A 56,454-nucleotide genomic window follows, 5' to 3' on the forward strand; every position below is an offset into this window, starting at 1 on the left:
AGGTAGCCGGCGCCACCGTGTGGGGCACCGCTCCCGAGGGCAACGACCCGACGGATCCCACCGACCCGACGGACCCGACGGACCCGCCCGGCGGCGGCCAGGCCCTCTTCGACGACTTCAGCTACACCTCGCACACCGACCCGGCCGTATCGGCCCACGGCTGGAGCGTCCGCTCGAACTCCGGCGGCCCTGGCGTGCCCGGAGCGACGTGGGACCCGTCCAAGGTCACCTTCGTCAGCCAGTCCGGGAACACGGTGATGAACCTGGAGACCTCCACCGCCGGCACCGGCGAGTCCACCCGGCACACCGAGGTCCTCACCAAGGCCATGAAGTTCAGGAACGGCACCTACGCCGCCCGCGTCAAGTTCGCCGACGCCCCCAAGTCCGGCCCCGACGGTGACCGTCTCGTGCAGACCTTCTTCACCATCAACGACCTCAAGGCCCCGATGGCGGACGACTACGCCGAGTACGACTTCGAGTACCTGCCCAACGGAGGCTGGGGCGAGCCGGCCAACATCCTCTACACGACCTCGTGGGAGACCTACGCCCCCGACCCCTGGCAGGCGGTCAACCAGCACAGCGAGAGCCGGCAGAGCTTCGCCGGCTGGCACGACCTGGTCGTGACCATCGACGACCACGCGATCACGTACTACGTCGACGGCCGGCTCTTCGGCACCCACGACGCCGCGTACCTGCCGGAGCGGCCGATGTCGATCAACTTCAACCAGTGGCTGATCGACCTCGACGGCCAGACCTCGACCACGCCCCGCGCGTACGACCAGCAGGTCGACTACGTCCTGCACATCAAGGACCAGGTCCTCACGCCGGCCCAGGTGGCAGCGAAGATCGCCGCCTACCGCGGAGCCGGCACGACCTTCGTCGACGAGGTCCCGTCCAGCTGATCCGCCCGAGAGGAACGCGGACAGCCCAGCCCGCCGTCATGGAGCGGGGCAGGGCGGGCGCGGACGGGGGCAGGCACGGACGAGGGGCGCGGACGGGGGCGGCGCGGGCGGGGGCGGGCACGCACGAGGGGCGGGCGCGGAGAAGTGCGGCCATGGAGAAGCGCGGCCATGGAGAAATTCCGCGTCCCCGAGGACGCGACCGACCGTGACAAGGCCGGCGACGCCCCCACCGTCACGCTCGTCACCGTCGACAGGACGGTCGAGTACCGCGAGGAGGAGCCCGGTGACGGCAGCGGCGTGCGGCTGTCCCGGGTCACCGTCGCCGAGGCCCTCAGGCCCCGAGTCCCCTGGGTGGAGCGCGGTCCCGTGAAGTGAGGCGAGCACGCGCTCCCACTCCCACTCCGACTCCCACTCGAACATGACCCGAGGGGTCCGGATGGGGTACGAAGTGCTGCGTGAATGATCAGTCCATCGGCACGGCCACCAGCGCGACCATCCGTGTCTTCATCGCCCTCGCCCCGCCCGACCACGCGAAGGACGAACTGGCGCGACAGCTGCGCCCCGCCCTCGACACGTACCCGGTCCTGCGCTGGAACCGCATCGAGGACTGGCACATCACCCTGGCGTTCCTCGGCGAGCTGCCGGTCACGGCGGTGCCGCCGCTGCGGGCCGCGCTGGCGGACCTCGCCGCGGCCCGCCGCCCGCTGGAGCTGGAGCTGCGCGGTGCCGGTCACTTCGACGAGCGGGTGCTGTGGAGCGGCGTCGAGGGCGACCTGGAAGGACTGCACCTGCTCACCACCGACGTACGGGCCGTGGTGAAGGACTGCGGCATCCCGTACGTGGACCGGCCGCTGCGCCCGCACCTGACCCTGGCCCGTGCCCGGCGCGGCGACGCGTCGTCCGTGACGCGGCTCGCCGCGGACCTGGCGGGATTCTCCGGCTGCGGCTGGCCGACGGAACGACTCCATCTGGTGGGCAGCAACTTCGGGCGCGGCCCGGGACCGATCCGCTACCGGGACATCGAGTCCTGGCCTTTCGGCAAGCGCTGATCCCGCCGGCGGGTGCGCCGTGACCACCCGGCTTGCGGGCCAGGGTGAGTCGCGTCTCATCCGGACGGGCTTGCTATGCAACAAGGTGCATAGCAAGATCGGGGGCATGGCGCTCGACCACGCGATCCTCGTGTCCCTGCTCGAGAAGCCCGGATCCGGATACGAGCTGGCCCGGCGCTTCGAGCGGTCCATCGGATACTTCTGGACCGCCACCCACCAGCAGATCTACCGCGTGCTCAAACGCATGGAGGCCGAGGGCTGGGTCGACGTCCGCGACGTGTCCCAGTACGGGCGGCCGGACAAGAAGGAGTACTCCGTCGCCGCCGCCGGTCGGGAGGCGCTGTCCGAGTGGCTTGCGGCGCCGATCGAGCCCGAGAGCGTACGGCACGATCTCGCCGTGAAGATCCGGGGCGCCGCCTTCGACGACCCCGCCTCCCTCATCAGCGAGGTCGAACGGCACCGGCAGGCGCACCAGAGCCGCCTCGCCCACTACCTCGCGGGCGAGGCGCGCGACTTCGGAGCGCCGCCGGCCGTGGACGACGGTCCTCCCGACGCCGAACGTGAGCTCCAGCACGTCGTGCTGCGAGGCGGCATCGCGTACGAGCGGATGATGATCGACTGGCTCGACGACGTCCTCGCCACCCTCGCCCGGTTCGGCCCGGGCAAAGAACCCGAGCACTGAGCCCGAGCACGATCCGGACCCTGATCCCGGCCCCGCGCCCGGACCCCGCCCCGAGCCTGCGGCCGGGCGCCGGACCCAGGCTTCGCCCCGAGGTGCCGGACGTCCCCAGGGGCCGGCCGGCGCCCGGCCCCGAGGCCAGGCTCTGGAACCAGGTCCCGCACCGACGTCACCGCGCCCCGGCGCCGAGTCCGTGCACCGCACCCACGTCCAGCTTCACCACCACCCTCATCCCGATCCGGAAAGGCAGACGTCATGGCCGACCCGCTGCTCTTCAACCCGCACACCTACGACCCGGCGCACTTCGACCCGGAGACGCGCCGCCTGCTGCGCGCCACCGTCGACTGGTTCGAAGCGCGCGGCAAGCGCCGGATCATCGAGGACTACCGGACCCGGGCCTGGCTCGGCGACTTCCTCGCCTTCGCCGCGGAGGAGAACCTCTTCGCGACCTTCCTCACGCCCGCCTCCGCCGCCGGAGGGTCCGAAGGCGACAAGCGCTGGGACACCGCCCGCATCGCCGCCCTCAACGAGATCCTCGGCTTCTACGGCCTCGACTACTGGTACGCCTGGCAGGTCACCATCCTCGGCCTCGGCCCGGTCTGGCAGAGCGACAACGCGGCCGCCCGCGCCCGGGCCGCCGAACTCCTCGCCCAGGGCGAGGTGTTCGCCTTCGGGCTCTCCGAGAAGTCGCACGGCGCCGACATCTACTCCACCGACATGCTCCTGGAGCCCGACGGCGCCGGCGGCTTCCGCGCCACCGGCTCCAAGTACTACATCGGCAACGGCAACGCGGCCGGCCTCGTCTCCGTCTTCGGCCGCCGCACCGACGTCGAAGGCCCCGACGGCTACGTCTTCTTCGCCGCCGACAGCCGCCACCCGGCCTACAGCCTCGTCAAGAACGTCGTCGACTCCTCGAAGTTCGTCAGCGAGTTCCGCCTCGAGGACTACCCCGTGACCGCCGAGGACGTCCTGCACACCGGGCGCGCCGCCTTCGACGCCGCCCTCAACACCGTCAACGTCGGCAAGTTCAACCTCTGCACCGCCTCGATCGGCATCTGCGAGCACGCGATGTACGAGGCCGTCACCCACGCGCACCACCGCATCCTGTACGGCCGGCCGGTCACCGCCTTCCCGCACGTGCGGCGCGAGCTGACCGACGCGTACGTCCGGCTCGTCGGCATGAAGGCGTTCAGCGACCGGGCCGTCGACTACTTCCGCACCGCCGGCCCCGACGACCGCCGTTACCTCCTCTTCAACCCGATGACGAAGATGAAGGTGACGACGGAGGGCGAGAAGGTCATCGACCTGATGTGGGACGTCATCGCCGCCAAGGGCTTCGAGAAGGACAACTACTTCGCCCAGGCGGCCGTGGAGATCCGCGGACTGCCCAAGCTCGAGGGCACGGTCCACGTCAACCTGGCCCTGATCCTCAAGTTCATGCGCAACCACCTCCTCGACCCGGTCGCGTACGAGCCCGTCCCGTCCCGCCTCGACGCGGCCGACGACGACTTCCTCTTCCGCCAGGGCCCGGCCCGAGGCCTCGGCTCGGTCCGCTTCCACGACTGGCGCCCGGCCTTCGACGCGTACGCCCACCTGGCCAACGTGGTCCGGTTCCGCGAACAGGCCGACGCGCTCTGCGAGTTCGTGCTCAAGGCCGCTCCGGACGAGGAGCAGAGCCGCGACCTCGACCTGCTGCTCGCCGTGGGCCAGCTCTTCGCGCTCGTCGTCCACGGCCAGCTGGTCCTGGAGCAGGCCGCGCTCACCGGTCTTGACGAGGACGTGCTGGACGAGCTCTTCGCCGTCCTCGTGCGCGACTTCTCGACGTACGCCGTCGAGCTGCACGGCAAGGACTCCGCGACCGAGCAGCAGCAGCTCTGGGCGCTCGGCGCGGTCCGCCGTCCGGTCGTCGACGAAGCGCGCTCCGAGCGCGTGTGGCAGCGGGTCGAGGCCCTCGCCGGCACGTACGAGATGACCCCCTGAGCTTCGAGGCCCGGCGCCGTGCCAGGAGGTACGGCGCCGGGCCCGGGAGCAGGCCGACCCCACTGGTGCCCGGGTCATCCCCCTGTCGCGGCGCGCGCACCCGCGTACGGCGTAGTGTTCCCCTGTCGGGGTGAGTCCGGATGCCGTCCGAAGTCCTTCAGCGGACGCTGTACGCATGTCTCATCAGCAGCCGCAGCCCGGATGGGGCCCGCCACCCGGACAGGGAACGGGCACGCCTGCGCCTCGCAGGCGCAACACGGGCAGGATCATCGGATTCTCGTGCCTGGGTCTGCTCGCTCTCGTCGTGGTGCTGTTCGTCGCCGTCCTGGCCATCCGAGGTGGTGGGGACGACGAGCGGGGACCGGTTCCCACGAGCCCTCCCGGCCGGTCCAGGGCGGAGGAGAGCGGTGCCAGGGGCGATGTGAAGGTCACGGTGTGCAAGGTGGACCCGGTGACGAGGTGGCCCAGCGCCGAACTGCTGATCACCAACCGGTCGAGCAAGGCCAGCAACTACGTCGTGCACGTCGAGTTCGTCGACGCCTCCGACAAGCGCCTGAGCGAGGCGTACGCATCCACGAACGGCTTGAGGCCGGGTCAGCAGGCCGCGGTGACGGCGCAGTCGCTCGACCAGGTCTCCGTCACGGTCACGTGCCGGATCACCGACGTCACCCGGTACGCGTCCTGACGACGCAGGCTCTTCCGGGACCTCGGCATGTCCGTCCGGTGGGCGGCTGCGCGAGGACACGGCCAGATGGCGCAGGGACCGCGCGCCGGGGCGGCGGGTCCGGGAGAGGTGTCCGATGCTGGGCGTCGGACCGCCCGTCGCGCCTGCGGGCGTCCGTCGCCGCGTCCGAAGGAGTCCACACGTGCCCGTTCCCGCCCCCGCAGCCCGTTCCGGTCGGCGTGTCGTCCGGCGAGCGCTCGCCACGGCCCTTGCGGCCGGAGCCGCGCTGACCGGTACGGCGGCGGCGCCCGTCGTCGCCGGCGGGCCCCCGCCCGTCGGCCACGGCCCTCACCACGAGGACCTCCAGCGTGCTCTGGCCGGGCTGGTGGCCGCGCCGGGCGGGCCGCCCGGGGCGATCGCCGTGCTCACCAGGGACGGGCTGCGGAAGGTCTACCGGGCCGGCACGGCCGAGGTGGGCACGGGGCGCCCGCCCCGGGCCGGGGACCACATGCGCATCGCGAGTGCGGCCAAGGCGTTCAGCGGGGCGGTGGCCCTCAGCCTGGTGGACCGGCGCGCCCTCGCGCTCGACGACACGATCGGCGAACGGCTGCCCCACCTCCCCGTCGCCTGGCACGCGGTGACGCTGCGCCAGCTTCTCCAGCACACCAGCGGCCTGCCCGACTTCAGCCAGAGCAAGGCGTTCCAGGACATCGTCCGCGCCGATCCGCGGCACCACTTCGACTCCCGCCGTCTGCTGGACTTCGTGGCCGGCCAGGGCCTCACCTTCCCGCCGGGCAGCCGTTACGGCTACTCGAACTCGGACAACATCGCGGTCGCCCTGATGGCCGAACAGGCCACGGGGCGGGCGTACGAGTCGCTGCTGCGCGAGCTGGTCTACCGGCCGCTCGGCCTCCGCGAGACCAGCCTGCCGCAGGGCTACCGACTGCCCCGCCCGTACCTGCACGGCTACGGCACGGCGCCGGGCGAGCCGCCGGAGGACGTCAGCGAGGCGATCAGCGCTTCCGGCGCGTGGGCCTCGGGCGGCATCGTCTCCACCCCGGCCGACCTGTCGACCTTCATCGGCGGCTACGCGGGCCCCTGGCTGCTGACCCCGGCCACCCGTCAAGCGCAGCAGGACTTCCTTCCGGGCGGCGCCTCCCAGCCCGCCGGTCCCGGCACCAACTCGGCCGGGCTCGCCTTGTTCCGCTACGCCACCCGATGCGGCACCGTTCTCGGCCACACCGGCAACACCCCCGGCTACACCCAGTTCGCCGCCGCCACCCCCGACGGCCGGCGCACGATCACGGTCTCCGTGACCAGCCAGGTGCCGCTCGACCCGGCTCTGCTCGCCAGGCTGCGGGCGATCGAGGAGAAGTTCGTGTGCGCCCTGCTGGAACACGGGCGGCCCTGAGAGCGGCTGACGGGGCGTCGGTGGGAGCGATAACGGCCGAAATTGACCCGGGTTGGGGTGAACTGGCGTCTACGCGCTGGTAACTTACGCGAGTTGATCAAGGTCGCGGCCCGGCACAGGGCCGTCGGCCCGCGCCACCCCCCGACCTAGGAACCACATTGGCACGCACCATCCGCACGATGGCTCTTCCTCTCGCCCTCTCCACCCTCCTGCTGTCCGCCGCCCCGGCGTCCGCCGACGCTCCCACTCCTCACCTGGACGCGGTGGAGCAGTCCCTGCGTCAGGTCTCTCCGGGCCTCGAGGGCTCCGTCTGGGAGCGCACGTCGGGGAACCGGCTGGGCGCGTCCGCTCCCGGCGCCCCGGACTGGCTGCTCCAGACCCCCGGCTGCTGGGGCGATCCCACCTGCGCCGACCGCGCCGGCTCCCGACGCCTGCTGGAGAAGGTGCGCGAGGACATCGCGAACGCCCGGCAGAGCGTGGACATATCCACCCTGGCCCCGTTCCCCAACGGCGGTTTCCAGGACGCGATCGTGGCCGGCCTGAAGGAGGCGGCGCAGAAGGGCAACCGGCTCCAGGTCCGCGTCCTGGTCGGCGCCGCGCCGGTCTACCACGCCAACGTGGTTCCGTCCTCCTACCGCGACGAGCTGGTGAAGAAGCTCGGCCCGGCGGCCGCGGGCGTCACCCTCAACGTGGCCTCGATGACGACGTCGAAGACGGGCTTCTCCTGGAACCACTCCAAGCTGGTCGTGGTGGACGGAAGCTCGGTGATCACCGGCGGCATCAACAGCTGGAAGGACGACTACCTCGACACCACCCACCCGGTGAACGACGTCGACCTCGCGCTGTCCGGCCCGGCGGCGGGCTCCGCCGGCCGCTACCTCGACACGCTGTGGGACTGGACCTGCCGCAACAAGGGCAGCTGGACCAGCGTCTGGTTCGCCTCCTCCAACGGTGCGGGATGCCTGCCCACACTGCCCCGGACCGCCGCCCCGGCCACCGACGGCGACGTCCCGGCGCTGGCGGTGGGCGGCCTCGGCGTGGGCATCCGGCGGAGCGACCCGACCTCGTCGTTCCAGCCCGTCCTGCCGACGGCATCGGACACCACCTGCGGGTTCGGGGTGCACGACTACACCAACGCCGACCGCGACTACGACACGGTCAACCCGGAGGAGAGCGCCCTGCGGGCACTGGTCGCGAGCGCGACGGAGCACGTCGAGATCTCACAGCAGGACATGAACGCGACCTGCCCGCCGCTGCCCCGCTACGACGTCCGGCTCTACGACACCCTCGCCGCGAAGCTCGCCGCCGGAGTGAAGGTGCGCATCGTCGTCAGCGACCCCGCCAACCGGGGCACCATCGGCAGCGGCGGCTACTCGCAGATCAAGTCGCTGTCCGAGGTGAGCGACGCCCTGCGCGGCCGCCTCAAGGTGCTGACCGGTGACGAGCCGAAGGCCAGGGCCGCGATGTGCCGGAACCTCCAGCTGGCGACGTTCCGCGCCTCGGACCAGCCGACGTGGGCGGACGGCAAGCCGTACGCCCAGCACCACAAGCTGGTCTCGGTGGACGACTCGGCCTTCTACATCGGCTCGAAGAACCTGTACCCGTCGTGGCTGCAGGACTTCGGCTACGTCGTCGAAAGCCCCGCCGCCGCGCGCCAGCTGGCGGACGGACTGCTCGCCCCGCAGTGGAAGTACTCGCAGGCCACCGCGACGTACGACTACACGCGCGGCGTCTGCCAGGGCTGACGCCGATCGGGCACCCCGGGCCGGCACGTGCGCCGGCCCGAGGTGTCCGAGCGCGCCGGCGGACGAGGAGGAACGGGGCGGCGGCGGACGTCGTCTACGCGCCGCGCCGCACGCGGGCGGCCTTGCGGGCCTCGGCCGTGCGCCGGGCCTCGGCCGACTTGCGGGACTCGTTCTTGGCCCGGCCGGGCCTTCCGGGGACGGTGCCCATGCCGCGGAAGGGCGCGCCGCCTCGCCGGTCGCGGCCCGCGGAGGCGGGGGTGCCGCCGTCGGGGCCGGCGGAGGGGGTCCTGGCTCCGGTGATGCGTCGCAGCTCGGGCTCGCCGGGGCGGACCTTGGTGATCCGGGGCCGGATCCCGGCGTCCGTGAGGAGCCGCGCCAGGTCGCGGCGCTGGTCGGGCAGGGCCAGGGTGACCACGCTTCCGGAGGCGCCTGCCCGTGCCGTGCGGCCGCCGCGGTGGAGGTAGTCCTTGGGGTCGGCGGGCGGGTCGACGTTGACGACGAGGTCGAGGTCGTCGACGTGGATGCCGCGGGCGGCGACGTTCGTCGCCACCAGGACGTCGACGGCCCCGGTCCTGAAGCGCTCCAGGGTGTCGGTGCGCTGGGGCTGGGACTTGCCGCCGTGCAGCGCGGCGGCCCGTACCCCACTGGCCACGAGGTGCCGCGTGAACCGGTCGACGGCGTGCTTCGTGTCCAGGAACATGATCACGCGCCCGTCCCGCGCGGCGATCTCCGTGGCGGTGGCGAACTTGTCGGCGCCGTGGACGTGCAGCACGTGGTGCTCGACGCCGGAACCGGTCTCCTGGGCGGGATCGGCGTCGTGGACCACGGGGTCCCGGAGGTACCGGCGGACCAGGAGCTCGACGTCCCGGTCCAGCGTGGCCGAGAACAGCATCCGCTGTCCGCCGGGCCGCACCTGGTCAAGCAGTTCGGTCACCTGCGGCAGGAACCCCAGGTCGGCCATCTGGTCGGCCTCGTCGAGGACCGTGATCTGCACCTGGTCGAGGCGGCAGGCCCGGCGTTCGACGAGGTCCCTGAGGCGGCCCGGAGTGGCGACGAGGACCTCGGCCCCGGCGCGCAGCTCGCCCGCCTGCCGGCCCGACTGCAGACCGCCGACGACCGTGGCGAGGCGCAGCTTCAGGGCCTGGGCGTACGGAGTGAGCGCCGCGGTCACCTGCTGGGCCAGCTCGCGCGTCGGAACGAGGACCAGGGCGAGCGGCTTCTTGGCATCGGCGCGGCGGCCGGCCGTGCGGGCGAGGAGCGCGAGCCCGAACGCGAGCGTCTTGCCGGAACCGGTACGCCCCCGGCCGAGGACGTCGCGTCCCGCGAGGGCACTGGGCAGGGCGGCGGACTGGATCGGGAACGGGCTGGTGACGCCCTGCCCGGCCAACGCCGTCAGGACCTCCTCGGGCAGCCCCATGTCCTCGAAGCGCTCCGCGGCGGGCAGCGGAGGGGTGCCGGTGTGGCCGGTGAGATCGGCGAGGCCGGTGGGATCTCCCGTACGGGCCGAGGGGTTCATGGGTGCCGTGCCTTCGTCGATGGGGTGACCACCAAGGAAAACACGGCGGAGCTCGGCCGGTCGAATCCCTGAGTCCTGCCGCGGGAAGGCCCTGTCCGGGCAGGTGGCTCTGGCAGCCGGAGGGAAGATCAGGAAAGCTGGCCCGCATGATCTCGGTACTGCAGAACGTGGCGATCGACTGTGCGGACCCCTACGAGCTTGCCCGGTTCTGGAGCGGGGTGACCGGCCGTCCCCTGCACCCGGACAGCGAGCCCGGTGTCCGGGAGGCTCAGGTGATGCTGGCCGAGGGCCCCGTTCTGTACTTCAACCAGGTGCCCGAGACGAAGAGGTCCAAGAACCGGATCCACCTGTGCCTGCGCCCTGACACCTCACGTGATCTGGAGGTGGAACGGCTGCTCGGCCTCGGCGCGACCCTGCTCGACGACCTCCGGAACGACGACGGCTCGGGCTGGGCCGTCCTTGCCGACCCCGAGGGCAACGAATTCTGTGTCCTTCGCAGCGACTCCGACCGGGCCGCGTCGCCTGCCTGACGCATGCCCGCCGTCCGGGCCGGAGCGGCACGGGAGACCGGAGCGGCGGAAAGGACTGCGCGCGGGCGGGCCCCCGTTCCGCCCGGACGCGCCTACACCCCGCCCGGCTCCCCCGTCGTGCGCTCCGCTCCGTGCGGCTCGACCGGGCGGCGCCTGCGGGCCCGTACGCAGCGCACGAGTCGCGTGATGCCGTAGCCGAGCAGCCAGGGCAGCACCGTGATGCCGCCGACGTAGACGGCCACGTAGCCGAGGAAATCGGTCAGGTGTGGCGGCAGGTCCACGGCGCCGTCCACCCGCACCGGGCGCTCCCACCGGCTCAGCGGGAAGATCATGGCGATCGCCGAACTGACCACCGGGTACAGCGGGACCAGGACCGACCACCACCGGGGCCGCGGACCGGGCGCGGAGCCGCACCACACGCCCAGGAACAGCATGGCGAACGGCCCGAAGAACACCCACAGGACCGTCGGGAAGAACAGCAACGCCCACCACTCGTCCCCGTACCCGGACATCATCAGTGCCTCCCCCGTGAAGTCGCCGCCCGGACACAGGGCCTTCTCCCCCGTCCTGCGTCCGCACCGGCCCGCGCCCCACAGCCAAGCACGCTCCGGTGGTGCGCGGCAGTTCCCCGGATCCGCCCTCGCGCCCGGGCCCGGGCGGATATTCGCTGGGCCGAGCTCCGCGCCTGAGGCACAATCCCCAGCGATGATCTTCACCGCTGACGAGCTCCTCGCCGTTCTCGAGCCCCTTCCGCACGCCGAACGGCTCCGGCAGACCGCCATCACCGCCCACCGGCTCGCCCGGCGAGGTGCCCTACGGCGCCTCCTCGCCGACCTGGACGAACGCGGCCCCTACGAGCGGCGTCTCGCGGCGCTCGCGGCGCTCACCGCCGGAGAGGCGGAGCACCTGGCGGAACGGCTCGCCGACCCCGATCCCGTGGTACGCCGGTACGCGCTGCGCGGCGCGAGGAGACTGCCCGTTCCCGACGGCGCCGTCGAGGCCGCCTACGACGACGCGCCCGCCGTGGTCCGTGCCGACCTCGCGCGGCTCCTGCGCGACGGGCGGCGGGCCGGGCTCGCCGAGCGGCTGGTCCTCCGGGCGCGTGCCGAATACGGGGAGCGGGACGCGGCACGGCTTCTGCCGGGCTGTTCGACGGAGTTCACCGCGCGGCTGCTGCCCGGCCTCGCCGGGGCGATCGCGTTCGAGGACTGGAGCACGCTGGCCGTACGGCATCCCGTTGCCGTACTGGACCACGTGGAACGGGAACTGGCGGGCCTGCCCCAGCGGTTGCGCAACCGCTGGTGGCAGCGGCACGCCACCGCGATCGCCGCCGCCACGCCCGCCGGGCCTGCCCGTGTGCTGGAGCTGCTCGAGCGATACGGGCCCGACGACCTGCCGGGTCCGGTGAACGACCGGCTCGGCGAGCTGGTCGCGGTGGACGCCGAGCGCGTCACACGGTGGCTCGCCGCCCCGTCCCGGGCGGCCGCCCGGTGGGAGCGTACGCCCGGCGGGGCGGTCATCCGGCAGCTGGTGGCGGCGGACCCGCCGTCCCTGCCCGCGCTCGCCGCCCGGTGGTTCCAGCGGGGGGCGTTCGGCACGCTGCTGCGGTCGATGCCGCCGGGGCGGCGCTCCGGCTTCGTGGACGCCGTCGGCGCCGTGGCCGATCAGCGCTGGAACATCGGCGCGCGCGAAGAGGTGCTCGGCCTTCTGCCGGCCGCCGAGCGGCACGCCCGGGCCCGGACGGCCGTCGAGGCGCTCCGCGCCGAGCGCCGTTCGAGCTGGGACCTCTGGAGCATGCTCGCCCTGCTCCCGCCGGCCGAGGCCCGTCCCGAACTGCGGGCGGCCCTCGGCGCCGGTGACGCCGAGGAGCGCGGGACGATCTGGTACTGGCTGGCCGTCAACGCCGGTCGCACCCGGGATCCGGAACAGGTCGCGGAAGTCCTCGCCCTGGCCGCCGGCCGGCTGACGAACGAGCGCGACCCCGTGCGCGGGGAAGCCCTGTCCGGGTTCGCCGATCTGCCGGCCCCGCTGCTCGCGGCAGCACTCGACATCCGCACGCCCGACGGGGACCGCACCGGCGCCGCGTCCCTGGAACGGCTGTGCCTGGACGCCCTGCGGGCCCGGGACTGCTCCTACGGGACGCGGGAGACCCTCCGGTCCCTGGCGTTGGCCCTGCTCGGCGTCGGGGCCCCGCACGGTTCGCGTGACGGTGCCGCCGCCCCGCGGACCGCCGTACGCGTCATCGAGGCACTCACCGCTCACACCGGGAAGGTCGAACTCGGCCCGCCCCGAAGCATGGCGCGCCTCGCCGGGCTCGGCGCCGTGCTCGACGCGCTCGGTCCGTGGCTGGACCGGGCAGCCGACGGCGGAGACGTCGCGCCCCTGCTCGCCCTGGTCCGGGCCTGCGGGCCGCGCGCGGACCGGATCCCGGAACTCCAGAACCGCCTGGAGCAGGCCTTGCGCAGCTGCCCGGACGCAGTCTTCGGCCAGGTCGCGGCGGCCTGGCTGGCCGACCCCGCTTCTCGTGGCGACCGCGTGGCCGAGCTGCTGGCGTGGGAGCCGACGGCGGTGTTCCTGCCCGAGGTGCTCGCCGTGCTCTCCGCGCAGCGCACCGACCTGCTCGACGGCGCGCTGTCCCCGGCCCCGCCCCAGGGCGGCCGCTTCAGGGCCGCCGGAGCGGGCCGACCGCTGCCGCCCTTCCGGTACGCCGACCGATGGCTGCCCCGGCAGCAGCTGGCCGCGGTCCGGCTGGCCGCCGCCGCCATCGCCGACCCCGGCCGCGGGCTCGACGAACGCGCCGCGCTGCTCCGTGCGGTGGCGCCGGTGCCGGAGCGCGGCCGGATCCTCGTCCAGCGGTACGCGGCCGTCGCGTCGGCCGCGGCGGGCAGCCCCGGGGACCCGACGACAGGGCCCGCGGCGCCCGAACAGGCCGAGGCCGCCCTGACAGCGGCGGCGCTGGAGGCCGCCGCGCACACGGACGACCCGGCCGGCGCCCTCGGCACCCTGCTCCACCACGCCGGCGACGACCGGGCCGCGGCCGCCTGGTCCGCGGCCGGCCGCGCCGCCGCCCACGCCCGGCCCACCCGGATCGCGGCGCTGCTCCACGACGTCCTCACCCGCGAGAGCGGGGTGAAGGTCACCGTCCGCAAGGCGGCCGCCCGCCTCGCGGCCGACCATCTGCCCCCGCGCGCCGCCACCGCCCTCCTGTCCGCCGTGGGCCGCGCCCCGGGCGTCCATCCGGACGTCCACGCCACCGTCGTCCGGCTGGCCGCGACCCTGCTGCCGGCCGAGGAGATGTGGGCCCTGTTGGAGTCGGCCGCCGCCGACGGGCCGGAGGCCGCCCGGCGCACGCTCCTGGACGTCAACCCGGCCGACCTGGCCCCGGCCCACCGGGCCCGGTACGGCGAGCTCCTCGCCCGGCTGCCCTTCGTCGCCGAGGAAGCGACGGCGAACGCGGTCCTGTTCGTCCTGCGTGACTGGGCGCCGTACACGCCCGCCGCCGGCACGGCGCTGGCGGACGTCTGCGCCGACCTCGCCTCGCCGCTCACCGTCTGGCGGGCGACCTACGGTCTGACGGAACTGGCGCAGTCCGCACTGCCCCATCCGGTCGGCGGCGCCGAGCCCGGCAGCCTGCTGCACGGCGTCGTCGACCGGCTCCTGGCCCTCATCGCGGCCGGCGAACCGGAGGGTGGGGAGCACGGCGGGGACCTGCCTGCCCGCCGTCGGCTGCGGTCCCTCGTCGACTCGTCGATCCGCGACCACCGGGTGTGCGCGGCGCTCGCCGGACAGCTGGCTGCCGAACCGTCGGTCACGTCCGTCCGCACCGGCCTCCTCGTGCGGGCGATCGACCCGGAGGCCCCGGGGCCCGACCTGCTCCTCGGGCTCCGCGGCCTCACCGCGGCGATCGAGGACCGCCCTGTCCTCGCATTCCGGGTGGCCAAGGACCTGGAGGAAACGCACCGCTCCGGCGCCCCTCTCGCCGATCCCGCCTCCGGACTCGCCGCGGTCAGAGCCCTCGGCAGCGGCGGCGGCCTCGTCGAAGGTCTCCTCGCCCTGGGGCTCGCGACGGCGCTCGGAATCCGCCAGAACTGGCCGGACGTCTGCCGAGCGGCCGTCGTCGCACTACGCCGCCATCCGCAGCGGGAGGTCCAGGAAGCGGCCCACGACGTCGCGCTCGGCGGCGGCTGAACCCCCGTCAGTCCGCGTCGCGCGGGTCGAACGACTCCGTGTCGACCGTCAGCCGCTGGGGAAACGCGCCGGCGACGGCGTCCCAGCGGACGAACTTGAAGTTGGTCCCCTCACGGTCGCCGTCGGCGGGGGTGGCCTCACCGTCGTGGGTGATCAGCATGCCCTTCGGGAAGGCCCGGCCCAGGGGCACGTTGACCACCGTGGAGCCGTCGGAGTGCTGCACGCCGTCGACCGCGCCGTCGGCGATGCGGAAGGCGCCGACGTAGTCGTTGTCCCCGTCGCGCTCGTACACGGCGAAGGTGTTGTCCCCCTGGCTGGAGGCCAGGACGTAGCCGGTGCCGTCCTGCGCGTGGTAGATCGTGATGCCCTCGGCGTCGGCGCTCAGGTGCTCACCTCCGAAGCCGGGGTCGGCGGCGGTGTCGAGGACGCACTCCTCCTCCTCGGCGTCGTACGTCCAGGGCGTGCCGTACTCGCGGACACGGTCGACCAGCTCCGGGTCCTCGAACTCCGCGTCGTCCAGGTCGATTCGCCACAGACCGACGCGCTCCTGGGCGGCGTACAGCACGTGCTCCTCCTGGTCGACGGCCATGCCCTCGACCTGGGGCCGCTCGCCGGGGTCCGCGCACGGCGTCCAGCTCCGGCCGTTCGGCAGGGTGAAGGAGGCGGGCAGGTCGAGGGTGTCCGCGGTGCCGTAACCGACGTGCCCGTCGCGGTCCTTCAGGCGCAGCAGCCGCAGGCGGGTCTCCTCGCGCCGCGACACCACCACGTAGGCCTCGTCGTCGTCGCTGAAGGCGGCCAGCCCGTAGGAGGTGCGCTGGTCGTCCACCTCGGCCTCGTCGGCGGCGAACACCGGCGGCGCGGCGGGGTCGGTGACGTCCTTCAGCGGCGGCCTGCCCTCGGCGACGGCCCGCGGGTCGATCGCGTAGGCGCGGACGCGGTCGCGGCCGCGGTCGCTGACGAGGGCCAGGTCCGTCTTGCGGCCGCCCAGCTCGAAGCCGTAGACGATGTCGACGTTGTTGAAGCGGCCCGGCTTGGCGTCCTCGCCCGGGGCCTGGGGCGCGGTGACGTGCTGGAGGCGGCGGCCGTCGAGCCCGTAGACGTCGAGCCCGGCCTCCTTCAGCGTGCCGATGACGATGCTGCGCCCGGGGTTCGCGGGGTCGACCCAGACGGCCGGGTCGTCGGCGTCGGCGTTGCCGCCGTCCTCGTCGTCGTACACCGCGGGGGTCTCCACCGTGGCGGTGAGGGTCACGGGCACCGCGGGGCCGGTGGTCAGGGCGAACGCGGTGGTCAACGCGGTCAGCGTGCTGAGAGCGAATGCGCTCACGTTACTCCTCGGTAAGAGTGTGGTCGCGGGCGACCATACGAGTGACCGGCGACCGCGTTCGTACGTGAGGGTGAACGCCCCCTGAATCCTCGTCCCTGCCGCTCCTCTGGGAGGGCGGCCGCACCCGGTTCCCGCCCCGTCCCCGGCCCGCCCCGGTCCCCGGCTCGCCGGGGTGCCGCCCCGCGCACGCCCAGGCTCCCCCCGAGGGCGTGCCCGGGCGCTCCACGGCGCGACCGGGACGTGCCGCGCCGTGGGGGCCCGGCAACGGGACATGCCCCGCCGCCTGCGGTATGCCTTTCGCATGGATCCCCACCGACGCGCCTCCGTCCCCCGCCTCACCCGGCGCGGCGGCAAGCTGCTGCTGGTCGCGCCGTTCGCGCTGATCGCGGTGGTCACCGTGGTGGACGTCCTGGTTCCCCCCGAGGTCCATCTGGGGCCGTTCCTGATCGCCGCGCCCGCGATGACGGCGTCGTTCGCGGGGCCGCGGATGACGGCCTTCGTGGGCGCGGTCGCGGTCCTCGCCCAGTCGGTGGTGGCGGTCGCGCGGACGAGCCTCACGGACCTCAACCACACCTACCAGATCGTCGCGCTGGTCCTGATCTCGGTCATCGCGACCTTCTTCGCCCATCTGCGGGAGCGGGACGAGAGCCGGGTGTCGCGGCTGCGCTCCATCGCCCACGCCGCCCAGAGCGTCGTCCTGCGACCGCTCCCCCACCGGGCCGGGCCGCTGCGCATCGCCTCGGTCTACCTCGCGGCCGAGGAGGAGGCGCAGATGGGAGGCGATCTGTACGCGGCGGCCCGTACGGCGACCGGGACCCGGCTGCTGATCGGCGACGCCAGGGGGAAGGGGCTCGACGCCATCAGCGAGGCGTCGCTCGTCCTCGGCGCCTTCCGGGTCACGGCCGGCCGGGAGCGGGAGCTGCCGGAGCTGATCAGGCACCTGGAGGCGGGAGTCGGTTCGGCGGAGGCCGACGGTGCGTCGGCGGCGGGACCGGGTGCGGACGAGATGGCCGACCACACGGACGAAGCCTTCGTCACCGCGGTCGTTCTGGACGTCCCCGACGCCGAGCCGGTGGTGCGGCTGGTGAACTGCGGTCACCCGCCGCCGCTGCTCCTCAGGGAGGGACGGGTGATCTCGCTCGACACGGGGGAGGCGAGCCCGCCGCTGGGTCTGTCGGACGTCCTGTCCCCCGACGTGACGGTCGAGAGCTTCCCCTTCGGCGTCGGCGACACGCTCCTGCTCTACACGGACGGGGTCGTCGAGGCCCGGGACCGCTCGCGCGCCTTCTACCCGCTGACGGAACGGCTCGCGGCCTGGGCCGGGGACGATCCGCAGACGTTGGTCGACCGGTTGCGCGCCGACCTGCAGGCGTACGCGGGCGGCCATCTCGGCGACGACGCGGCGCTCGTCGCGGTCGAGCGGCTCGCGCCGGGGCCGTAGGCGTCAGCCTGACCGCCCACGGCCCGACCGGCCTGACCGCCCACGGCTCCGGGACGGCCGCTCCCTCAGGGCTTGGCCGCGCGCAGCTTCTTGAGGGTGCCGCCGACGGGGACGAGGCCGTCGCCGTCGGGCCTCATCTCCTTCGGGTTCAGCGGCAGGGTCTTCGTGACGGGGGCGGCGGTGTCGAGCGGCAGCGCCTCGGCGACGTTGCCGACGCCTCCGGCGTGCGCGGGAGCGGCGATGGCGACGCCGGTGAGGGTGAGCACGGCGGCAGTGACGATCTTCTTCATGCCTGGAGGAACGATCGGCTCCGGTCCAGGTCACGCGCGGACGGGCGGAGTGGCCGTCCTGCGGTGCCTCATGTTGACGACCGCCGCCCTCGCGAGGGCGAGAGGGCTCAGGAAGCGCAACGGGCCGATGAGGCGGGAGGCGAACAGGAACATGTGCCGCGCCATCGCCGCGTCGCGCGCCGCCGCCGAGAACATCAGCTGTTCGCCGGGGTTGAAGGGGCGGGCGGTCTTCGCGAAGTCGACGGCCAGCTTCTGGTGGCCGGTGAGCCGTCGGCGGTGCGTGCGGGCGTACGCCGCGAGCGACTTGTCCAGGTCGCCGCGGCCGGTCACGGCGGTGGCGACCGCCTCTGCCAGCCATTGCGCGGACTGCAGGGCCCACCCGCATCCCACGCCCCACAGCGGATCGCCGGTCAGGGCGGCGTCGCCGACCAACGCGAGGCCCGGTGCCGTCGGTTCGCGCGTGAGCAGCGGGTAGTCGACCGTTCCGATGATCTTCGAGACGCGCTCGGCGGAGTCGACGGGCGGCGCCTCGGGCAGACCACGGACGAAGTCCAGGAAGCTCCCTTCAAGGTCTTCCCGGAAGGCCGGCAGGCGCTTCTTGTCCGGGAGGACGGCGACGACCGTCACCCCGTCGTCGTTGGGGAACGCGTACGCCATGTCGGGTTCGAGGAACCAGGCGTGGGCGATGCCGTCGCGCAGGGGAAGGCCGCGGAAGTGCGCGAGATAGCCGAACCGCGCGTTCTCGTGCCGCCGCACCGGCACCTCGGCGAACTTCGCCACGGCCGAGTCCCTGCCGTCGGCGCCGACCACCAGGCGGGCCCGGATCTCCCGCTCGCCGTCCGCTGCCGATGCCCGGACTCCCACGGTCCGGCCGGCCTCGCGGACCAGTCCGGTCACCTGGTGGCCGAGGAGCAGATCGACGCCGGGCGTCCGGGCCGCGTGGGACCTGATGAGCGGGTCGAGTGTGCTGCGCCGGATGTTGTAGCCGTACGGCAGTCCGGGCCCCGAGGGGGCGGCCCTCGGTTCTATCCAGCCCCAACGGGTGTACCAGCGCGCCTCGTTGCGGATGGCACCCGCCTGCTCCAGGGCGGGCACGAGGCCGAGTTCGTCGAGCACCGGGTAGGCGTTGGCCGTGAGGGAGTGGGTGCACAGCACCTTGTACGCCCCGGGATCCGAGCGGCGTTCCAGGAGTGCGACGCGGGCGCCGCGGCGGGCGAGCAGGATCGCCGCGGCGCTGCCGGCGAGGCTCGCCCCGCTGATGACGACGTCGTAGTCGTGTCCCGCGCTCTCGGGCTTGGTCATGCGCTGATCGTCCCCTTCGGGTGCACGTGCCGTTCGTGGGAGTGATGCAGTGCAACTGGTGTCAGGAGCATGACTGGTTGTCAAGGGCCCGGAGGGCGGGTGACGGGTGTCCAGGACAGCCGCCACCCGGGGGCACGGCGGCGCGGCGCCGCTCAGCCGCCGTCCTGTTCGAACGTCCGGAGCAGGTCCGCCGCGACGCTCACCGCGATCGTGGCGGGTTCCTTCCCGGTGATCCCGGCCGTTCCGATCGGGGTCTTGATCCGGTCGATGGTGACGTCGTCGTGGCCGCCCTCGGTGGCCAGGCGCTGCCGGAAGCGCGCCCATTTGGCGGCCGAGCCGATCAGTCCGATCGTGCCGAGACCAGTGGTGCGCAGGGCGGCGTCGCACAGGGCGGCGTCCTCGGCGTGGTCGTGGGTCATGATCAGCACGTGGGTGCCGGGGGCCAGCTCCGCGAGCACCTCCTCCGGAAGCAGCGGCGTGTGGTGCACGCGGACCTGCGCCACCGCGTCGGCGAGCAGCACGCCGAGCCGTTCGTCGGTGAGCATGTCGGGGCGGGTGTCGACCAGGTGCAGGTCCAGGTCGTGGCGGGCCAGGATGCGTGCCAGTTCGAGGCCGACGTGCCCGACGCCGAAGACCGCGACCGCGGGGACCACCGGCAGCGGTTCGAGCAGCACGGTGACGGCTCCGCCGCAGCATTGCACGCCGTGCCGGCCGGTGACCTTGTCGTTCAGGGCGAACTCCATCAGCTCGGGTTCCGGACCGGCCGTGCCGATCAGCTCGCGGGCCCGGTCGATGGCCACGGCCTCGATGTTGCCGCCGCCGATCGAGCCCCACGCCTCGGTCCGCCCGACGACGAGCTTCGCGCCGGCCCGGCGGGGCGCGTGGCCGCGCACGGTCGCGACGGTCACCAGCACGCCGGGCTCCCGGCGTGCTCGCAACCGCGCGACCGCGGCGACCCAGGTCATGTCAGGCATGGAGCGGTGCGTCGGTGTCGGCGGGATTCCCGATGCCGTCGCGTGCCCGGCCGCCGGCCCGTTCCCGCGCGCCGGCCGCACGGGCCGCTTCGACGGCCCAGTACACCGCCTCCGGTGTTGCGGGAGAGGCGAGTTCCACGCTGACTCCGGCGGGCCCGAACGCCGCGGCGGCCTCCCGCAGGGCTTCCCGCACCGAGAAGGCCAGCATCAGCGGAGGTTCGCCCACGGCCTTGGAGCCGTACACCGCTCCCTCCTCGGTGGCGTTCTCGAGGAGCGTGACGTGGAACTCCTCGGGCATCTCCGAGAAGCTCGGCAGCTTGTACGTGCTCGCGGCCTGGGTCAGCAGCCGACCGCGGTCCGGTCCGTCGCCGGTGTCCCAGCGCAGGTCCTCGAGCGTCAGCCAGCCCGCGCCCTGGACGAAGCCGCCCTCGACCTGGCCGATGTCGATCATCGGGGAGAGGCTGTCGCCGACGTCGTGCACGATGTCCACCCGGCGGATGCGGTACGCGCCGGTGAAGCCGTCCACCTCCACCTCGGTCGCGGCGGCGCCGTAGGAGAAGTACTTGAACGGCGAGCCCCGGAACGCCTTCGCGTCCCAGTGCAGTCCCTCGGTCCGGTAGAAGCCGGCCGCCGACAGCTGCACGCGCTGGAGGTACGCGGTGCGCACCAGGTCGTCCCAGCCCAGTTCCTCGTCGCTGCCGAGGACGCGGGCGACGCCCTCGACGATGCGGACGTCCGAGGCGTTGGCGCCCAGTCGGGTGGCCGCCACCTCCAGGAGTCGTGCCCGGAGCTGCTCACAGGCGTTCTTCACGGCGGCGCCGTTGAGGTCCGCTCCGGAACTGGCGGCGGTGGCGGACGTGTTGGGCACCTTGTCGGTGCGCGTCGGGGCGAGCCGTACCTTGTGCGGCGGGATGCCCAGCGTGGTCGCGGCCACCTGCAGCATCTTGGTGTGCAGGCCCTGGCCCATCTCGGTGCCGCCGTGGTTGATCAGGACCGAGCCGTCCTTGTAGATCAGGACGAGCGCGCCGCCCTGGTTGAAGGCGGTGAGGTTGAAGGAGATGCCGAACTTGATGCCGGTGATCGCGAGCGCCCGCTTGGTGTCCGGGTGCGCGGCGTTGAAGGCCGCGATCTCGCGCCTGCGGTCGGCGATGCGGGACTCCTCCTTGACCTGCCCCCAGACGGTCGAGATCCGCTCGGCGTGGGTGACCGGCTGTCCGTACGGCGTGGTCTGGCCCTGGCCCGGCCGGTAGAAGTTGCGCTCGCGGAGTTCCGTCGGGTCCAGGCCGAGCAGCGGTGCGCAGCGGCCCATGATGTCCTCGATCACCAGCATGCCCTGCGGGCCGCCGAAGCCGCGGAAGGCGGTGTTGGAAACCTTGTTGGTCCTGGCGATGCGGCCGGTGACGCGGGCGTGGGGGATCCAGTAGGTGTTGTCGATGTGGCACATGGCACGGGCCACGACGGGCTCGGACAGATCGAGGCTCCAGCCGCCGTCCGCGGTCAGGGTGGCGTCGAGGGCCTGGATGCGGCCCTCGGCGTCGAAGCCGATCTTCCACGCGGCGTGGAACCCGTGCCGCTTCCCTGACATGGTCAGGTCCTGGGTCCGGTTGAGGCGGAGCCGGACCGGCCGGCCGGTCAGCCGGGCGCCGAGCGCGGCGACGGCCGCGAAGCCGTGCGGCTGCATCTCCTTGCCGCCGAAGCCGCCGCCCATCCGCAGGCACTGCACGGTCACCTCGTGACTGGGCAGGCCGAGCACGTGCGCGACGATCTCCTGTGTCTCCGAGGGGTGCTGGGTGCTGCTCTGGACGAAGACCTGCCCGGCCTCGTCGACGAGGGCCAGCGCCGCGTGCGTCTCGAGGTAGAAGTGCTCCTGGTCGGAGAACTGGAGCTCACCGGTGAACACGTGCGCGGAGTCGGCGAAGCCGGCGTCGACGTCTCCGGCCACCATCACGGGCCGGGCGCCGTGGAAGCTCTCGGCCGCGATCGCGTCCTGCAGGGTGACCAGGGAGGGCAGTTCGTCGAGTTCCACCTCGACGGCCGCCGCGCCGAGCCGGGCCGCCTCCAGGGTCTCGCCGAGCACCCAGGCGACCGCGTGGCCGTGGAACATCACCTCGTCGGGGAACAGCGGCTCGTCGTGCTTCATGCCGGCGTCGTTGACGCCGGGCACGTCCGCACCGGTCAGCACGCGGACCACACCGGGCACGGCGAGCGCGGGCGCGGTGCGCAGCGCGGTGATCCGGCCGTGGGCCTTCATGACCTGGACCGGGTAGGCGTGCAGCACGTCCTTGGTGCGGTGGACCAGGTCGTCGGTGTAGAGCGCGGCGCCCGTGACGTGCAGGCCGGCGCTCTCGTGCGGCAACGGGAGGCCGACGACCGGCTTCTCGGGGCGCTGGGACAGCTGACTCATGACGACACCGCCTCCGTGGTGGTCCGTGCGTACGTCTTCAACAGGCTCTGGCCGAGCATCGCCGAGCGGTACGCGGCGCTGGCGCGGTGGTCGTCCATGGGCGTGCCCTGGGCCCGCAGCACCTGGGCCGCGGACTCGGCCGTCTCCGCCGACCACGGCCTGCCCTCCAGGGCCGCCTCGGTGGCGAGTGCGCGGATCGGGGTGGCGGCCACGCCGCCGAGGCCGATGCGTGCCTTGCGGACGACGCCGTCCTCGATGTCGAGGGCGAAGGCGACCGCGACGCTGGAGATGTCGTCGAAGCGGCGCTTGGCGATCTTGTGGAACGCCACGACAGGCGACAGCGGCAGCGGGATGCGCACCGAGCGGATCAGCTCACCGGGACGGCGCACGCTCTGCCGGTAGCCGGTGAAGTAGTCGGCCAGCGGCACCTCGCGTTCGCCGTCGGGTGCGGCGAGCACCACCGACGACTCCAGGGCGAGCAGGACGGGCGGGGTGTCGCCGATGGGCGAGCCGGTGCCCAGGTTGCCGCCGAGGGTGGCGCTGTTACGGATGAGCCGGGAGGCGAACTGCGGGAACAGCTCTGCCAGCAGCGGGACGCGGCCGTCCAGGCGGCGCTCGATCTCGGTGAGCGTCACCGCCGCGCCGATCTCGATGCGGTCGGTTCCGACGCGCAGGTCGCGGAGTTCGGGCAGCCGGTCGACGGCGACCACGCAACCGGCGCGACGGGACCGGATGTTGACCTCGACGCCCCAGTCGGTGCTGCCGGCGACGACGACCGCGTCGGGCCGCTCGCGCAGCTCGTGCAGCGCCTCGGCCAGGGTGGCGGGCCGCAGGAAGGCGCTGCCGCCCTGGGTGTACGAGGTGGCGACGGGCCCGGGCGGGGCCTGCTCGCGGCGCTGCGCCAGAAGGTCGTCGTCGGCGGGCGCTCCGACGGCGAAGGCCGCGTCGCGGATGGGGCGGTAGCCGGTGCAGCGGCACAGGTTTCCGCTCAGCGCGTGGAGGTCGAATCCGTTCGGACCGTGCTCGGGGTCGGCGGAGGAACGACTGCCGTGGGCGCCGTCGCCGCCGGCCGCGCTCGCGACCGTATCCGCGAGCACATCCGCATCCGCAAGCGCTCCCCCGTCCACGAGCGCGTCCGCGTGTGCGCAGCGGTCGGGGCGGTAGTACTCGGCGGCCATGCTGCAGATGAATCCCGGTGTGCAGTAGCCGCATTGGGAGCCGCCGCGGACGGCCATCTCCTCCTGCACGGGGTGCAGCCCGGGCGGCGTGCCGGGCTCGCCGGGCGGACCCGGGGTGGCGAGTCCTTCGGAGGTGACGATCTCCTGCCCGTCGAGTGCCGCGACCGGGACCAGACAGGCGTTGACCGCCACCCAGTCGGTGGGCTTCTTCACCCCGGGACGGGCCACGAGGACCGCACAGGCGCCGCATTCGCCCTCGGCACAGCCCTCCTTGGTGCCGGTGAGGCCACGCTCGCGCAGGAAGTCGAGCACGGTCGTGTGGGGCGCGAAGGGCGAGATCGGCGCTTCTTTCCCGTTGACGGTGATCCGCGCCTCTACCATGACATGTCCTCATTTCGGTGCACGGTCGATCCGGTCGTCGTAGTCGCCATTTCAGGAGCTTTCTGTATCGGTGGCGCGGCTCGCGAGACCAGGGCGCCCGAACCCGGAGCGCGAGACCCATGGCTCACATCAGCACGCGAAGCCGTGCACACGGTGGACGGCATGCACGGCGCGCCGCGAGGTGGTGACGGAGATCAAGAGATGCCGGGGCCACGATCGGGCGCACCGGGAAAAGAGGGGCTGCTCAGCAGCCGTGCGCTACACGGCCCGGAACCCAGGCGGCCCGGTGAGCGAGGCGGTTCAGGTCGGAGAAGACGGACATCCGACGTCGCCTCCTTTCGACAACCCACGAGCCGGTGCGCTCGAAAGTACGATGCGGCGAGCTGATCGGTCAAGACACCGCACGGCACCCCCTGCCGGACAGCGGTGAGGCCCGGTGAACCGGCGGTCCTGGAACAACCGGAGGCGCTGTCGCGGGTGGTGGCGGACCCGGCGGCGGCGCTCGTCGCGAGGGCTGCGCGTGGCGACTTCCGGACAAGGAGTGAGATATTCCGCATCCGGGCGGCCCCGGCGGGCAGAACAGCCGGAGACACATCGGACGCACGCAGTCCGCTGCGGGATCCCTGACGCGAGGAGAAGCGCATGCCGACCTGGCCCCCGGCCGAAGAGCCGGTATTCAGCGCGGACTTCGGCTCGTCCGACCAGTGGGTCGCGGGCCGCAGCTGGGCCTATCCGAACGGAGGCCCGGTCAATCCGGGCGACAACAAGCTCGACCACCTCGTCGACGATCCCGCGTACAGCCGTACGGGAGTGTTCCGGGCGACCCGCCGGCGCGACGGGCTGTGGGACGCCGGCCTGCTGACCACGGAGGGCAGCCCGGAGGGCTTCGAGGTGCGCACCAGGGACGTGCTGGAGGCGCGGGTGCGGCTCCCGGAGGAGATGGGAGCGTGGCCGGCGATCTGGACCTGGCGCGACGGCGGTCAGGAGGTCGACGTCTTCGAGTACCACCCCGACAACCCCGATCTCCTGGAGCTGTCCAACCGCGTCCGCGGCACCCACCGCTACCACCGCTCCCCCGGCGTCAGGCCGGGCGGCTGGATCACTCTGCGCGTCGAGTTCGGAGCGCGCTCGGTGGTGTGGTGGCTCGACGGGACCGAGGTCTTCGCCGACGACCGGGGCGTCGGACGCGGCTGGCACGCCGCCCTGATCGTCAACCTCTCCGTCTGTGCCGGCCGCTACCACCCCGCACCGGACGACGCGACGACGGAGATGTCCTACGAGGTGCAGGACCTGCGGGTGTTCCGGCCTGGCAGGTGACGCCGGCGCCGCGGGTCACCGCCCCGCGGGTCGCGTGACGTGTGGTCATCACCCGCATCGACGCGAGCGCCTCCTCTTCCGACGCCGGGCATGCGACTCCGCCGCGCACGGCCGGCCGTGGCCGAAGACGCGCTCTGTCCCGGAGGCCCGGCGCGCGGAATAGTCGGGGCATGGCCTCCGACTCTCCCCCGCCGACACGCGCTCTGGCCTTCGGCCGAGCCGCGCGAGCCTATGCCGCACACCGCCCCCGGTACCCCGCCGCCGCCTTCGAGACGGTGGAGGAGTTCAGCGGTCGGCCGCTGGCCGGGGCCCGGGTGGCCGACGTGGGCACCGGGACCGGGATCGCCGCTCGTGCCCTGCACGAACGCGGGGCGACGGTGGTGGGCGTGGAGCCCGGCGCCGAGATGGCGGCGCAGTTCCGCAGTGAGCTGCCCGGGATTCCGCTCGTACGGGGGGACGGCAACCGGCTGCCGCTGGCCGACGCCTCGCTCGACCTCATCACCTACGCCCAGTCCTGGCACTGGACCGACCCCGCCCTCGCCGTCCCGTCGGCCGTGCGGGTCCTGCGCCCCGGGGGCGCGCTCGCGCTGATGTGGAACGACCCCGACCCGTCCGTGCCGTGGGTGGCCGATCAACGCACCAGGATCGAGAAGTGGTTCGGGCCCGGGTGCTTCATCTCCGACGTGGACACCCCGGCCGGGCTCTCCTGGCGCAAGCGCACGCTCCGCTGGTCGCGCCGCATCACCGTCGACTTCCACCTCGCGAAGCTGGCGACGCACTCGGCCGTCATCGTGCTCGGCGAGTCCGAGGCCTCGGCCTTCCTCGCCGCGGAACGGGCGCACCTCGCACGGCACTTCCCGGACGGGTGGATGGACGAACCGTACGTGACGACCGTGACGGTGACCCTCCGCCCCTGACGTTGCGCGTGGGGAAGGAGGGACGGCTCACGGGCGTTCGGCCACGCGGTAGCCCACGCCCGGGATGATGGTGACGACCTGTGGTGCGCCGAGTTTGCGGCGGAGGCGGCCGATGGTCACCGCCACCGTGTTGGTGAACGGGTCGGCGTGCTCGTCCCACACGCGTTCCAGGAGCCTCCGCGACGAGGAAGGCCGGGCCGGCCTCCAGCAGGGCTTCGAGCAGGGCGAACTCCTTCACCGAGAGGTCGAGCCGACTGCCGTCCCGGGTGACCGTCCGCCGGTGCGGATCGAGCTCGATGCCCGCGGCCCGGAGGAGCGGGCCCGGGCGCCGGGCCGGTGCCGGGCCAGGGCCCGGACGCGGAGCACCGGTTCGGGGAAGTGGAAGGGCTTGGCCAGATAGTCGTCGGCTCCCCGAGGCGATCGCGACCAGGATCCCATCGGCCCGTGGGCCGGCCTCGGCGTCCTCGCCGCCTGGACGGCGGCCGCCCTGCTCACCGGTGGCCTGCTGCTGCGCCTGCGCGACGCGTAGTTCCGCGGTGGCGGCGGGCCGCGGGGCTGACGGAAGTCTTACGGAGCGGCGCGGACGGCCCCGCCGCCCGCGCCTTTTCCGTAGCGTTCCGGGCATGCGCGTACTCGTCACCGGAGGAGCCGGGTTCATCGGCTCGCACATCGTCACGGCACTGCTCGCCGCGGGCCACGATCCCGTCGTCCTGGACGCGCTGCTGCCGAGCGCGCACGCCGCCGTACCGGAGCGTCCGCCCGTCGGGTTCACGCACGCCGACGTCAGGGACGCGGCAGAGGTACGGGCGGCCCTCACCGGAGTCGACGCGGTCTGTCACCAGGCCGCGATGGTCGGCCTCGGCAAGGACTTCGCCGACGCCCCCGACTACGTGGCCTGCAACGACCTCGGCACGGCCGTGCTCCTCTCGCAGATGGCGGAGGCGGGCGTGCGGCGGCTGGTCCTCGCGGGCTCGATGGTGGTGTACGGGGAGGGCCGGTACGAGTGTGTCCGGCACGGCCAGGTCCGGCCGGGCGCGCGCCGCCCCGAGGACCTGGCCGCGGGCCGCTTCGAACCGCGCTGTCCCGCGTGCGGCGAGGAACTCGCGCCCGGACTGGTCGGGGAGGACGCACCGGCCGACCCCCGCAACGTGTACGCCACGACGAAGCTCGCCCAGGAGCACCTGGCGTCGGCCTGGGCCCGGGCGGTGGGCGGGACGGCGGTGTCGCTGCGCTACCACAACGTGTACGGGCCGGGCATGCCCCGGGACACCCCGTACGCGGGCGTGGCCTCGCTGTTCCGCTCGGCACTCGCCCGCGGCGAGGCGCCCCGCGTCTTCGAGGACGGCGGGCAGCGTAGGGACTTCGTGCACGTGCGGGACGTCGCGGCGGCCAACGTGCTCGCCCTGGAGGCCGTCGCCGTGCTGCCGGCCGGCGCCCTCACCCCGTACAACACCGGCAGCGGGGAGCCCCACACGGTGGGCGAGATGGCGGCGGCGCTCGCGCGGGCGCACGGCGGCCCCGGTCCGGTGGTGACCGGGGAGTTCCGGCTCGGGGACGTCCGGCACGTCACCGCGGACTCCTCACGGCTGCGGCGCGACCTCGGATGGGAGCCGGAGACCGGCTTCGCCGAAGGCATGGCCGACTTCGCCCTGGCCGGCCTGCGTGCCCCGGCGCGCCCCGGCCACGCGTCCGTCCTGGACGGGTGAGGCCGCACCGCCGGTGTCACGGCCGGGAGCGGCCGGCGGTGTCAGCCCGCCGCGGCGGGCAGGGTGACCTCGAAGCGGCAGCCGCCGGGGACGTTGCGCACTTCGGCTCGGCCCGCGTGGGCCTCGACGATGCCGCGGACGATCGCGAGGCCGAGGCCGGCACCGGCCGGTGGGGTGCGGGCCTCGGTGCCGCGCCAGCCGGTGTCGAAGACGCGGGGAAGGTCGGCGTCGGGGATGCCGCCGCAGCCGTCGGTGACGGACAGGACGACGGCGTCGTCGCGGCGTTCGGCGGTGACGGCGACCGTGCCGTCGGCGGGCGTGTGGCGGATGGCGTTGCCGAGGAGGTTGGCGAGGACGCGGGTCATCTCCTTGCCGTCGACCTCCACGGGCACGGCCTCGACCCGCTTCCCGACCAGGCGCACCCCGTGCTCGCGCGCGAGCGGGTCGGCGCCGCTGAGGGCGTCGCCGACCAGGTCGTAGACGGAGACACGGCTCGGGCTGAGGGCGAGGGCGCCGGCATGGATGCGGGAGAGCTCGAAGAGGTCGGTGACCATGCCGGTCAGGCGTTCGACCTCGGTGCGGATCTGCCGGTGGTAGCGGGCGGGATCGGCGGCCATGCCGTCCTCCAGGGCCTCCGCCATGACCCGCAGCCCGGCGAGGGGGTGCGCAGGTCGTGCGAGATCCAGGCGACGAGCTCGCGACGGGACGCCTCCAGGGAGCGCTCACGGGCCCGGGACGCCTCGAGCTTGGCGCTGGTGGCGGCCAGTTCACGGGTGAGCGTCGCGAGTTCGGCGGTGGCGGCGCCGTCGGGGGCGGAGAAGCTGCCGCCGTCGCCGAAGGCGCGCGCGGCGCGGGCGAGCGCCCGGCTCCGGGCCACGACCCACCGGCCGAGCACGAGGGCGGTGCCGAGGGCGACGAGGGCGGCCATCGCGGCGACGACGGTCACCACCCACAGGTCGTGCGCGGACAGGAACATCGCCTGGGCGACGGCGAGCGTCCCCGCGAGCATCGCCGTGACGGTGACGGCGGCGACGACGGTCAGCGAGACGGCGACCGAGCGGTGGCGGACGAGGCGCAGGACGACCGCTCCGGCGAGGCCGGCGCACACGGCGCCGGCGAGGGCGAACGCGGCGATGAGCAGGACGTCCTTCACGCCACGCCCTCCGCGTGCCCCGCCGCACCCGCGCGCCCCGTACCCTCCGCGTGCCCCGCCGCACCCGCGCGCCCCGCCGCACCCGCGTGCCCGGGCTCCGGCCCCCGCTCCGGCACCGGTCCCGGCTCGAAGCGGTAGCCGACGCCCCACACCGTCTGGATCAGCCGGGGCATGGCCGGGTCCTCCTCGATCTTGGCCCGCAGACGGCGGACGTGGACGGTCACCGTCGAGAGGTCGCCGAAGTCCCAGCCCCACACCCGCCGCATCAGGTCCTCCCGGGCGTGCGCCGTCCGGGGGTGCTCCAGGAAGTACGACAGGAGGTCGAACTCCCGCAAGGTGAGGGCGAGTTCACGGTCGGCTCGGGTGGCGCGGCGGGTCGCCGGGTCCACGACGAGGTCTCCGGCCCGGAGCACCGGCCGGGCGGCGGCGCCGGCCGAGGCCCGGCTCCTGCGCAGCACGGACTCCACGCGCAGTACGAGTTCGCGCGGGCTGAACGGCTTCGTGACGTAGTCGTCCGCGCCCACCTCCAGGCCGGTGATCCGGTCCTCCTCGTCGCCCCGCGCGGTCAGCATGATCACGGGGACGGGTCCGTCGGCACGAAGCCGCCGGCACACCTCCAGGCCGTCAAGGCCCGGCAGCATGAGGTCGAGCACGACCAGCTCCGGTCGTCGTTCCCCGGCCCTGCGCAACGCGTCGACGCCGTCGGCGGCGTGTTCGACGGCGAACCCGACCCTCTCCAGGTAGCCGGTGACCACCTCGGCCACCGTCGGATCGTCCTCCACCACCAGGATCCGTGCCCGGCTCCCCGGGCCTGCGCTCTCGCTCATGCCGCACAGCGTCGCATCCGCCGCTGCGACGGTCACGGGCGTCCCCGGGCGAACGGGGTGACGTCCGCGTTTCGTAAGGACTTCCGCAGCCTCGGCCCGCCCTCCGCTTCCTACGGTGGACCCGTGACACCCATGACCGTAGACGTCGTCCTTCCCTGTCTCGACGAGGCCGGGGCCCTGCCCTGGGTCCTCTCCCGCGTCCCCGCCGGCTGGCGGGCGATCGTCGTCGACAACGGCTCCACCGACGGATCCGCCGCGCTCGCCCGGAGTCTGGGCGCCACCGTCGTCCACGAGCCCCGGCGCGGCTTCGGCTCCGCCTGCCACGCCGGACTGCTCGCCGCCGAAGCCGAGTTCGTCTGCTTCTGCGACTGCGACGCCTCCCTCGACCCCGGCCTGCTGCCCGGGCTCGTCGGTGTGGTGGCCGACGGCTCCGCCGAGCTGGTCCTCGGCCGTCGCCGTCCCACCGGCCGCGGCGTCTGGCCCGCCCACGCCCGTGCCGGGAACCTCGCGCTGTCGTGGCTGCTGCGGCGGCGCACCGGACTGCGGCTGCGCGACCTCGGCCCGATGCGGGCCGCCCGCCGCGAGGCGCTCCTCGGCCTCGAACTCACCGACCGCCGAAGCGGTTACCCCCTCCAGACGGTCGTACGGGCCGCGGACGCGGGCTGGCGGGTGCGCGAGGTCGACGTGCCGTATCTGCCCCGGTCGGGCCGGTCGAAGGTCACCGGCACGTGGAGGGGCACGTGGCAGGCGGTGCACGACATGCGGAAGGTCCTCGCCGACGCCGCGCCGACGCCGGTGGCGGGCTCCGCACCGGCCGGCGGAGTCCGCCGGTGACGACCCTGCTCGTCATCGCCAAGCAGCCGCTTCCGGGCCGGGTGAAGACCCGGCTCACACCTCCGTTCACCGCCGAGGAGGCGGCCTCCCTCGCCGAGGCGGCGCTGGCCGACACCCTGACCGCCGCGGCGCGGGTCCCGGCCGGACGGCACGTCCTGGTCCTCGACGGCGCGCCGGGAGCTTGGCTGCCGGCCGGCTTCGACGTCGTCCCCCAGGCGACGGGCGGGCTCGACGAGCGGCTCGCCGCCGCGTTCTCCACCTGCCCCGGTCCCGCCCTGCTCATCGGCATGGACACCCCGCAGGTCACCCCGGAACTGTTGGTCCCCGCGCTCCACTGGGGCGCCCACGACGCCTGGTTCGGTCCCGCGGCGGACGGCGGTTTCTGGGCCCTCGGCCTGGCCCGCCCCGACCCGGCCCTGCTGCTCGGCGTCCCGATGTCGAGGCCCGAAACCGGGGCCGTCCAGTACGAGCGGCTGCGCGCGGCCGGGCTGCGCATCGGGATCCTCCCCGGTCTGCGGGACGTGGACACCGCCGCCGACGCCCGGCACGTGGCGGCCGGGGCACCCGGCACCCGCTTCGCCGCCCGGTACGCGGCGCTGGCCCCCACGGCCACCGCCGGAGCGGGCCCGTGACCGCGACGACGGCCTGGCAGGCCGACCCGTACGCCGACGCCCTGCGCGCCGGTCGCGGCCCGCTCTTCCTGCGCCGTGACGACGGCTGGCTGCTGCCGCTGGAGGTGGAGCGCTGGTGCGAGGCTCCCGACCGGGCCGATCGCTCCGTCCTGGAGCGCTGCCGGGGTGCGGTCCTCGACATCGGCTGCGGCCCGGGCCGGCTGGTCGCCGCCCTCGCCGCCCAGGGCCGGCGCGCGCTGGGCATCGACGTCAGCCCGGAGGCGGTGGCGCACTCCGTACGCCTGGGCGGCACGGCCCTGTGCAGGTCGGTCTTCGATCCCGTACCCGGGGAAGGCCGTTGGGACACGGCCCTGCTGATCGACGGGAACATCGGCATCGGCGGCGACCCTGCCGCCCTGCTCCGGCGGCTCCGGCAGGTCGTGTCCCCCGCCGGGACCGTCCTCGCCGAATGCGTGCCGCTGGACGTCGACGAGCGCTGCGAGGTACGCGTCGACGACGGCCGGGGCGGTCGCGGGGCGCCGTTCCGCTGGGCCCGCGTGGGCGCCCGGGCACTGGCCGGGCACGCCGTCCGCGCGGGATGGGCCGTGTCCGAGCAGTGGACGGTGACGGGTCGCTCCTTCGTCTCGCTCGTGCCTCAGTCGTCCTCCGCGGAACGCCGCTGAGGCCGGGCCCGCCCCCGTCGTCGGACGTACAGCGCGCCCGCCACGACGGCCACGGCCCCCAGCACGATCGCGAGGTTCCGGGCGTACGGGAGGGGCAGCGCCGACGGGTTCGGAGGCTCTCCCGGCCGTACGATCAGCGGAAGTGCCACCAGGACCACGCTCCCCGCGACGACCAGCGCCCCGCGCAGCAGGCCCCGCTCGGGACGTCCGACGAGCAGCAGCCCCACGGCGACGACGAGCGGCGCGAGGATCCCGTCGTGCAGGACGAGCGCCCCCACCAGCCACACCCCCACGCCCGCGGGGTCCGGCCCGACCGCCACCAGCCACGCCCCGAGGCCGATCAGGCCGAGGCCGAGGGCGCCGACTCCGAACCGCAGCGCGTTCGCCGTCCTCACCGCACCTCCAGGCGGTGCACCCATTTGGTCTGCAGTACTCCGGGCCGGTTGGGGGCGATGATCCGGGCCGGGAAGCCGTGGTCGAGCGAGAGCACCTGCCCGTTGAGGGTGAGCGCGAGGAGCGACAGCGGGTCGTCGACGTAGTCGGCGCCCATCTCCATCACCCGGTAGGCGCCGCTCAGCTCGAGCGACGTCACGCGCACCGCGGCCGTCCCCGGCCGTCCGCCGGCCCGCGCGACCAGCTCGCGGACCTGCACTCCCGCCCAGTCGGCGTCGACGCTCCAGCCCTCGACGCACGCGATCGGCAGCCGGACACGCGTCTGGGGCATCGCCCGCAGCGCGTCGAGGGTGAGGACGTACGGGCGGGGCCCGGCGACCTCGAGGCGCCACTGCCGCAGGTCTTGCACCGCCACGCCGGCCGCCCCGGCGGTGCGGTTCACCGGCAGTCCCTGCGGGCCGTGGTCGGGATGCCGTGGCGCGAGCAGATCGAACGCCTTGAGCGGGGTGAAGGACTGACCGACCGTCGTCAGCGTCACCACACCGACCGCCCCGCCCGTGGCCAGGAGCAGCGAACGCCGGTCGACGGCGTCCTCGGCGGGCAGAGAGCGTGTCCCCGCCGAGCTCCGCCCCCAATGGTCCCGGATCTCGGGGGCCTTGACCGCGACGTGCAACAGGACCGAGCCGGTCACCACCCAGGCGACGGCGAAGTGCACCGGCACGAAGGCGAAGGGCCACGGGTACCACTCGACGATGTTCAGCAGGCCGGTGAACAGCTCGAAGACGGCTGAGGCCACGAGCAGCGCGACGGAGAGCCGCTCGAGGGCGTGGCGTACGGACCGCACCGGCGGCCAGACGAAGAGCCGGGGATACACCGCCCACAGCTTGACCAGGAGCAGCACGATCGCGGCCAGGCCGGTGGCGACGTGCAGGCCCTGGTTGAGCGCGTAGCCCCACACCGGCCGGGTGGGCAGCCGGTCGGCCAGCCAGCCCGGTGGCCGTTGGAGGTAGTGGCTGACGAGCCCGGTGACGAGGCAGACGGCGAAGGCCAGCCCGAGCCACCGCCCGACGGCCGTGGCCGTCCTGGCGTCGTGCAGTCGGCCGGTGAAGCGGGGCGGCCTGAAGGCGGGCAGCGCCGGACGCGGCCCGGGCATGCGGAAGGTCATGCCCTCCATGACACCGCCGCCGCGGGTCCCGCGGGCGTTCCGACACCTTACGGAATCCGAACGCTCCGCCGGGTCGCCCACCGGTCCGCCGGCCCCGCTGACACGCTGCGCCCATGACCCGCGCTGACCGTACCCCCGCCCGTACCGCCGCCTCTGCCGCCGTCGTCGCCGCCCTGCTCCTCGCGGCCCTGACCGCGACGCTCGCGGGCCTGCTCCGGGGCGACGCGACGGGAACCGGCTTCCTCGCCCGGTACGCGGCCGCCTGGGCCCTGTTCGCGGGGGCCGTCGTCGCCCTGCGCCACGTCACGGCCCGCGCGGCGGTCGTGCTGCTCCTCGCCGGGGCGGTCGCGGTCACGGCCACCGGCCTCGTGGCAGCCCCACGCACCAGCACGGACGCGTACCGGTACGCGTGGGACGGCCGGGTGCAGGCCGCCGGCGTCTCCCCGTACGACCACGCACCCGCCGACCCCGCCCTGTCCGTGCTGCGCGATCCGTGGCTCTTCCCCGACGGCGCCGCCTGCGCCCACGGCCGCGACCTCGCCCCGCTCGCCGGCGGCCTGTGCACCCGGATCAACCGGCCCGCCGTGCACACCATCTATCCGCCGGCGGGCGAGGGCTGGTTCCTCCTCGTCCACGCGCTGTCACCGTCCGACGTCCGCCACAAGGCCCTCCAGACCGGCGGCGCCGTCCTGTCCCTGTCCGTCACCGGCCTGCTGGTCCTCGCCCTGCGCCGCCGGGGCGACCCCCGCCGGGCGGCCTGGTGGGCGTGGTGTCCGGCCGTCCCCGTGGAGGGGGTGAACAACGCCCACGCGGACGTCCTCGCCGTGCTGTTCTCCGTGTGCGCCCTGGTCGTCGTGGCGCGCCGGCGGACGGCGGGCGGGACCCTGCTCGGTCTGGCGATCGCCGCGAAGCTGCTGCCGGCGCTGCTGCTACCAGGAGTCCTGTCCGGGGTACGGCGACCGCGCGAGGCGCTCGCGGTGCTGGGCCCCGCGGCCGTCACGGTCGCCGCGCTGTACCTGCCCTACGTCCTGCTCTCGCAGGGCTCGGTCCTCGGCTACCTCGGGGGCTACGCGGAGGAGGAGGGTTACGACGACGCGGGCGCGGGCGGCCGGTACGCCCTGGTGCGGCTCGTGGTCCCCGACGCGTGGGCGCTGCCCGCCGTCCTGCTCGGACTCGCGGTGGTGTCGGTCCTCGTGGTCGTGCGCGGAGATCCCGAACGCCCGTGGCGAGGTGCCCTGGTGACCGCCGGGACGGCGTTCCTGCTGCTCACTCCCGGCTACTCGTGGTACGCCCTGCTGCTCGTCGCGCTCGTGGCGCTGGACGGCCGCTGGGAATGGCTCGGCGTCGCCCTGGCCGGCGCGGTCGCCTACCTCGCCGGCCCCGGAGCCGGCGGCGGCGCCGTGACCGCCGCGTACGGGGCGGCGGCGCTCGCGGTGTGCGGTGGGTGGTGGGTGCGGCGGCGTCCGGACGCCCGGCGCCACGCCCGCGGGGGTGACAGCCGGGCCGACCGCGTGACCGTCAGGCGCGGGTGAGCTCGGCGGCGCCGAAGGAGACGTCGAAGCGGTCGCACCAGATGCTGACGCTGGAGTACTTGGCGAGGTCGGTGCCCTCGGGCAGGGCGTAGTTCTGGTCGCCCTTGTTGCCCTTGAGCCTGCCCAGGCTCAGGTGACGGCCGTCGTCGAAGACGCGCCACCCGGCCACGCCCTCCTTCACCGGGGCGTCGGTCAGCCACACCCGGAGGTCCGGGCCGTTGCTGGTGTCCAGGTTCTCCAGGCGCAGCGTGTGCGTGCCGTCCGGGAGGCGGATGATCTTCACGGTGCCGGAGGTGCTGTGCTCGTGGCTGATCAGTTCGCCGGAGGCCACCTCCTGCGGTGCGGCCGGCGGTGCCGGGGCGGTGCCCGTCGGCGAGGTGCCCGCCGGCGTGCCGCCTGTCGGCGTGGTGGCCGGAGCCGTGGGCAGGGCCTCGCTCACGGTCTCGTCCACCCAGAGCTTCCAGGGCTGGAACCACACGAGCCCGCCGCCGAGCCCGAGCACCACCGCGGCGACGACGGCGACGGTGATTCCTCGACGTGACACCCTGCTCATGCGGTTCTCCCTGAATCGTCGCTGGTAATGGCTGGGTTCCCATTCAACGCGCCCCGTCCTTCGCGCGTCCCGGGCCCGGCCATGACGATTTCCTTACGTCAGCCCCTCCTCAGGGGCGTCGAGGGCCGGTGCCACCACCGCGTGGGCGAAGTCCTCGAACGCGCGCGGCTCGTGGCCGGTCAGGCTGCGGACGCCGGCGCTGGTGGACCCGTGCGTCCCGGTGCGCAGGTCGCGGAAGACCTCCACGACCTGCTCGGCGAGCCACTGCGGCAGTCCTGCTTGCACCATGCCGTCGACGGCCGCCTCGTCCGGCACCGGAACGTACTCCACCGGCCGGCCGACGGCCGCCGTCAGCCGCTCGGCGACCTCGCCGTACGTGATCGCCGCCGGGCCGGTGAGTTCGTACGTACGGCCGCCCGGCTCGGCACCGGCGGGCTCGGCGAGGGCGGCGACCGCGGCAGCGGCCACGTCCCGGGGGTCCACCATCGCGATCGGGGCGTCGCCGGCGGGCAGGAAGAACCGGCCCGCCTGACGGATGGTGGGTGCCGAGCCGAGGATGTTCGACATCAGGTGCGCGGCGCGCAGGACCGTCGACGGGATCCCACTGGCGCGTACGTGGTCCTCGAGGCGGCCGTGCTGGTCGAAGAAGACCGTGGGCGAGCCGGCGGCGGCTCCGATCGTGGACAGCATCACGACCCGTTCGACGCCCGCCCGGACGGCCGCGTCGACGGCGTTCGTCCCGAACTCCACCTGCCGGGGGTCGTTCGCGCACAGGAGGAAGAGCCGGTCGGCGCCGTCGACGGCGCGGCGCAGGGAGTCCGGTTCGGCGAAGTCGCCGTGCGCGAGCTCGGTGGCGGCGCCGAGCCGCGCTCGGGCCCGCTCGGGGTCCCGGACGAAGGCCCGGACCGGCACGTCCCGGTCGCGCAGGCCCGCGACCACCCGGGCACCGATGTTCCCTGTCGCGCCCGTCACCAGAACCTTCGCCATCCCGGTCACTCCCTGAGGTCGGTCGTCCCAGGACCACGCTAGGCGGGCGCCGGGACCGGTCGGCGGAGCGCCGCACCGGAGTTCCCCGACCGGCCCATCCTGCGGACCGGCTCTCGCCGACCTGGATGGGTGGTTCTGCCGATGCGTCGCCCTCACTCCGCGAACGGTGCTGATGACCTGATGCGGAGAGGGAAGTGGGCTCGCCACCCCCAGCCCCAGTCCCAGCCCCAGCCCCAGCCCCAGCCCCAGCCCACGATCATCTCCCCACCGGGCCCGGCGCTCGCGCCATGGCGTCGGCCCTACGACGGTCAGGAGCCCGGGGCGCAGGAGACTGGCCCCTGGGACCATGACCCCGGAGTACCGCCATGAGTCCGAGGGCGGCCCGGGCCTCGCGGGCCGCCGGACGGGCGGCCGCGATCGCGTCGCCGGCCGAAGGGCCGAGGGCGACCATGGTGGCGCGGAATCACCGTCCAGGGCGCCATGGTCGTCTCCGTCCTCAGCTCGCTCCACGTGCTCAGGAGGAGCCGGCGGTCCTGCCGTTCAGCAGTTCCAGCGCCTCCTCCCAGCGGAACCGGTCCGCTCCCCCGCCCGCCCCCGGCCGTGGCGGCTCGTGCGCGCCGAGCAGCACGCCCATCTCCCGCAGCCGGTCCAGGCTCCGGACGTACGCCGGGTGGGCGGCCATGGCGGCGTTCACGTGCGGCAGGGCGGCGGTCGGTATCCCCATCCCGTACGCCTCGCACAGGATGCCCAGGGCGAGGGTGTCGGCGATGCCTGCGGCCCACTTGTTGATCGTGTTGAACGTGGCGGGGGCGACGGCGATGGCGTCGGCGGGCGGGAGCGGGCGCGGGTCTCCGGGGCTGCGCCAGGCCGAGCGGATCGGGTAGCCGGTCTGGGCCTCGATCGCCTCGGTGTCGAGGAAGCCGAGTCCCTGCGGGGTGGCCGTCACGCCGACGGCCCAGCCCTGCTGTTGCGCTGCGGTGATCAGCTTGTGGGCGTCGCCGGCGATGCCGGCGGCGCAGACGACGACGTACAGGAACGGCTGGGTGGTCACGCGGGAACTCCCGGTCGGCGGCTGGAGCGGGGAACCCGGGCAGCGTACGCGCCGGCGCGTTCGTCGGTGGCCGCCGCCGTGAGGCCCGACCGTTCCGGGGCGGGCGGCCTCAGGCTCCCGCGGCCTCCGGAGGCGTGTCCTGGTAGGGGTTCCGCGGCTCGGGTACGGTCCTCGACTCGCCGACGTCGAACGCCGGCAGCGGATTCTCGGGATCGACCTCGCCGGAGCGCCAGAGGCCGGTGACCTCGACCCAGGTGTCGGTGGGCGGAGCCGCCGCGCCGTGCATCTCCACCCGCAGCGGACGTGCGTCGGCCGCGCAGCAGCTGACGGTCAGCCGGTTGAGGTACCAGGTGTCCGGGCGGGGCCCGGGGCTGGCGAAGCCGACGAGCCTGATCTTGCGGCCCCGAAGGCTCATCTGCTCGTACGCGGTGCGTCCGATGAACTCGCGCATCGACATGGGCACGGTCGGCACGTCCTTGAGGTCGGCGAACGACGTGCGCTCCGCGGCGGCCCTCGCGCCTTCGCGCGAAGCGGTGTAGGAGCCCAGGGCGGGCGGCGCGAAGAACAGCAGGGTGAGCGCCGGAACGGCGAGCAGCCACGCGACGCGCGGCGCGCCGCCATGGCCATGGCCGTGCCCGTGGCCATGGTCCTCGTGGTCCGCGTGATCGTGGGAGGTGTCGTGCCAGTAGGGCCTGCCATGCGCGTCGCGGCGCAGTTGCACGACCGGCTGCCGGAGCCGTTCCCTCACCTCGGCGGCCAGTCCCGTCCCGCCGAGGATCACGAGGAGGACGCCGGAGAGGATCAGCGGAGCCCACAGCCCCTCTTTGACGTACCGGAGGTAGGTGTCGCTCCCGACGGTGATGTGCAGCAGGCCGCCGCCGATCGCCGTCAGCAGCAGGGGCAGGCCGAACCGGCCGGCCTGACGGGCTCTTTCCTTCACGGCAGTCCTCCTCACAGCAGGGCTCCTCCGACGAGGACGCAGCACAGGACCGCGACGACGAACGTCGCGATCGAGAAGCGCACGGCGAAGGCGCGTCCGAAAGCGCCCGTCTGCAGCGCGATGAGCTTCGTGTCGACCATGGGCCCGACGACCATGAAGGCGAGCCGGGCGGTGGGCGAGAAGCCGGTGAAGGAGGCGGCGACGAAGGCGTCGGCCTCGGAGCACACGGCGAGGAGCACGGCGAGCAGCGCCGCGACCAGGACGGCGAGCCAGGGCGAGTCGTCGAACAGCCGCAGCACCGAAGGCGGTACGAGCACGCTGAACGTGGCGGCGGCCATTCCGCCCACGACCAGGAAGCCGCCCGCGTGGAGGAAGTCGTGCTGCAGGCCGCGCCGGAACTCCGACAACCGGCTCGTGCCGGGTGCGTGCCCCAGGGGGCCCTTGGGCAGGCGCAGCCACTCCTCCCGGCCGGCCTTGAGCCACAGCCATCCCATGGCCACCGAGGTGGCCAGGGACGCGGCGAGCCGGGCCACCACCATCTCCGGCATGCCGGGGAAGGCGATGGCCGTCGACACCAGGACCACCGGGTTGACGGCGGGCGCGGACAGCAGGAAGGCCAGCGCCGCCGCCGGCGTGACACCGCGTCTCATCAGGCTGCTCGCCACCGGCACGGACGCGCATTCGCACCCGGGCAGCACCACGCCGGCCGCGCCGGCCACCGGCACGGCCAGCACCGGGTTGCGCGGCAGGACCCGGGCGAACACGCGGGCCGGCACGAACGCCCCGATCGCCGCCGAGACGACCGTGCCGAGGAGGAGGAACGGGATTCCCTGGACCACGATGGCCACGAGCAGGGTCCGCCAGGCGCCGAACGCCGGCAGGGCGAACCAGTGCTGCGCCACCGATCCGCACAGGACCGCGAGCAGGCCCGCCGTGACCGCGAGCGATCCGGCCGACGGCCGGGGCCTGCGCGGGAGTCCGCCGTCGTCGTGCGCCGCCCCACGGTGTGGTGCGGTCGTTCTGGTCCCCTCGGTCACGCTGCCCCGCCCTTGTCGCTGTCCGCCGCGGTTCGGCGGAACGCCGGCCATCGCGCCGGAGGTCGGCCGGCGCGGGCGGGCGCCACATTAGCGTTGATAATCATATTCATCTAGGGCCCGAGCGCAGCAGAGCCTCCGTCATCGGGTGCTCCGGTGCGTCGAACAGCCGCCGCGCGGGCCCCTCCTCCACCACCCGTCCGCCGTCCAGGACCGCGATCCGGTCGGCCAGCGCCCCCGCGGCCGCGAGGTCGTGGGTGATGAACAGCAGGGACAGCCCGGCCCGTGCGCGGAGTTCGCCCAGCACGCCGAGAATGCCCTCCCGGGTGACGGCGTCGAGACCGGACGTGATCTCGTCGCAGATCAGCACCTTCGGCTCCGCCAGCAGGGCGCGGGCGAGGGCGGCCCGTTGGAGCTCTCCGCCGGACAGCCCGCCGGGCCGCCGCCCCACGAGCCCGGCCGGCAACCCCAGCTGCCCCAGGACCCGTTCCGCCGCCCGCCGGGCTTCACCGGGGCCGAGGCCCCGCAGGCGTACGGCGGTACGGGCGACCTGGTCCCGCACCGGCCGGTACGCGTCGAAGGCCGCCCCCACGTCCTGGAACACGTACTGGACGGCGGCCAGTTCCGACCGCGTGCGGGAGCGCAGGGTGCGGGCGAGCGGCCGGCCGTCGAGCAGCACCTCGCCCCGGTACGCCGGGTGCAGCCCGGCCACGCACCGCCCCAGCGTCGTCTTGCCGCTGCCCGAACGGCCGACCAGCGCCAGGCACTCCCCCGCCGCGACCTCGACGCCGATGGTGTCGAGGACCTCCAGCGGGCCGGCCGGGGTGCGATGGCTCGCGCTCAGGCCGCGGGTCTCCAGCCGTACGGCGCGCCGCGCACGGGCTTCCCGAGGAGGGGCGGTCGCCCGGCGCGGCAGGGCGGCCAGCACCGAGGCTGCCGTTCCCCGGTCCGCCACCCGGCCGCCGCGCAGCAGCACGACCTCGTCGGCCAGCTGCCGTACCGCTTCGAGGTCGTGACTGAGCAGAACCACCGCGACGCCCCGCCGCGCGACCGCGGCGAGCTCCGCCATGACGCCCTCCCGGGTCAGCACGTCCTGGCCGGTGGTGGGCTCGTCGGCGACGAGGACGCGGGCGCCCAGGAGGAGCGCCTGCGCCAGCACCACGCGCTGTTGCTGCCCGCCGGACAGCTGGTGGGGGAACCGGCGCAGGGTCCCGTCCGGGTCGGGGAGCCGGGCCAGCCGCAGGGCCTCGCGGACCCGCTCCCGGACCTCGGCCCGGCGCCCGCCCTGGCGCCGGGCGATGTCGCGCAGCAGCGCGCCGACCCTGCGGGCCGGGTTCAGTACGGCGGCCGGGTGCTGCGGCACGTATCCCACCACGTGTCCGGCGGTGCGGACGGTGCCGGTGGTCCGGGCGCCCTCGGGGTATTCGCCGAGGAGCGCGCGGCCGGTGGTGGTCTTGCCGCTGCCGGAGTGCCCGATGAGGGCCGTCACCTTCCCGGCGCGGGCGGTCAGGCCGACGCCGTCGAGGATCAGGCGCCCGTCGACCTCGACCCGCAGGTCCCGTATCTCCGCCACGACCTCCTCGGGAGTGGTCATGTGGTTCCCTTCCCGCGGCCCTGCCGTTGCAGGGCCGCGTCGAACAGCAGGTTGGTGCCCATCGACAGGGCGGCGATGAGCAGGGCGGGCACCACCACGGCCCAGGGCTGGAGGAAGAGTCCGGTGCGGTTGCGGTCGACCATGACCGCCCAGTCGGCGGCGTCGGGCTGCACGCCGACGCCGAGGAAGGCGGCCGTCGCCACCAGGTACAGGGCGCCGGTCAGCCGGATCCCGGCGTCGGCGGCGAGGGTGCGCCGCATGGCCCGGGCGACGTGCCCGACGGCGATGCGCCACCAGGACTCGCCCTGCAGGCGCAGTGCCTCGACGGCGGGCCGCGCCGAGATCTCCACGGCCGCGGCGTGGACCACCCGGGCCGCGTCGGGGACGGCGGCGAGCCCGATCAGGACGGTCAGTCCGAACGGCCCGGGGGCGAGGGTGGCGGCCACGAGCAGCACCAGCAGCAGCGAGGGAACGGCCATCAGCACGTCCAGGGGCCGCATCAGGGCGTCCTCTAGCCGGGCCCTGCGGGTCAGGGCGGCGGCGAGGCCCAGCGGGACCGCCAAGGCGTAGGTGAGCGCGGTGGCCGCGATGGCCACCAGCACGACGGAGCGGCCGCCCAGCAGTACCTCGCGCCAGACGTCCCGCCCGGTGAAGTCGGTGCCCAGCCAGTGCCCGTCGCCCGTGGCGAAGGAGACCGAGCGGGGACCCGGTGGTCCGGCGAAGAGCGGTCCCAGCAGGGCGAGCAGCAGCGGCAGCGCGATCAGCGCGGCGGCGAGCGCGTACCGGGACGGCGGCTGCCGCTGTGTGCCGCTCATGCCGCCGCCTCCGAGCGCGGAGCGAGCCTGCGCGCCACCAGGTCGGCCCCGGTGTTGACGAGTACGGTCACGACGCCGAAGACCACCGCCATGCCCTGGATGACGGGCACGTCCCGGGCGGCGACGGCGTCCACGAGCACGGTGCCGAGGCCGGGAACCACGAACAGCGCCTCGACGACGATCACTCCGCTGAGCAGCCAGTCGACGGTGCGGGCCAGCTGCTGGGCGGCCGGGGCCAGGGCGCCCGGCAGCGCGTGGGTCCAGCGGATCCGGCGCTCGGACAGTCCGTACCGCCGGGCCTGGGCGACGTACGGCGAAGCCAGGGCGTCGATCATGCCGGCGCGGACCAGCCGGCTGATCGTGCACACCGGCCGGGCGAGCAGCACCACGACGGGCAGCACGAGCACGGCGGGATCGGTGGTGAGGCCGGTGCCGACGGCGGTGGGCGGCAGCCAGCCGAGCCACAGCCCGAACACGGAGGCCAGCAGCACCCCGAGGGCGAACTCGGGTACGGCGTGCACGGCCAGGGTCAGGGCGCTGACCGTACGGTCCACCGCACCGCCCTCGCGTCGGGCGGCGAGGACGCCGAGGCCGACGGAGAGCGGGACGAGCAGGGCGAGCGTCGCGGCCGCGAGGACCAGGGTGGGACCGAGGCCGCCCGCCAGGTAGGCGGTGACGGGCCGGCCGGAGACGAGGGAAGTGCCGAGGTCGCCGTGGAGCAGGCCGCCGGTCCAGTGCAGGAGGCGCTCGCCCGCGGAGCGGTCGAGGCCCATGGTCTCGCGGATCCGGGCGATCCGTTCGGGGTCGGGCTGCTCTCCGGCGAGCGCCACGGCGGCGTCGCCGGGCAGGGCCTCGGTGAGGGCGAAGAGGAACAGGACGAGCGCCGCCGTCTGCCCCAGACCGAGGAGCATGCGGCGGCCGACCCATGGGACGTGCGGGCTCACGCGAGCCAGATCTTGTCGAAGCGGGCCCAGTCGAGGGTGTTGGCGGGGGCCTTGTCGGAGACGCCGCGCACGGCGGGCGCGGTGGCGACGATCCAGTCGGCGAAGCCCCAGATCAGGAAGCCGCCTTCGTCGTACAGGCGGCGCTGCATGCGCGTGTAGAGGGCGGCGCGCTCCTTGTCGTCGCGCGTGGCCTGGGCCTGCTGGTAGAGGTCGTCGAAGTCCTTGTGCTGCCACTTGGTGGCGTTGGTGGTGGATCCGGTGAGCAGGCGCTGCGAGATGTGCGACTCGATGGGCATCGCGCCGGACCGGTAGGAGGCGAAGGTGCCGTTGTTCAGGATGTCCTTCCAGTAGGTGTCCTTGTTGCCGACCCTGATCTCGACGGTGACGCCCGCCTTGGCGGCCTGCTCCTTGAAGATGCCGGCCGCCTCGAGGAAGCCGGTGCCGGCGGGGGCGGTGTCGAGCGTGACTTCGAGGCCTTCGGCGCCCGCCTCCTTGAGGAGGGCGCGGGCCCGGTCGAGGTCCTGGGCGCGCTGGGGCAGTTCGGCCGCGTAGTACTGGTAGCCCTTGCCGAACAGGTCGTTGCCGATCTCGCCGGCGCCGGAGAGCGCCCCGTCGACGAGTTCCTTGCGGTCGGCGATGAGGAAGAAGGCCTGGCGGACCCGCTTGTCGTCGAACGGCGGCCGGTCGGTCTTCATGACGAAGCCCTGCATGCCGCTGCCGGGCAGGCGGACGACGTCGATCCTCCCCTTGCCCTCGTGGGTGCGCGCGCTGGCGGGGGCGAGTTCGTGGGCGTAGTGGACCTGACCACCGAGCAGGGCGCTGACCCGGGCCGACTCCTCGGTGGCGATGACGAACTCGAGCTCGTCGAGGTGGGGCGCGCCCTCCCAGTAGGCGTCGTTCCGCTCCAGCAGCAGGGAACTGCCGGGCGTGAAGGAGACGAAGCGGAACGGCCCCGAGCCGACGGGCCGGTCGAAGGCGGTGCTGTCCTCGGGGACGATGTACGCGCCGAACGCGGCGAGCACGTTGGGGAACTCGGCGTACGGGCGCTTCAGCCGGAACTCGACGGTGGTGGCGTCGAGGGCGCGGCTGGCGGCGAGGTCGACGGGTTCCAGGGAGGCCTTGGCTCGGAAGGTTCCCCTGGGGTCGGCGATCCTGCGGTAGCTGTACAGGACGTCGTCGGCGGTGACGGGCCGCCCGTCGTGGAAGGCGGCCTTGCGCAGGGTGACCTTCCAGGTGTCGAGGGAGGCGTTGGGCTCCCAGCGTTCGGCGAGGCGTGGCACGGGCGCGAGGTCCGCGCCGTAGTCGGCGAGCTTGTCGAACAGGGCCTTGGCGCGGGCGGCGTCGACGAAGAGGTTGGCGGCGTGCGGGTCGAGGGTCTCGCCCGCCCCGCCGCCCGCGAACGCGGCACGCAGTCTGCCGCCGCGGCGGGGCGGACCGGCCGCGGCGTTCTTGGCGCCCGTGTCCGCGCCGGTGCCGGTGGAGCATCCGGCGGTGAGGGCGAGGGCGCCGGCGGTGGCACCGGTCGCGACGAGGAAGCTTCTGCGGACGAGGCCGGAGCGGGGGTTGGTCACGATGTGCTGTCTCCGTTGCTGAGGTGGGGCATGAGCCGTGCGACGAGATGAAGCCGGTCGGAACGCGCTGTCGTGCGCGGGGTGTCGCCCTCGTTCCAGGGCGGTTCGGTGCGGGGGCCGGGGCCGTCGTGGAGCGCGAGGACCTCGAACCCGGCGGTGGTGAGGAAGTGACGGAGCTCCTGCGGGAACAGCAGCCGCCAGGCGGAGTGCTGCTCCTCGGCGCACGAGCCGTCGTCGGTGGTCCAGGTGCGGCGGCGGCGCAGGAGTTGGGCGCCGTGGTCGACCCACAGCGTGGTGCGGGAGGTGTAGGTGGTGCCCTGCCAGGCGAAGGAGGCGGTGCGCGGGCCGTCGAGCAGTTCGTTGCCGCCGAGGAAGTAGGCACCGTTGCGCATCTCGGCGACGAGCAGGCCGCCGGGGGTGAGATGGGCGCGGCAGCGTCCGAGGAACGCGGTCAGGTCGTCGTTGGTGTGGCAGTACAGGAGGGCGCTGTCCAGGCAGACGACGGCGTCGAAGACGGTTCCGAGGTCGAAGTCCCGCATGTCGGCGAGGTGGTGGGCGGGGCCGGGGTGGCGGTCGCGGGCGTACGCGAGCATGGTCGCGGAGGTGTCGATGGCGGTGACCCGGCGGCCGGCCACCCGGTGCAGCCAGGCCGCGTCGCGGCCGGTGCCGCAGCCGACGTCGAGGACCCGGGGTCCCGCGCCGTGGCGGACGAGCACGTCTTCGGTCCAGCGGGCCGCGCGGTGGTCCGGGTCGGGGAAGCGGCGCTCGTAGAGTTCGGGGTGGTCGGTGAGGAGGTTCGCGCTGCTCACGTGGTCTCGCTTCGGGGTCGTGGGACGGTGGCGGCGGGTCGGGGTCCTGCTGCGGTGTCGCCGTCGGGCAGTGCGCCGCGGCGCCGCAGCCGGGCGAGGGCGGCCGCGGAGCCCAGGCCGAGGGCCAGGCAGAACGCGTACGGCTGCCAGATCGGGCCGGCGCTTCCGGCGGTGTCCATGGCCCGCCCGACGGCCGCGCTTCCGGCGGCGGCCGCGACGCCGGAGACCATGTAGTACAGGCCGTAGTAGGTGCCGGTCAGGTTCTCCCTGCCGAACGCGGGGATCAGTTCCATCACGAACGGCGAGGCGATCATCACGCCGAGGTGCAGGAGCAGGGCCCCCGCGAGGACCGGCAGCAGGCGCAGCGGGTGTGGGGCGTCCGCACCGGCGACGAGGGCGGGCGGAAGGAAGCCCAGGCCCATGACGCACAGTCCGGTGGTGATCCAGCGGGCGCTGTCGCCGCGGGATTTCAGGGCCCGGGTGAGGCGCAGCTGGAACAGCAGGCTGGTGACCGTCCCGGCGAGGAACAGCAGCCCGGCCGAGCCGTCCCAGCCGGAGGCGTGGGCCGCCGCGTGCGGCAGCAGCAGGTACAGCTGGCTCTCCAGGCCGTACATGCCGATCATCGCGAAGGAGAAGGCGAGGAACCGGCAGTTGCGCACCGCTTCCCGCCAGTCGCCGAGCACCCCGGTGTCGGGGGCGGGGACCGTCCGGGCGGGCAGGACGAGGGCCTGGGCGAGGGTGAGGACGGCGAACACCGCGGCGGCGGTGACGGCGGCGGCCCGGAAGTCGACGAGCAGCAGCGCGGTGCCGAGCAGCGGCCCGAGCAGGGCTCCGGTGGTGGCGAACACCTGGAACAGGGCGAACGCCTCGGCCTTGCGCTCGCCGGCCTCCTGGGCGACGTAGGTGCGGACGGCGGGGTTGAAGAGGGCCCCCGCGAGCCCGCTGAGTATGGACGCGGCGAGGAGCAGGGGCAGGGTGTCGCCGAGCGCGAACAGGGCGAAGCCCAGGGTCCGCAGGGCGCAGCCGGCGATGATGACGCCGCGCGCGCCGAGCCGGTCGGCGGCCGAGCCGCCGATCAGGAAGAGTCCCTGCTGGCTGAGGTTGCGCAGGCCGAGCACCAGGCCGACGACGGCCGCGGACAGGCCGAGGTCGTCGGACAGGTGCGTGGCGAGGTACGGGACGAGCAGGTAGAAGCCGGTGTTGACGCCGAGCTGGTTGACGAGGAGCAGGCGGACGGCGAGCGGGAAGCCGCGGACGGCGGCGAGGGTGTTCACCGTGCGCCCGCCGCCCCGGCGCGTCGTACGCCGAGTCCCGCCCGGCCGGAGGGGCGCACGGTGCCGTCCGTGCCGCCGATGCCCGCCCAGGGGTCGTCGGCGAGCAGCAGGTGGCCGTCGAGGTCGACCCAGCGGGCGCGGTCGACGAGGTGCACGGCGGGGGCGATGCCGAGGGAGCTGGCCGTGAGGCAGCCGAGCATGAGGTCGGTGCCGCTTCCGATGAGGGCCTCGTGGATGCGCAGGGCGGCCCGTACTCCCCCGCACTTGGCGAGTTTGACGTTGACTCCGTGGACCCGCCCCGCGAGGGCGACGGCGTCGTCGTAGGTGACGGCGTCCTCGTCGGCGATGACCGGGACCGGGGAGTCCTTCGCGACCCTGGCGAGGGCGTCGGGGCGTCCGGGCGCGATGGGCTGCTCCACCGCGGTGACGCCGAGGGCGGCGAAGCGGGGCAGGAGGGCGTGGGCCTGGGCCTCGGTCCAGGCCCCGTTCGGGTCGAGCAGCAGGCTCGCCCCGGGGGCGCCGGTGCGGACCGCTTCCACGCGGGCCAGGTCCTCGGCGGGATCGGGTGATCCGGCCTTGATCTTGATGGTGGTGAACCCGCCCATGGCGAGGCGGGCGGCCTGGACGGCTGCCGGTACGGGGGCGGTGATGCCGATCGTACGGGCGGTTGCCGCCGTGGGAGCCTCGGGTGTGCCGAGCATCTGGTGGGCGGGCCGGCCGGCCCGCTTTCCGGTGAGGTCGAGCAGTGCCGCCTCGACCGCGGCGAGCACACCGGCGGGCAGCTCGGGCAGTCCTGCGGCGGCCGGGTCGTCCCAGGCCGTCTCGGGGTCGGGAAGGCGTTCCAGGGCCGGGCGGACGGCCGAGAGGTGGTGGGTGATCCGGGCGGTGGGCAGGCCGAGGTGGTCGCTGCTGACGGCCTCGCCCCAGCCGCGCAGGCCGCCGTGTTCGACGGAGAGCCAGACGGCGTCACGGCGGGCCATCACCGAGCGCGAGATGCGCAGGGGTTCGGCCAGTTCGAGTCCGGTCGTGTGCCAGGTCAGTTTCACGCGGTGCCTCCGCGGGTGCGGGCCGGCGGATCGAGCACGGTGCGGCAGCGGGTCCAGCCGACGGCTTCGGCGGCGTGCGGGTGCGGGATCTCCAGGGGGCGGACGGACAGTTCGGCCATGTCCAGGCCGTGGGTGTGGCAGAAGTCGTCGTCGTAGACGGTGCCGAGGTAGCGGTGCGGTCCGTCGGGGAAGACGGTGGCGACCACCGCGCCGGTCTCGACCCTGGCCGCCCATGCGGAGACCAGGGCGACGGCACCGGTGCTCCAGCCGCCGCTGACGAAGCTGGAGCGGGCGAGCCTGCGGCAGGCGTCGACGGCCTCGGCCGGGCCCACCCAGTGCACTTCGTCGAAGACGTGGTGGGCGACGTTGCGCGGGTGGATGCTGCTGCCGAGCCCGCGCATGAGCCGGGGCCGGGCCGGCTGGCCGAAGATGGCCGAGCCGACGGAGTCCACCCCGATGACCTTGAGCAGCGGCCAGCGGCGGCGCAGGTGTCCGGCGAGACCGGCGCTGTGACCGCCGGTTCCGACGCTGCACACCAGGATGTCCAGGTGGTCGAGCTGCTCGCAGAGTTCGTCCGCCATGGAGGCGTAGCCGGCCACGTTGTCGGGGTTGTTGTACTGGTCGGGCCAGTAGGCGCCGGGGATCCGCGCGAGCACCTCGCGCAGGCGGGCGATCCGGGCGGCCTGCCAGCCGCCCTCGGCGGCGGGCCGGTCGACGAGTTCCAGCTGCGCCCCGTGGGAGCGCAGCAGCTGCCGCATGCTCGGTTCCAGCTCGACGTCGCCGACCAGGACGACGGGGTGGCCGAGGGCCTGTCCGGCGAAGGCGAGGCCGATGCCGAGGGTGCCGGAGGTGGACTCCACGACGGGCGCCCCGGGGCGGAGTTCACCGCGCCGACGGGCGCCGAGCAGCATGGAGACGGCGGCCCGGGACTTCATGCCTCCCGCCCCGAGGCATTCGAGCTTCGCCCAGAACCCCGGGTGCGGGAGGGGGAGTTCGGTGCGGATGCGGGCGAGCGGCGTACGGCCGATCAGCGGCAGCAGATCGCGGTTGGCCGCCCCGGGCGACCGGTACAGCACGGGTGCGGTGGTCACCGGGGGCCTCCGTAGCAGTGGATGACGCCGGGGCCGCCGTCCAGCCAGAAGAACGGGTAGGGCTCGGCAGACACGGCGGTGACCCCGGCGTCCAGGAAGCGCGGGAGGACCGCGCTGCCGGTCTGCGCGAACATGACGAGCGGCTTGCCGGTCGCGTCGGCGTGGTCGAGCAGGGTCTGGAAGGTGCCGTTTCCGAGGGTCATGCCGGAGGCCAGCACCGCGTCGCAGTCCGCCAGCTCCGCGAGGGCGTCGGTGCGGACGGGCTCGCCCCACTCGGTGCTGCCGCCCTTGAGGTCGCAGGGCACGTACGCGGTGCCGCGCGCCCTCAGGCGTTCCAGCAGCGAGTTCACGACGCCGACGACGAGGACCCGCTCGGCGGCGCCGGGAAGGAGGTCCACGACGGCCCTGGCGCGTGCCCGCGAGCGTTCCAGGGAGCTTCCGGGCGGCAGCGCGCGGGGCCTGGCGCCGTGCTCGGGTGTGTGGGGGCGGACGTGCATGAGGTAGGCGTCGAGCGCGGCGACCCGTACGGGCAGCAGCGGGTGGCCGAGGAGTTCGGCGACGGTGGCGCCGACGCAGTCGTCGAGCGCGGCGGGGCCGAGCGTGCCCGGCTCGACGGCACAGGATCCGACGGCCGCGTGCAGCCGCAGGCTGAGCACCTCGTTGCGGTAGCCCGTGGCGCGGCCGGCGTGGCGGACGGCCTGGGAGGTGGTGAAGGCCAGTGCCACCCGCTGCCCGGCGGGGTCGTCGCCGTACGCCCCGGCACGTACGGCGGCGACGAGTCCGTCGAGGGTGCGGACGGCCGGTTCGCTCCGCGCGGGGTGGCCCGTGGCTGTAGGGATGCTCACGCCGGCAGCTCCTGGGAGGTGGCGTAACACGGGCGGAGGCGCGAGAGCAGGTCCTCGGCCAGGGCGCGGGCGCCGGCGCCGCCGGTGTCGACCGTCATGACGTGGCCCAGGTACTCGTTGTTGCTGGCGGCGGGCCGGACGGTACGGCCGGGTGCGGCGAGGGTGAGTTCCCGTACCTCGGGCAGGTCGCGTACGCGGGCGGAGCCCTCGATCGCGGTGAGCGTGCCGGACGTGTCGGGCAGCAGGAAGGCGATGGCGGCGCTGTGCACGCCGGTCGGTCGCGGCACGAGGTCGGGGGTGTGCCCGAGGGCCACGTCGACGGCGGCGGCCGCGATGTCGACGCCGGTGACGTGCCGGACCAGCTCGGTGATGCGGTTTCCGGCGGGGCGGGGGTTGACCTCCACCACGCGGGGCCCGCCCGGGGTCAGTTTGATCTCGGAGTGGCAGACCACGTCGTCCAGTCCGAGTGCCTTGACGGCGGCGACGGCGGTGTCCGTGGCCGCGGTGGTGTCGCCGGGGGTGAGCGCGGCCGGGAACATGTGACCGGTCTCGATGAAGGCCGGCGCCCCTCCGATGCTCTTGTCGGTGACACCGACGACGTGCGTGGCCCCGTGGAAGGAGACGGTCTCCACGCTGACCTCGGGGCCGGTCAGGAGCTCCTCCAGGAGGAGGACGGGCGTGCGGTCCTGGCCCCGGGCGTTGACCGGGAAGTCCGTCAGGGCCCGGCAGGCGTCCAGGAGTTCCCGCTCGTCGTGCACCTGACGGACCAGCATGCCGGCGCACAGGTCCACGGGCTTGACGACCAGCGGGTACCCGATGCCGAGGGCGGCCGCGGCCGCCTCCGCCGGGTCCGCGCACACGGCGAACCGGGGGCCGGGGACCGCGGCCTCGGCCAGGGACCGGCGGGTCAGGTCCTTCCGGCAGGCCCGTTCGACGGCCTCGGCGCCCGGGCCCGGCAGGCCGAGCCGCTCGGCGATGCGGGCCGCCGTCGGCAGGTAGTAGTCGCACGAGGACAGCACGCCGTCGAAGCCCAGCACGCCGTGCACCCGTTCGAGATGGGGAAGCAGCGTGCCCGGATCGTTGGTCTCGGCCGTGATGATGTTGCGCGCGCCGAGGAGCGGATGCGGTCCGTCGGCGGGTGCGGCGCGCAGGTAGTGGTGGAGGTCGCGGGTCACGAAGGTGAATTCGTGGCCGCCCTCGAGGATCGCCCGGGGCAGCAGCCTGCTCATCGACCCCACCCAGCTCTCGACAACCAGCAGATGTCCCACGCGACTCCCTCTCCTCCGGGTCGACGACCGAGGTCGCCGGCTCGCCGTCCCAGCGAGCCGTGGAGACGTTATCGGAAATCGTTTTCATTTCCAACATCGAGTTTTTCGGGTAGTCTGCGGCTCATGGATCGCCCCGAACAGGAAGAAATCGGCCCGTACTTGGTGCGGCACGCCCGGCCGGAGGACGTGCCGGGTGCACGGAGCGTCATGCTCGACACGTTCTACGAGGAGTTCGGGTACGGCTACGTCCCGCAGTGGCACGACGACGTGATGGACATCGAGGGCAGCTACCTCGAACACCCACGGCACGCCCTGCTGGTGGCCGTCCTCGACGGCACCGTGGTCGGCACCACCGCGGTGAACTCCCGGGGACCGGCACACCCGCCCCACCCGCGCCGGCTCGCCGAGCGGTACCCGACCGGGCGGACCGCGCAGCTGCTACGGGTCTACGTGCGCCCGGAACACCGACGGCACGGCCTGGCCCGCGCCATGGTCAACGCGGCCTGCGCGTTCGCCGCCGAGGTGCCCGGATACGACAGCGTCTACCTGCACACCAACGTCGACATCCCCGGCGCCGAGGCCTTCTGGCGCAGCCTCGCGACCGAGGTCTTCGACGCCCGCACCACGGGCGAGCACGGCGGCTTCGGGACGGTCCACTTCGAGATCCCCCTGCCCGCCCCCGCCCGGCAGGCCGCACCCGGCCGCCGGTAGGTCCGCGCGCACCGGCGGGCACCCATCGGAGAGCCGTCGCGAGTGGCCGGCGCGACGCGCCCGGGGCCCGACGGTCTTCCCTCCGGGCACCACCCTCCCGGCATACTCGTCACGATGCGCGTCGCACTGATCACCGCCGGATCCCGAGGTGACATCGCTCCGTTCACCGGCCTCGGTCACGGCCTGGTGCGCGCGGGACACCAAGTCACCGTCGTCACCCACGAGTCGTTCGCCGGCCTGGTGCGCGAAGCCGGCCTCTCCTTCCACGGCCTGCCGGTGGACCCGCAGGCCGAGTTGCGCACGGAGCACGGCCGACGGCTGCTCACCGCCCGGAGCGGACCGGGGAAGCTGGCGAGGGTGCTGGCGATGGCCGCGCGACTGGTCGAGGGAATGGCTCCGGGGATGCTGGAGGCTGCACGGGCGAGCGACGTGCTGCTTCTGTCGGGGTCCGTCGCGCCGCTCGGCCATGCCATCGCCGAGGGCCTGCGGCTGCCGAGCAGAGGCGTGTACCTCCAGCCCCTCGCGCCGACAGGGACCTTCCCGCCGCCCGTCGTGGGTACGCGGTCCTGCGGCGGCCCGGGCAACCGGCTGGCCGGGCATGCGGTCAACGCCGCTCTGGACCTGGTGTTCAGCAGGGCCGCACGGGCCGTCGAGCGGGAACTCGGCGGCCACCTCCGCCGCTCCGCGGACCGGCGCCGGAACCGGGAGCGGCGGAACTGGCCGGTCCATCACGGGTTCAGTCCCCTGGTGGTGCCCCGTCCGCCCGACTGGCGCCCGGGGCTGACGATCGGCGGCTACTGGTGGCCGTACACCTCGCCCGGCGCGGAACTCCCGGGGGAAGTCCGCGACTTCCTGGATGCCGGGCCCGCCCCGGTCTTCGTCGGCCTGGGCAGCCCGACGGTACCCGACCCCGAACGCGTGAGCGGTCTGCTCGTCCGGGCGCTGCGCGAGGCCGGACTGCGCGGCGTGATCCAGTCGGGCTGGAGCGGGTTGCGCGCCGACGGCGACGACATGCTGACCATCGGAGAGGTGCCGCATTCGCTGCTGTTCCCGCACATGGCGGCCGTGGTCCACCACGCGGGCGCCGGGACGACCGCCGCCGGGCTGCGCGCCGGCGTGCCCGCCGTGCCGATGCCCGTGTGGTTCGACGGCGCGTTCTGGGCGTCGCGGCTCACCGCCCTCGGCGTGTCGCCCGGCCCGGTGCCGCTGGGACGGCTCACCACGCCGAGCCCTCTCGCCGCCGCCCTGACCGCCGCCACGCGCGACCCCGCGTACCGCCTGCGAGCTGCCGCACTCGCCGGCCGACTGCGGCAGGAGGACGGCGTGGCCCCGGTACGGGCGGCACTCGAGCAGCTCGACGACGACGCGCGCGAGGCGGCGGGAGCACGCCGCTGACGTCGTGGTCCGCGCCCGCCGCCCTTCTCAGTGCAGGTCCCGGCGCTCGTCCTCGGTCACCGTCGGGGCGACCGGAGGGACCACCACCCGGCGACGGCGCAGGATGCTCGTGTACACGGCGGTGCCGATGATGCCGACCGCCATGAAGATCAGCCCCACCAGGTCGAGATCGACCCCGTCGAGCTGCCAGTCGGTCGCGAAGGTCAGTATGGCGCCGACGGCGATCAGGATGATGCAGACTCCCAGACCCATGGTTCCTCCCTTGTCGGGTCGGATGTCGCTCGCGTACCCCGGTCCGCGACTCCCATCCCCCCGGCGGCCGACCCGGGTCAGCGCGGGTTGCGCCGCGGCTTGAGCGGGGTCGTGGGGAGTTCGGGGGCGGGCAGCGGGGCGCCGTCGTAGCCGACCACCTCGCCGAAGCGGTCGCCGGTCGCCCAGTCCTCCCTCGCCCTGCGGATCTCCTCGTCCGTGCGGGCGATGAAGTTCCACCACATGATGATCTCCTCCTCGAACGGAGTGCCGCCCAGGAGGACCGCCCGCGCGCGGTGGTCGGACTCGTTGGTGAGGGTGAGGGTCGTGCGGCCGGTGGGTACGTAGCCGAGTTCGGCGGGCTTGAGGACCGTGCCGGCGAGGCGCACGGCGCCCTCGTCCACGAGGAGGCCGTGCTCGAAGGCCGGGTCGACGTCGAGGGTGACGGTGGCTCCGGCGTCGACCAGCAGTTCGGCTCCGAGCAGCGGGGTGAAGGTGCGCACCGGCGAGGTCTCGCCGGCCAGCGTGCCCAGGAAGACCCTGAGTTCGGCGCCCTCGACCCGGCGCGGCTGCGGCGCGTGGTGCTGGAAGTCGCGCGGCGCGTGGCGCTGCGCCTCGGGGAGGGCGAGCCAGAGCTGGACGCCGTGCAGGACGGTGGTGCCGGGCGTGGAGACCTCGGAGTGGCTGATGCCGTGCCCGCCGGTCATGAGGTTGATCTCCCCGGGCCGCACGTAGGCGTGGGTACCCAGGCTGTCGCGGTGCTCGATCTCGCCGGTGAAGAGCCAGCTCACCGTCTGCAGTCCGGTGTGCGGATGCGGGGCGACGTCCATGCCGCCCGAGTCGGCGACCAGGTCGGGGCCGTAGTGGTCGGCGAAGCACCAGGCCCCGATGAGGGTCCGGGTCCGCTGGGGCAGTGTGCGGCGTACGGTCATGGCGCGCGGGCCGCCCAGCGGGACGTCGCGTGCGGTGAGGACCTCTACCTCCGTGGCACCCATCTCCCGACCCCTCTCAATGTAGTTCCATTTTCAACAATTATGAAGGATGATAGCTGTGACGACACACCGCGACAACAGACGAAGGAGCACAGGGTGAGCGACTCGGCACAGGTCACCGCGACGGCGACGGCCACCGCGCCGGTGACGGGGGCGGCTCGGCAGACCGGGCGGATCTACCTCGACAAGCAGAGCCCCGCGGCCTACCGGGCCCTCGTGGCCACGGCCGAGACCGTCCGCAGGACCGCCGCCGAGGCGGGCCTCGACCGTGTCCTCGTGGAGCTGGTCAACCTCCGTGTCTCCCAGCTCAACGGCTGCGCCTCCTGCCTCGACGTCCACACCCGGGCCGCGCTGCGGGCCGGTGAGACCGCCCGGCGGCTCGGCGTGCTCGCCGCCTGGCGCGACACCGAGCTCTTCACCGCCCGCGAGCGCGCCGCCCTCGCCCTCGCCGAGGCGACGACCCACCCGGAGGAGGCCGACGCGCAGGACCGCGCGTACGCCGGGGCCCGTGAGGTCCTGAGTGACGACGAGCTGTCCGCGGTGATCTGGGTGGCCATCACCATCAACGCCTTCAACCGGGTCTCGATCCTCAGCAAGCACCCCGTCCGCGAGCCCGCCGGCCACTGAGCCCGCCGGTCACGTCGCCGGGTCGCCGGTCACTGGGCCGTCCCCTCCGGAGCGTCAGGAAGCCGGATAGCTGGACACGACCTTGCCCTTCTGGTCGGCCGCCAGATAGCCCACCGCGCTGTACTCGTTGATGAGGTAGAAGCGCATCGTGGGACGGTCCTCGTTGAAGGTCCAGCGGTCGACGACGACATAACGCATCGTCGGGTCGTCCACCTTCAGCTCGCCCTCACCGCGCCGCATCAGCGCCGGAAGCGTGTCCCACGCCATGGCGGCGACGTCGAAGGGCTGGTCGTCCGGGTCGCTGCCGATCGTCCCGCCGGGGCCGGTCCTCCGGGCCGCGCCGTCGCGGAACTCCCATCGGTCGTACGTCCTGGCCCCCGGCCGGGTGGGAATGGAGGCGAGCGCGTAGCCCTCGTAGACCGTGAGTTCCTTCATGCTGGTGCTTCCGGCGGCATCGCCGAACGCCTTGACGACGGCACGGACGTTCGCCGGCGTGAGCAGGCTGCCGCGGGGAGCCGCCGTGCCCGGGTCCGCGGTGGCACCGTCGCCCACACCGGCCGGGGTACGGCTCGCCGGAACGGAGGACGCACCGCCCTTCGCCCCGGTACCCGTCCCGCTCCCGGTCCCGGCGCCGCCCTTGGCGCCGCCGTCCGGCAGCAGGTTCACCACGCCCAGCACCACGGCGCCCGTCAGCACCACCGCACCGGCGACCAGACCGACACGACGGCCGGTACGGGAGGGGGCCGGCGGCCTGACGCCGCCGGACGGGACGGTCGGCCCGGCCCAGGGCGCCGCCGAGGCCGGAGCGGGCGTGCCCGGCGGTCCGTAGGCCGGGTGGGCGTAGGGCGCGCCGAAGCCGACCGCGACCGGAGGCGCGGCATGTCCGGACGCGGCCTGCCCGGGCGCGGCCAGGCCTGGTGAGGGCTGTCCGGGCGGAGACTGCACCGCTGCCGGCAGTCCCGCCTCGGCCTCCGCGAGCAGCCGGTCCAGGAGCGCGCCGTCCGGACGCGCCGCCGGGTCGCGCACCAGGACCCGTTCGAGCACGGGCCTCAGCGGCCCGGACCGCACCGGCGCCGGGATCGGGTCGTCGAGCACGGCGACCACGGTCGCCAGGCTCGTGGCGCGCCGCAGTGGGTGGTGGCCCTCGGTCGCCACGTACAGGAGCATGCCCAGCGACCACAGGTCGGAGGCCGGGTTGCCCTCCTCGCCGCGCACGCGCTCGGGTGCGATGAACTCGGGCGAACCGATCAGGTCACCGGTGGACGTGAGCCGCGAGGTGGCGCCGTTGAACGCGGCGATGCCGAAGTCCGTCAGGACGGCGCCGCCGTCGGGGCGGAGCAGCACGTTGGCGGGCTTCACGTCGCGGTGCTGGATGCCCGCGGCGTGCGCGGCGCGCAGCGCGGACAGCACCTGGCGGCCGAGCGTGGCCGCCTCTGCCGCCGTCATCGGGCCCTCGGCCAGCCGGTCGTACAGCGAGCGGCCCTCGACGAGTTCCATGACGATCCACGGGTGCGAGCCGTCGCCCGGCTCGACGATGTGGTGGATCGTCACCACGTGCGGGT

The 56,454-nt window shown here is 74.1% G+C and carries 50 protein-coding genes and 2 pseudogenes (2 of these 52 only partly in view); 21 read left to right on the forward strand and 31 right to left on the reverse strand.

The annotated features are described in order from the left end of the window. The 8 genes from ACFY8W_RS00575 to ACFY8W_RS00610 form a co-directional block, all read left to right on the forward strand. Positions 1-902, forward strand: partial view of a cellulose binding domain-containing protein gene (locus ACFY8W_RS00575; protein WP_391098355.1) — the 3' portion only. 532 nt of this gene lie to the left of the window's left edge; 902 of the gene's 1,434 nt are visible here — the last part of the coding sequence; the start codon falls outside the window, past its left edge; it ends in the stop codon at positions 900-902. 168 nt (positions 903-1,070) lie between these two features. After that, positions 1,071-1,277, forward strand: coding sequence for a hypothetical protein (locus tag ACFY8W_RS00580; protein ID WP_391098358.1), 207 nt, complete (start codon positions 1,071-1,073; stop codon positions 1,275-1,277). Between the two features lie 80 nt (positions 1,278-1,357). Then, a complete protein-coding gene (gene thpR / locus ACFY8W_RS00585; protein WP_391098360.1) occupies positions 1,358-1,951 on the forward strand; it encodes an RNA 2',3'-cyclic phosphodiesterase in 594 nt (197 codons plus the stop codon). 106 nt (positions 1,952-2,057) lie between these two features. Further along, positions 2,058-2,633, forward strand: coding sequence for a helix-turn-helix transcriptional regulator (locus ACFY8W_RS00590; protein ID WP_391098363.1), 576 nt, complete (start codon positions 2,058-2,060; stop codon positions 2,631-2,633). 252 nt (positions 2,634-2,885) lie between these two features. After that, a complete protein-coding gene (locus ACFY8W_RS00595; RefSeq protein WP_391098366.1) occupies positions 2,886-4,610 on the forward strand; it encodes an acyl-CoA dehydrogenase family protein in 1,725 nt (574 codons plus the stop codon). A 175-nt stretch (positions 4,611-4,785) separates the two neighbouring features. Then, complete coding sequence (locus tag ACFY8W_RS00600; RefSeq protein ID WP_391098368.1) at positions 4,786-5,295, forward strand: FxLYD domain-containing protein; 510 nt, start codon at positions 4,786-4,788, stop codon at positions 5,293-5,295. 181 nt (positions 5,296-5,476) lie between these two features. Beyond that, entirely contained in the window at positions 5,477-6,685 is a 1,209-nt protein-coding gene (locus ACFY8W_RS00605) for a serine hydrolase (RefSeq protein ID WP_391098371.1), read from the forward strand. 179 nt (positions 6,686-6,864) lie between these two features. Continuing rightward, the gene (locus tag ACFY8W_RS00610; RefSeq protein ID WP_391098374.1) at positions 6,865-8,430 is read left to right on the forward strand and encodes a phospholipase D-like domain-containing protein; all 1,566 of its coding nucleotides are present in this window, start codon (positions 6,865-6,867) and stop codon (positions 8,428-8,430) included. A gap of 94 nt (positions 8,431-8,524) precedes the next feature. Here the strand turns inward: ACFY8W_RS00610 and ACFY8W_RS00615 are convergent, their stop codons facing one another. Further along, positions 8,525-9,946 (reverse strand): DEAD/DEAH box helicase, encoded by a 1,422-nt coding sequence (locus ACFY8W_RS00615; RefSeq protein WP_391098376.1) that lies wholly within the window; start codon positions 9,944-9,946, stop codon positions 8,525-8,527. Positions 9,947-10,092: 146 nt separating this feature from the next. On the opposite strand from ACFY8W_RS00615, the gene ACFY8W_RS00620 reads away from it, so the two are divergent. Next, complete coding sequence (locus ACFY8W_RS00620; protein WP_391098378.1) at positions 10,093-10,476, forward strand: VOC family protein; 384 nt, start codon at positions 10,093-10,095, stop codon at positions 10,474-10,476. 92 nt (positions 10,477-10,568) lie between these two features. On the opposite strand, the gene ACFY8W_RS00625 is transcribed toward ACFY8W_RS00620, so the two are convergent. Beyond that, positions 10,569-10,991, reverse strand: a complete 423-nt coding sequence (locus ACFY8W_RS00625) for a hypothetical protein (RefSeq protein WP_391098380.1) — start codon at positions 10,989-10,991, stop codon at positions 10,569-10,571. 190 nt (positions 10,992-11,181) lie between these two features. On the opposite strand from ACFY8W_RS00625, the gene ACFY8W_RS00630 reads away from it, so the two are divergent. Beyond that, positions 11,182-14,664 (forward strand): hypothetical protein, encoded by a 3,483-nt coding sequence (locus ACFY8W_RS00630; protein ID WP_391098383.1) that lies wholly within the window; start codon positions 11,182-11,184, stop codon positions 14,662-14,664. Positions 14,665-14,671: 7 nt separating this feature from the next. Here ACFY8W_RS00630 and ACFY8W_RS00635 read toward each other — a convergent pair whose 3' ends face one another. Then, positions 14,672-15,988 (reverse strand): phytase, encoded by a 1,317-nt coding sequence (locus tag ACFY8W_RS00635; protein ID WP_391098385.1) that lies wholly within the window; start codon positions 15,986-15,988, stop codon positions 14,672-14,674. A gap of 301 nt (positions 15,989-16,289) precedes the next feature. On the opposite strand from ACFY8W_RS00635, the gene ACFY8W_RS00640 reads away from it, so the two are divergent. Beyond that, a complete protein-coding gene (locus ACFY8W_RS00640) occupies positions 16,290-17,429 on the forward strand; it encodes a SpoIIE family protein phosphatase (protein ID WP_391098387.1) in 1,140 nt (379 codons plus the stop codon). Between the two features lie 65 nt (positions 17,430-17,494). Here ACFY8W_RS00640 and ACFY8W_RS00645 read toward each other — a convergent pair whose 3' ends face one another. From ACFY8W_RS00645 to ACFY8W_RS00665, 5 genes are all read right to left on the reverse strand, one after another. Continuing rightward, on the reverse strand, positions 17,495-17,719 hold the full coding sequence (locus ACFY8W_RS00645; protein ID WP_391098389.1) for a hypothetical protein: 225 nt from the start codon (positions 17,717-17,719) through the stop codon (positions 17,495-17,497). 30 nt (positions 17,720-17,749) lie between these two features. After that, positions 17,750-19,021, reverse strand: coding sequence for an FAD-dependent monooxygenase (locus ACFY8W_RS00650; RefSeq protein WP_391098391.1), 1,272 nt, complete (start codon positions 19,019-19,021; stop codon positions 17,750-17,752). 152 nt (positions 19,022-19,173) lie between these two features. Then, on the reverse strand, positions 19,174-19,986 hold the full coding sequence (gene xdhC / locus ACFY8W_RS00655) for a xanthine dehydrogenase accessory protein XdhC (RefSeq protein ID WP_391101626.1): 813 nt from the start codon (positions 19,984-19,986) through the stop codon (positions 19,174-19,176). Position 19,987: 1 nt separating this feature from the next. After that, the gene (gene xdhB, locus ACFY8W_RS00660; protein WP_391098393.1) at positions 19,988-22,399 is read right to left on the reverse strand and encodes a xanthine dehydrogenase molybdopterin binding subunit; all 2,412 of its coding nucleotides are present in this window, start codon (positions 22,397-22,399) and stop codon (positions 19,988-19,990) included. Beyond that, positions 22,396-23,958 carry an FAD binding domain-containing protein gene (locus ACFY8W_RS00665; protein WP_391098395.1) on the reverse strand — a complete coding sequence of 521 codons (1,563 nt, stop codon included), beginning with the start codon at positions 23,956-23,958 and terminating at the stop codon, positions 22,396-22,398. The genes xdhB and ACFY8W_RS00665 overlap by 4 nt, the downstream gene beginning before the upstream one ends. A 642-nt stretch (positions 23,959-24,600) precedes the next feature. On the opposite strand from ACFY8W_RS00665, the gene ACFY8W_RS00670 reads away from it, so the two are divergent. Continuing rightward, positions 24,601-25,275: a beta-glucanase gene (locus ACFY8W_RS00670; RefSeq protein ID WP_391098398.1), complete on the forward strand. Its 675-nt coding sequence runs from the start codon at positions 24,601-24,603 to the stop codon at positions 25,273-25,275. Between the two features lie 170 nt (positions 25,276-25,445). Beyond that, complete coding sequence (locus tag ACFY8W_RS00675; RefSeq protein ID WP_391098400.1) at positions 25,446-26,192, forward strand: methyltransferase domain-containing protein; 747 nt, start codon at positions 25,446-25,448, stop codon at positions 26,190-26,192. A 27-nt stretch (positions 26,193-26,219) separates the two neighbouring features. Here the strand turns inward: ACFY8W_RS00675 and ACFY8W_RS00680 are convergent. Continuing rightward, positions 26,220-26,384: pseudogene (locus ACFY8W_RS00680) on the reverse strand (helix-turn-helix domain-containing protein); the annotation flags it as partial. A gap of 431 nt (positions 26,385-26,815) precedes the next feature. Between ACFY8W_RS00680 and ACFY8W_RS00685 the strand changes: the two are divergent. After that, positions 26,816-27,898 carry an NAD-dependent epimerase/dehydratase family protein gene (locus ACFY8W_RS00685; RefSeq protein ID WP_391098403.1) on the forward strand — a complete coding sequence of 361 codons (1,083 nt, stop codon included), beginning with the start codon at positions 26,816-26,818 and terminating at the stop codon, positions 27,896-27,898. Between the two features lie 41 nt (positions 27,899-27,939). Here ACFY8W_RS00685 and ACFY8W_RS00690 read toward each other — a convergent pair. Continuing rightward, positions 27,940-29,051 (reverse strand): annotated as a pseudogene (locus ACFY8W_RS00690) (sensor histidine kinase). Next, entirely contained in the window at positions 29,048-29,878 is an 831-nt protein-coding gene (locus tag ACFY8W_RS00695; RefSeq protein ID WP_391098406.1) for a response regulator, read from the reverse strand. Before ACFY8W_RS00695 ends, ACFY8W_RS00690 begins: the two are co-directional and overlap by 4 nt. A 132-nt stretch (positions 29,879-30,010) precedes the next feature. Here ACFY8W_RS00695 and ACFY8W_RS00700 point away from each other — a divergent pair, with 132 nt between their 5' ends. Genes ACFY8W_RS00700 through ACFY8W_RS00710 form a run of 3 tightly spaced genes read left to right on the forward strand, consistent with a single transcriptional unit; the run spans position 30,011 to position 32,006 of the window. Beyond that, positions 30,011-30,712 carry a glycosyltransferase gene (locus tag ACFY8W_RS00700; RefSeq protein WP_391101628.1) on the forward strand — a complete coding sequence of 234 codons (702 nt, stop codon included), beginning with the start codon at positions 30,011-30,013 and terminating at the stop codon, positions 30,710-30,712. Continuing rightward, on the forward strand, positions 30,709-31,344 hold the full coding sequence (locus ACFY8W_RS00705; RefSeq protein ID WP_391098409.1) for a DUF2064 domain-containing protein: 636 nt from the start codon (positions 30,709-30,711) through the stop codon (positions 31,342-31,344). The genes ACFY8W_RS00700 and ACFY8W_RS00705 overlap by 4 nt, the downstream gene beginning before the upstream one ends. Beyond that, complete coding sequence (locus ACFY8W_RS00710) at positions 31,341-32,006, forward strand: methyltransferase domain-containing protein (RefSeq protein ID WP_391098412.1); 666 nt, start codon at positions 31,341-31,343, stop codon at positions 32,004-32,006. The genes ACFY8W_RS00705 and ACFY8W_RS00710 overlap by 4 nt, the downstream gene beginning before the upstream one ends. Here the strand turns inward: ACFY8W_RS00710 and ACFY8W_RS00715 are convergent. Further along, positions 31,979-32,401: a hypothetical protein gene (locus ACFY8W_RS00715; RefSeq protein ID WP_391098414.1), complete on the reverse strand. Its 423-nt coding sequence runs from the start codon at positions 32,399-32,401 to the stop codon at positions 31,979-31,981. The two genes, ACFY8W_RS00710 and ACFY8W_RS00715, sit on opposite strands and share 28 nt — an antisense overlap. Next, complete coding sequence (locus ACFY8W_RS00720) at positions 32,398-33,564, reverse strand: molybdopterin-dependent oxidoreductase (RefSeq protein WP_391098416.1); 1,167 nt, start codon at positions 33,562-33,564, stop codon at positions 32,398-32,400. Before ACFY8W_RS00720 ends, ACFY8W_RS00715 begins: the two co-directional genes overlap by 4 nt. Positions 33,565-33,677: 113 nt before the next feature. Here ACFY8W_RS00720 and ACFY8W_RS00725 point away from each other — a divergent pair, with 113 nt between their 5' ends. Next, on the forward strand, positions 33,678-35,096 hold the full coding sequence (locus ACFY8W_RS00725; RefSeq protein ID WP_391098419.1) for a glycosyltransferase 87 family protein: 1,419 nt from the start codon (positions 33,678-33,680) through the stop codon (positions 35,094-35,096). Here ACFY8W_RS00725 and ACFY8W_RS00730 read toward each other — a convergent pair. The 15 genes from ACFY8W_RS00730 to ACFY8W_RS00800 all read right to left on the reverse strand — a co-directional run bounded on the left by ACFY8W_RS00730 (position 35,083) and on the right by ACFY8W_RS00800 (position 50,918). After that, the gene (locus ACFY8W_RS00730) at positions 35,083-35,649 is read right to left on the reverse strand and encodes a DM13 domain-containing protein (RefSeq protein ID WP_391098422.1); all 567 of its coding nucleotides are present in this window, start codon (positions 35,647-35,649) and stop codon (positions 35,083-35,085) included. The genes ACFY8W_RS00725 and ACFY8W_RS00730 overlap by 14 nt on opposite strands. A gap of 93 nt (positions 35,650-35,742) precedes the next feature. Then, positions 35,743-36,636, reverse strand: a complete 894-nt coding sequence (locus ACFY8W_RS00735; protein WP_391098424.1) for an NmrA family NAD(P)-binding protein — start codon at positions 36,634-36,636, stop codon at positions 35,743-35,745. 514 nt (positions 36,637-37,150) lie between these two features. Beyond that, positions 37,151-37,687, reverse strand: coding sequence for a flavoprotein (locus ACFY8W_RS00740; RefSeq protein WP_391098427.1), 537 nt, complete (start codon positions 37,685-37,687; stop codon positions 37,151-37,153). Between the two features lie 109 nt (positions 37,688-37,796). Further along, positions 37,797-38,627 carry a TIGR03943 family putative permease subunit gene (locus tag ACFY8W_RS00745; protein ID WP_391098429.1) on the reverse strand — a complete coding sequence of 277 codons (831 nt, stop codon included), beginning with the start codon at positions 38,625-38,627 and terminating at the stop codon, positions 37,797-37,799. An 11-nt stretch (positions 38,628-38,638) separates the two neighbouring features. Further along, complete coding sequence (locus ACFY8W_RS00750) at positions 38,639-39,664, reverse strand: permease (protein ID WP_391098431.1); 1,026 nt, start codon at positions 39,662-39,664, stop codon at positions 38,639-38,641. Between the two features lie 106 nt (positions 39,665-39,770). Beyond that, positions 39,771-41,255: an ATP-binding cassette domain-containing protein gene (locus ACFY8W_RS00755; protein ID WP_391098433.1), complete on the reverse strand. Its 1,485-nt coding sequence runs from the start codon at positions 41,253-41,255 to the stop codon at positions 39,771-39,773. After that, positions 41,252-42,070, reverse strand: coding sequence for an ABC transporter permease subunit (locus ACFY8W_RS00760; protein WP_391098436.1), 819 nt, complete (start codon positions 42,068-42,070; stop codon positions 41,252-41,254). Before ACFY8W_RS00760 ends, ACFY8W_RS00755 begins: the two co-directional genes overlap by 4 nt. Then, the gene (locus ACFY8W_RS00765; protein WP_391101630.1) at positions 42,067-42,981 is read right to left on the reverse strand and encodes an ABC transporter permease subunit; all 915 of its coding nucleotides are present in this window, start codon (positions 42,979-42,981) and stop codon (positions 42,067-42,069) included. Before ACFY8W_RS00765 ends, ACFY8W_RS00760 begins: the two co-directional genes overlap by 4 nt. Before the next feature lie 29 nt (positions 42,982-43,010). Further along, positions 43,011-44,585, reverse strand: a complete 1,575-nt coding sequence (locus ACFY8W_RS00770; protein ID WP_391098438.1) for an ABC transporter substrate-binding protein — start codon at positions 44,583-44,585, stop codon at positions 43,011-43,013. Then, positions 44,582-45,394 (reverse strand): methyltransferase domain-containing protein, encoded by an 813-nt coding sequence (locus tag ACFY8W_RS00775; RefSeq protein ID WP_391098440.1) that lies wholly within the window; start codon positions 45,392-45,394, stop codon positions 44,582-44,584. Before ACFY8W_RS00775 ends, ACFY8W_RS00770 begins: the two co-directional genes overlap by 4 nt. After that, positions 45,391-46,668, reverse strand: coding sequence for an MFS transporter (locus ACFY8W_RS00780; RefSeq protein WP_391098442.1), 1,278 nt, complete (start codon positions 46,666-46,668; stop codon positions 45,391-45,393). The genes ACFY8W_RS00775 and ACFY8W_RS00780 overlap by 4 nt, the downstream gene beginning before the upstream one ends. Then, a complete protein-coding gene (locus ACFY8W_RS00785) occupies positions 46,665-47,714 on the reverse strand; it encodes an enolase C-terminal domain-like protein (protein WP_391098444.1) in 1,050 nt (349 codons plus the stop codon). Before ACFY8W_RS00785 ends, ACFY8W_RS00780 begins: the two co-directional genes overlap by 4 nt. Next, a complete protein-coding gene (locus tag ACFY8W_RS00790; RefSeq protein ID WP_391098447.1) occupies positions 47,711-48,805 on the reverse strand; it encodes a pyridoxal-phosphate dependent enzyme in 1,095 nt (364 codons plus the stop codon). The genes ACFY8W_RS00785 and ACFY8W_RS00790 overlap by 4 nt, the downstream gene beginning before the upstream one ends. Next, positions 48,802-49,644, reverse strand: coding sequence for a Rossmann-like domain-containing protein (locus ACFY8W_RS00795; protein WP_391101633.1), 843 nt, complete (start codon positions 49,642-49,644; stop codon positions 48,802-48,804). Before ACFY8W_RS00795 ends, ACFY8W_RS00790 begins: the two co-directional genes overlap by 4 nt. A gap of 2 nt (positions 49,645-49,646) precedes the next feature. After that, complete coding sequence (locus tag ACFY8W_RS00800) at positions 49,647-50,918, reverse strand: ATP-grasp domain-containing protein (RefSeq protein ID WP_391098450.1); 1,272 nt, start codon at positions 50,916-50,918, stop codon at positions 49,647-49,649. Positions 50,919-51,041: 123 nt separating this feature from the next. Between ACFY8W_RS00800 and ACFY8W_RS00805 the strand changes: the two genes are divergently transcribed. Further along, a complete protein-coding gene (locus tag ACFY8W_RS00805) occupies positions 51,042-51,629 on the forward strand; it encodes a GNAT family N-acetyltransferase (protein ID WP_391098452.1) in 588 nt (195 codons plus the stop codon). A gap of 114 nt (positions 51,630-51,743) precedes the next feature. Beyond that, positions 51,744-53,024, forward strand: coding sequence for a nucleotide disphospho-sugar-binding domain-containing protein (locus ACFY8W_RS00810; protein WP_391098454.1), 1,281 nt, complete (start codon positions 51,744-51,746; stop codon positions 53,022-53,024). Positions 53,025-53,051: 27 nt separating this feature from the next. Here the strand turns inward: ACFY8W_RS00810 and ACFY8W_RS00815 are convergent, their stop codons facing one another. Both ACFY8W_RS00815 and ACFY8W_RS00820 read right to left on the reverse strand, forming a co-directional pair. Then, positions 53,052-53,276, reverse strand: coding sequence for a DUF6458 family protein (locus tag ACFY8W_RS00815; protein WP_391098457.1), 225 nt, complete (start codon positions 53,274-53,276; stop codon positions 53,052-53,054). A gap of 77 nt (positions 53,277-53,353) precedes the next feature. After that, positions 53,354-54,268 (reverse strand): pirin family protein, encoded by a 915-nt coding sequence (locus tag ACFY8W_RS00820; protein ID WP_391098459.1) that lies wholly within the window; start codon positions 54,266-54,268, stop codon positions 53,354-53,356. A 93-nt stretch (positions 54,269-54,361) separates the two neighbouring features. Here ACFY8W_RS00820 and ACFY8W_RS00825 point away from each other — a divergent pair, with 93 nt between their 5' ends. Next, on the forward strand, positions 54,362-54,892 hold the full coding sequence (locus tag ACFY8W_RS00825; RefSeq protein ID WP_391098462.1) for a carboxymuconolactone decarboxylase family protein: 531 nt from the start codon (positions 54,362-54,364) through the stop codon (positions 54,890-54,892). Positions 54,893-54,946: 54 nt separating this feature from the next. Here the strand turns inward: ACFY8W_RS00825 and ACFY8W_RS00830 are convergent, their stop codons facing one another. Beyond that, positions 54,947-56,454: the 3' portion of a protein kinase gene (locus ACFY8W_RS00830; protein WP_391098464.1), read on the reverse strand. It continues 238 nt past the right edge of the window; only the last 1,508 of its 1,746 coding nucleotides appear in the window; its start codon lies off the right edge, out of view; it ends in the stop codon at positions 54,947-54,949.

Source organism: Streptomyces sp. NPDC012637 (assembly GCF_042954805.1).
GTDB lineage: Bacteria > Actinomycetota > Actinomycetes > Streptomycetales > Streptomycetaceae > Streptomyces.

Coding starts and splice junctions, on each gene's coding strand:
- ACFY8W_RS00580 (WP_391098358.1), top strand. CDS start 1,071: ATGGAGAAATTCCGCGTCCCCGAGGACGCGACCGACCGTGACAAGGCC.
- xdhC (WP_391101626.1), bottom strand. CDS start 19,986: ATGACCTGGGTCGCCGCGGTCGCGCGGTTGCGAGCACGCCGGGAGCCC.
- ACFY8W_RS00650 (WP_391098391.1), bottom strand. CDS start 19,021: ATGACCAAGCCCGAGAGCGCGGGACACGACTACGACGTCGTCATCAGC.
- ACFY8W_RS00675 (WP_391098400.1), top strand. CDS start 25,446: ATGGCCTCCGACTCTCCCCCGCCGACACGCGCTCTGGCCTTCGGCCGA.
- ACFY8W_RS00610 (WP_391098374.1), top strand. CDS start 6,865: ATGGCTCTTCCTCTCGCCCTCTCCACCCTCCTGCTGTCCGCCGCCCCG.
- ACFY8W_RS00820 (WP_391098459.1), bottom strand. CDS start 54,268: ATGGGTGCCACGGAGGTAGAGGTCCTCACCGCACGCGACGTCCCGCTG.
- xdhB (WP_391098393.1), bottom strand. CDS start 22,399: ATGAGTCAGCTGTCCCAGCGCCCCGAGAAGCCGGTCGTCGGCCTCCCG.
- ACFY8W_RS00615 (WP_391098376.1), bottom strand. CDS start 9,946: ATGAACCCCTCGGCCCGTACGGGAGATCCCACCGGCCTCGCCGATCTC.
- ACFY8W_RS00700 (WP_391101628.1), top strand. CDS start 30,011: ATGACCGTAGACGTCGTCCTTCCCTGTCTCGACGAGGCCGGGGCCCTG.
- ACFY8W_RS00695 (WP_391098406.1), bottom strand. CDS start 29,878: ATGAGCGAGAGCGCAGGCCCGGGGAGCCGGGCACGGATCCTGGTGGTG.
- ACFY8W_RS00725 (WP_391098419.1), top strand. CDS start 33,678: ATGACCCGCGCTGACCGTACCCCCGCCCGTACCGCCGCCTCTGCCGCC.
- ACFY8W_RS00630 (WP_391098383.1), top strand. CDS start 11,182: ATGATCTTCACCGCTGACGAGCTCCTCGCCGTTCTCGAGCCCCTTCCG.
- ACFY8W_RS00625 (WP_391098380.1), bottom strand. CDS start 10,991: ATGATGTCCGGGTACGGGGACGAGTGGTGGGCGTTGCTGTTCTTCCCG.
- ACFY8W_RS00620 (WP_391098378.1), top strand. CDS start 10,093: ATGATCTCGGTACTGCAGAACGTGGCGATCGACTGTGCGGACCCCTAC.
- ACFY8W_RS00805 (WP_391098452.1), top strand. CDS start 51,042: ATGGATCGCCCCGAACAGGAAGAAATCGGCCCGTACTTGGTGCGGCAC.
- ACFY8W_RS00685 (WP_391098403.1), top strand. CDS start 26,816: ATGCGCGTACTCGTCACCGGAGGAGCCGGGTTCATCGGCTCGCACATC.
- ACFY8W_RS00810 (WP_391098454.1), top strand. CDS start 51,744: ATGCGCGTCGCACTGATCACCGCCGGATCCCGAGGTGACATCGCTCCG.
- ACFY8W_RS00670 (WP_391098398.1), top strand. CDS start 24,601: ATGCCGACCTGGCCCCCGGCCGAAGAGCCGGTATTCAGCGCGGACTTC.
- ACFY8W_RS00595 (WP_391098366.1), top strand. CDS start 2,886: ATGGCCGACCCGCTGCTCTTCAACCCGCACACCTACGACCCGGCGCAC.
- ACFY8W_RS00815 (WP_391098457.1), bottom strand. CDS start 53,276: ATGGGTCTGGGAGTCTGCATCATCCTGATCGCCGTCGGCGCCATACTG.
- ACFY8W_RS00600 (WP_391098368.1), top strand. CDS start 4,786: ATGTCTCATCAGCAGCCGCAGCCCGGATGGGGCCCGCCACCCGGACAG.
- ACFY8W_RS00665 (WP_391098395.1), bottom strand. CDS start 23,958: ATGGTAGAGGCGCGGATCACCGTCAACGGGAAAGAAGCGCCGATCTCG.
- ACFY8W_RS00730 (WP_391098422.1), bottom strand. CDS start 35,649: ATGAGCAGGGTGTCACGTCGAGGAATCACCGTCGCCGTCGTCGCCGCG.
- ACFY8W_RS00755 (WP_391098433.1), bottom strand. CDS start 41,255: ATGACCACTCCCGAGGAGGTCGTGGCGGAGATACGGGACCTGCGGGTC.
- ACFY8W_RS00720 (WP_391098416.1), bottom strand. CDS start 33,564: ATGACCTTCCGCATGCCCGGGCCGCGTCCGGCGCTGCCCGCCTTCAGG.
- ACFY8W_RS00590 (WP_391098363.1), top strand. CDS start 2,058: ATGGCGCTCGACCACGCGATCCTCGTGTCCCTGCTCGAGAAGCCCGGA.
- ACFY8W_RS00640 (WP_391098387.1), top strand. CDS start 16,290: ATGGATCCCCACCGACGCGCCTCCGTCCCCCGCCTCACCCGGCGCGGC.
- ACFY8W_RS00645 (WP_391098389.1), bottom strand. CDS start 17,719: ATGAAGAAGATCGTCACTGCCGCCGTGCTCACCCTCACCGGCGTCGCC.
- ACFY8W_RS00765 (WP_391101630.1), bottom strand. CDS start 42,981: ATGCTCCTCGGTCTGGGGCAGACGGCGGCGCTCGTCCTGTTCCTCTTC.
- ACFY8W_RS00735 (WP_391098424.1), bottom strand. CDS start 36,636: ATGGCGAAGGTTCTGGTGACGGGCGCGACAGGGAACATCGGTGCCCGG.
- ACFY8W_RS00760 (WP_391098436.1), bottom strand. CDS start 42,070: ATGAGCGGCACACAGCGGCAGCCGCCGTCCCGGTACGCGCTCGCCGCC.